Raw genomic sequence first — 51,351 nt, 5'->3', positions numbered from 1 at the left:
CCTGCCACTCGACGTTGGTCTCCATATTGAAGTTGTCGAGATTGCGGCGGGTGAAGTTGGCCGAGCCCAGCAGCACCTCGCCGCTGCCGTCGGCATGACGCAGCAGCAGAAGCTTGGCATGGCACTGCTCGCCGGTGGTCAGGCACCAGCGCACTTCGACACCGGCGCGGTGCAGCTCCATGCCCACCGGGCGGTTGGGCAGGCCGCTCTTCTTGCGGCCGAAGGCATCGTGGTTGGGGTCGAGCAGGGCGCGGACCGGCACGCCGCGACGGGCGGCGCGCTTTAGGGCCTCGATCACGCCGCGATGCGAGAGGTAGAACATCGCCAGATCCAGTCGTTCGTCTGTCCGGGCGGCATCGATCATGTCGATGGCGGCTTCGCGGATGCGCGCTTCGGTCAGGATCCGCAGCCGGCCCTCGTCGGCCTCGAGATAGTCCCGCGTCGGCGCCCTGGGCATGGGGAAGGCCCGATCGAGTCCGCTGATGGCAGCGGCCGACCGCTCGGTGGCCAGGAGGTCGAGCGCGGCCGGGCCGGAAAAACGCAGGGCGACATTGCCGTGCCGGCTGCTGGCATCGTGCGGGTTCGCCGACGTGACCAGCCCCTCCCAGCGCTTGCCCCGATCGGCGATTACCGTCTTGCGATGGTTCGCCTTGAAGTTGAGCAGCCGCATCCAGGAGGCGAGGCTCGCACGGCGTTCGGCCAGCGGATTGGGCAGCCAGCCCTGGCCGGGTTCGGCATCCAGCCACCGGCAGCAAAGCCGCCAGAGTCCCGACCACAGCGGGTTGGGGTCGCGCAGCCGCGCGAGATCCGTTTCCAGCACGTCGATACCCGCGGCCTCCAGGCGCTGGAAATGGCTCGGCGAGAGACTGCCGTAGACGGTGTTTACCGGGTCGGTGATGAACAGCGCATCGAGCGAGGGCTGGCGCTCGCGTTGCTCGATCAGGGCCTGTGTCAGTTCCTCGGACAACGGCCGGTGCCGGCCGTCGGTCTCGCCGGCGAAGTCGTTGAACAGGAACATGTCGAGCACCAGCAGCTGTCGGGCGCCGTCCACCATCTCCAGTGCCGCATCGAAGATCGCCTGGTCGCTCTCGGTCTCGCCGTCCGTCGTGACGTAGGTGGTGTCGGAAAGGAAGCGTACGTCGACGGCGGGCACCCAGGGGGTGGCGACGTCGAGACCGCCGGGCATGGGCTTGTATACATGCCATATCCCCATCACCAGCCAGGCGAGCAACACCATGGCGAGCAGGATTGGGAAGAACGTTTTTCGACGCAGGCGCATGGTCGTCATCAGTGGGGGAATGCCCGGATGCTACACCGCTTGTCTGCGGGACGGGTGCCCGCGGGTGCTTTGATTGATGCGAGCATCCATTAGGAAAACCAATGATAGCGGGAAACTATTTTTTCGGTGATGAAATGCAATTTGTGCTTGCGGTAGGGGCGGCCTAGTTTCCTTGAGTGAAAACGACGGTGCGGTGATCGGCTTCCCCGGCGGGGCCCGGTGCCGGCCGGTGCGTGTCTCGGATCGATCCGAGGCATTGGCGCACATTCGCGGACGGGGCCGGCACAAGGTTGGTGGCCCGATACCAATGACACGGCAAGGAGACGGAGATGGGCGAGAACACGACAGCAGGCAAGTGCCCGGTCATGCACGGCAGCCGTACACGGCTCGGCGGTGGCGGTGGTGGGGCCAGGGACTGGTGGCCCGAGCAACTCAACCTCGGCATCCTGCATCAGCACACGCCGGTATCCAGTCCGCTGGGCGAAGACTTCGATTACGCCGAGGCGTTCAAGCAGCTCGATCTCGCGGCGGTCAAGCAGGATCTCACCGAGCTGATGACCGACTCCAAGGAATGGTGGCCGGCCGACTACGGCCATTACGGCCCGTTCATCATCCGCATGGCCTGGCACTCGGCGGGCACCTACCGCACCGCGGACGGACGCGGCGGGGCGTCCACCGGCAACCAGCGCTTCGCGCCGATCAACAGCTGGCCGGACAACGCCAACCTCGACAAGGCCCGTCGCCTGCTCTGGCCAATCAAGCAGAAATACGGCAACAAGCTCTCCTGGGCAGACCTCTACATCCTCGCCGGCAATGTCGCGCTGGAATCGATGGGGCTGAAGACCTTCGGTTTCGGCGGCGGGCGCGAGGACATCTGGGCGCCCGAGGAGGACATCTACTGGGGTGCTGAGACCGAATGGCTGGCGACCAGCGACAAGCCGCACAGCCGCTATTCCGGCAACCGCGAGCTGGAGAACCCGCTGGCCGCCGTGCAGATGGGCCTGATCTACGTCAATCCCGAGGGCCCGGACGGCGAACCCGACCCGCTCGCCTCGGCGAAGGACATCCGCGAGACCTTCGAGCGCATGGCGATGAACGACTACGAGACCGTCGCCCTGACCGCCGGCGGGCACACCTTCGGCAAGGTGCATGGTGCCGGTGATGCCGCACAGGTCGGGCCGGAGCCGGAGGCCGCGCCGATCGAGGCGATGGGGTTCGGCTGGAAGAGCAGCCATGGCAGTGGCAAGGGGCGCGACACGATCACCAGTGGGCTGGAGGGCTCCTGGACACCGACGCCGACCCAGTGGGACATGAGCTACTTCGACGTGCTGTTCGGTTACGACTGGGAGCGGACCAAGAGCCCGGCCGGTGCGTGGCAATGGAAGCCGAAGAACCTCGCCGAGAAGGACCATGCCCCGGATGCCGAGGACCCGAACGTCAAGGTCGGCATCATGATGAGCACCGCCGACATGGCGATGCGCGAGGACCCGACCTACCGCGAGATCGCCAGGCACTTCCACGCGAACCCGGACGAGTTCGCCGACGCCTTTGCGCGGGCCTGGTTCAAGCTGACTCACCGCGACATGGGGCCGAAGGACTGTTACCTCGGCCCCGAGGTGCCGGAGGAGGACCTGATCTGGCAGGACCCGGTGCCGCCGGTCGACCACGTGCTGATCGACGAGCAGGATGCCGATGCGCTCAAGGCGAGCATTCTCGAGTCGGGGCTGTCCCTGCGCGAGCTGGTCTATACCGCCTGGTCGTCCGCCTGCACGTTCCGTGGCTCGGACAAGCGTGGTGGTGCGAACGGGGCACGTATTCGCCTTGCCCCGCAGAAGGACTGGGCCGTCAACGAGCCCGAGCAACTCGCGCGCGTGATCCACGTGCTGGAAGGCATCCAGAAGGCGTTCAACGACGCCCAGTACGGCGACAAGCGGGTGTCGCTGGCCGATCTGATCGTGCTCGGCGGGGCGGCAGCCATCGAGGTGGCGGCCTGGGATGCCGGCTACCCGGTCGACGTGCCGTTTGCTCCGGGCCGCACCGACGCGACCGCCGATCAGACCGACGCCGCCTCCTTCGAGCCGATGGAGCCGGAGGCCGACGGCTTTCGCAACTACCGCCGGGCCAAATTCACGGTCACCGACGAGGAGATGCTGGTCGATCGCGCGCAGCTGCTGGGACTGTCGGCCCCGGAGATGACCGTGCTGGTCGGCGGCATGCGGGTGCTGGGTGCGAATTTCGGCGACAGCCGGCACGGCGTGTTCACCGACGAGCCGGGCACGCTGACCAACGACTTCTTCGTCAACCTGGTCGACATGGACACCGTCTGGCAGCCGACCGCCGCCGACGAGGACATCTACGAGGGACGTGACCGCCAGACCGGCGAGCTCAAGTGGACCGGTACCCGGGTCGACCTGGTGTTCGGCTCGAACTCGCAACTGCGCGCGATCGCCGAGGCCTATGCCCAGGACGATGCCGGTGGCCGGTTCGTCCGGGACTTCGTCTCCGCCTGGAACAAGGTCATGAACGCCGGGCGCTGCGACCTTCGTTAGCGCTTCGCTGGAGCAGGACCGGAGGAGAAGAACCGCCGGCATACGTCGGCGGTTTTCTTGTAGGGACAGGCGTCAGGGCCTGGCCGGCGTCTTGCGGTCGTCCGATGATGCGTCCGGCTCCGGTTCGTTGCTCCGGCTGGCGGGGGTGGGCGCATCCGTCATCCGCATCACGGCATCGTCCCCGTAGGTATCGTCGAACTCGGCGGAGCCGGCTGCTTCCCCGTGACGGATCTGCTTGCGCAGCCGGCGGGTGTACTTGGCGGCCTTGTAGGCCTGGTCGACGATGCGGCGGACATGGCTCAGCTCGTCGAGGCGGGCGACCATCTGGCGTACCGGCAGACGATCGTCGGCGCCCGCGCGCAGCAGCAGTGTCTTCAGGGCCTGGTAATCATCGGCGAAATCCTTGATCGCCCGCTTGAGCGGCTTCATGCCGAAGTCCTCGACATCGGGGTCGGCCAACGACAGGACGTGGGCCGTCTCGCGGCGGAATTCGGTCAGCGCTTCCTGCAGGCTCGGATCGACGGGCGTGGGGAGCGTCGCCTCGAGTTTGGCGATCTGCTCGACGTGCTCGACGACGTCGCCGTAATAGCGGCTCACACGCATGGCGATCGGGAACCCCTCCGCGATCGAGGCCGGCATCTCGCCGTACTGGGCGCGATTGCTGAATTCCGCCGTGGCGAGGATCAGACGATCGACGATCTCGCGATCGCGATGCAGTCGGTCGATGGCGGCGGATCCTTCCATGCTGATCACGTCGCGGGCGCCGCGCCGGGCGATCTCGCCGATGCGCTTGAGCTCCATGTCGAGCGCGTCGAGCGCCAGATCCGGTGTGGAGGCGATGTGGCGGTCGAGGTGCCGCGGCCGACCCTCGTCCTCCTCGGCGGTGCGGAACCGCTGCTCGAGCAGGGCCACCAGTCGATGTGTCAGCGGCCAGAAGATGGCCATGCCCAGCAGCTTGGTGGCGGTGTGGAAGATCGCCAGGGAGGTCGCCGGGCCGGGCTCCAACCTGAGCAAGATGGCGGCGTGGGCTACCAGCCACAGCAGCACCGGCAGGCCGACGAAGGCAACCACGCCGACCACCACGTTGAAGAGCACGTGGGCCACGGCGGCCCGCTTGGCTGCGGAGGTCGCGCCGATCACCGCGAACAGGGCGGTCGAGGTGGTGCCGACGTTGGCACCGATCACCATGGCCGCACCGGCGGTCAGCGGGATCACGCCGGTGCCGGCGGCGGTCAGGGTGAGGGCGAGCGAGGCGCTCGAGGAGTTCATCACCACCGTCATCACGACACCGATAGCGACGAACATCAGCAGGCTCAGGATGCCGTTGCCGGTGTGCTCGGCCAGGTCGAAGCCCTGGCCGAAGTCGCCGAACGCGGTCTTGAGCACGTCCAGCCCCAGGAAGAAGATGCCGAAGCCGGTCAGGGCGTCACCCAGGTAGGCGCGCCGTTTGCCCCGGCCGGTGACGCGCAGCAGCATGCCGATGGCGACCGCTGGCAGGGCGAGTGCCTGCAGGTCGACCTTGAAGCCGACCAGCGCGACCAGCCACGAGGTGGCGGTGGTGCCGATGTTGCTGCCGATGATCACGCCGATGGCCTGGAACAGCGTCAGCAGGCCGGCATTGACGAAACCGACGGTGGCGAAGATCACCGCCGAGGAGGACTGCACCACCGCCGTGATGCCGATGCCGGAGAGGATGCCTCGCGGGGTGGTGGCCGTGCCGCGGGCCAGGATTTCGCGCAGCGCATCGCCGGCGGCGACCTTGAGGCCGTCGGTCATCAGGCGCATGCCCAGCAGGAACAGGCCGACGCCGCCGAGGAAAGTCAGGGTGAGGCTGAGATTCATGCCGCGATTCTAGACCGAAGTGAGGGTCGGGCCGAGGCCTCGAGGGCAGGGTGCTAACATCTGAACATGACCGGGCACGGTTTCCCTGCCGGCCGATCGGTGCGCCGTTTCATTCCAGCGAGGCTGCTCCCATGCGACGTTTTCCCGACAGATTTCCCTCCATCAGGCCGGCCCTGTTGCCACTGTTGCTTGCCGGGGGACTGCTCGCCGGTTGCGAGGCCCAGGTCGAGGCCGAGCTTGACGTCGGCGACATCCGCGAACGCGAGACCACCGGCCTGTTCGCGACTTCCAAGGTGACGACCGGTGACTGCGATCGCGGTATCGGCGCCTCCGAGCGCGAGGGGACGCTGGGCTGGACCGGTTGGGTGCTTTCGGGCGTATTCCCCGACACCCGCTTCCGCGGCTGCCGCGAGACCGACGGCGGAGCGACCGCGACCTACCTCAACATGTTCGTGTTCGATGCCTCGCACGGCGAGGCGCTGAAGGGTCAGTCGCACGTCAATCTCAAGTTGCATGACCACATCGTTTCGTTGGGGTTGCCGGAGTACGTGCAGGGACACATCGAGCGGGTGCGTGACCAGACCGGTGTGGAATCGGGGCCGACGATCAGCGGCCACCTCACCCTGCTCAACAGCAGCGACGAGCCGTTTGTCTACCGGGTCATGGAATACGACGAGTCGGGCAAGGCCGGTTGGAGTGAGCCGCGTGAACTGCCCGGTGCAGCGCGGGTGGATGTCGAGCTTTCCCCGGCGCTGAGCGCATTCGTGCTTGAAGGGGAGCGCGCGCCGTTGCTGAAGCTCGAGTAGACCGACGGCCGGAATTCCTTGGCGGCAGACACAAAAAAACCCCGTGCCATGCAGGCACGGGGTTTTTGCTTGCGTGCAGGGGGACGTCAGAACGCCATGCTGATGCTGACGCTGCCGCGGTGCTCGTCGTAATCGTCGTTGTCGAGCGTGCCGTCGTAGTTGAGCGACACGGTCATCGGCTGACCGAACGAGGTGAAGTTGGCGTCGAGGCCGAGACCCGCGTGGAAGTACTCGTCGTCACGGCCATCGAGCGGGGTGCTGAACGGCAGCGTGCCGCCGGTGAAGTTGGTCTGCACCGAGCTTGCGCTGTTCTCGAGTTCCTTCACGAGGTGCAGCGAGGCGTGCGGACGGAGCGAGCCGCCATTGTCCAGATCCATCGGCATGGCGACCTGGCCGCCGAACCACATGGTGCGGGACTTGAACTCCATGTCCTCCACCGACATGGACAGTACGCCGGCGCCGGTTTCCTCGTAACCGTCGATATCGAGGTTGTGGTACTCGAAGCGCGCGCTCGGACCGGCGATCACGCGACCCAGTTCGAAGTTGTAGCCGCCACCGAGGGTGAAGCTCTTCTGCGTCCCGTCGGTATCGCTCTCTGCCATGCGGTCATAGCTGCCGAACGCGATGTGACGGTCGTTCTCGTAATCGAGCCACGAGTAGCCGGCCGCGGCATCGACGAACGGGCCAGTCGCCTGGCCGTAGCTGCCGTAGAGCATGGCGGTGGTGCCGTCGACGGTGAGATCGCCGCGGTTGTCCACCACGCTGGCGTCGTTCTCGCCATAGCCGATCGCAGCACCCAGGCGGGTGTTCTCGAAGAAGCGATAGTCCGCGCCACCGGTGAGGCTGTAGCCGTCGTAGTCGGCGCCCGCCCCGTTGGTGGTGCTGTCCATCTCGCCCTGAGAAATGCTGCCGCCGAAGAACAGCGAGAAGCGGTCGGTGATCGCCATGCTGCCATCCGAACCGGTGCCCGCCATCAGGCCGGCGAGCGCCTGCGGCGAGGAGTCGGACGAGGCCAGACGGATCGCACTGATGTCCTCGACGGAGGTCGCGCTGGCGTTCATCTGCCCGCTGGCAGTGCCGGTCGTGCCCATGCGGCTACGCGAAAGGTGACTCAGTACCTGGTCGAACTGGTCGCGACCGATCAGGAAGCCTTGCGTACCGAAGTTGCGCAGGTAGCTCGTGCCGATGCGCTCGAGGGCCTGTTGCTGCTCGGCTGCGGTCGGCAGGGCCAGCACGTCGTTGATGACGGTGGCGTATTCCGGGTCGGCAGCCAGGAAGCTGATCGCGCTGCTGTCGAGACCGGCGGCGACACCGAACTGGTACTCCGAGGCGGCGGCGGTCACGATCGGCGAGAACATCGGCACGAAGCGCACCGTAAAGCCGTTGATGTCGGCAACGTCGAACGAGTAGTTGATGTTGACGTTCGCCATGTCCTCGATCTCGGACACGTACGTGTTCGATTTGGCCATCTCGGCATCGACGGTGGCCTGGTCGACCGGGTCGTTGTTGCCGTCGCGCCATTCGGTGCCGGTGTACCAGTAGAGCAGGTCGTCCTCGGTATCCGGGTCGCCATCGTCGAGGAACAGGCCATCCGGTACCTGGTTGGATGACAGGATGCCGTCACCGACGACAGCAAGGTAGTCATCCTCGATGCTGCCGCGTACGGCGACCAACGTGTCGGTCCCGTCCAGCTGGAACGTGAACTGGTCGTTGCCGTCATCCGTTCCATCCTGCAGCTCGAAGTAGCCCACCTCGTCGGTGTGCGCGCAGCCCGAACCGAAGAGGCCGCAGGGGACATTGGCCCGAGGGTCCTGGTTGTCGCCCTGCTGGCCGTCGAGACTCAGCAGGCCGGCGAGCGTGGTGTCGTCGGCGGCGACAAAATCGCTGCCCGTCCCGGTGCCAACGATCACCTTGAAGCCGGTGAGCCGGGCGCCGGTGTCGTTGGTGAGCTTGCCGTAGTTGAAGTACTCGGTGGTGCCACCGGTCGAGGCGGTGGTGTAGACCGTGTCGAAGGCGCCCATGCCGGTCAGATGGTTCTTGACCCGCTTGCTCGACCGCGGCGGGCCGTCGCAGAAGGAGGTTTCCCGGTTCGACAGGATGCAGTTGAGCGCTTCTCTCGGCGTCGTGCCGTTGGCATCGTCATTGTTGGTCTGGCCGGTGATGATCTTCAGGCCCGGCTCGTAGAGGCCGTCGGATTCGTCGTAGAAGACGTAGCCGTCACCGGTGGTGTAGTCGAGATCGAGCACCTCGCCTGCCATGGCCTGCCCGCCGAGGGTCGCGCAGCCCAGGGCGACCAGTGTCGAGAGCGTTGTCCTGCGGAATAGGTTGGATTCCATGATGTGCACCGTCATTTCCTTCGTTCATTCAACACAATTTTTGAGTGTTTATTGTTTTTCTTATGAACGAATGATTGTGCCAAATGCGATTTAATGCAATCGCCTACTAATTAATCGGGCTAATACCGTTTCGCCGTCCCTTATGTGGCGCGAACGCTGTCATGGTGGGGTTTGAGGTCTGGCGATGCGGAAAAGGGGGGCGGCAAGAAACGCGGATATGGCGTTTCATGGTGTGCCCGAAGTGATGATTGCGTTGTTTGTTTGCAACGCATTTTTGATTTTTTTTCGACGGAATTGGGGCGAAATGTCAGTTCGGCCGGAGGTGAGGTCGAAAGCAGCCTGGTTTCGCGGGCATCCCGGGGGCGGGGCGTCGATCGATCAGCGCGAGCAGCCGGCGGGGCGGTCGCCGCTGGGGGTCTCGTCGCTGAATGGGTGGCAGCGGCGCGGGATCAGGCGCAGATCGGCCAGCAGGGCACAGGCGGTCAGGTGAGGGCGACTCTCGGGGTAGAGCGCCCGGTACAGCAGGGTCTTGAGGGCGAGGAAAGCGCCCAGCACGATGGTGGAAATTGCCAGCAGGCTGCCCAGTGCCAAGGTGGAAGTGCCGGACAGCCCCTGGCCCACCGAGCAGCCCATGGCGATGATGCCGCCGCTGCCCATCAGCGCGCCGCCGGCGGTGTAGGAGGCGAACTGTGGCCAGGAAGTGAAGCCCTGCCAGCGGAACTGTCGCCGCAGCAGTGCCCAGATGCCGGCACCGAGGATCACCCCGCTCATGGCGACGATGCCGAACGTCAGCCAGGCCAGCACCGGATTACTCGCGAGGCGGAACGCCTCGGCCGCCGGGGCGACGAAGCTCAGTGACTGGCTGCCGGTGCCCGCGGGTGGCTGGAAGGCGAGGCTTGCCTCGTTCATCAGGGCCTGGCCCGTGGCCGAGCCGGTCCAGAGCCAGCCGGCGGTGATCACCAGCCCGATGCCGAGGCCGCCGATCACGTCTGCTCGGCGCATGCGACGCGCCTGGTCCAGCCGCCACAGCCAGAGCACCAGCCCCGCAGCTGCGACGATGGCCGTGACCAGGCGCCAATCCCTCAGCGCACCCTGATCGGTCGCGCCGGCAAGCAGGGCGCCGACGTCCTGATGGTCGATCGAGAGCGATTCGAAGCTCAGTCCCGGCCAGGCGAGGGTCTGGTCGACGAACCAGCGCGCCTCCGGCCAGTAGAGCAGGGTGGCGGCCGTCAGCCCGACTACCGCGTAGGCCCACAGCGACTTCATGTCGCCCTGGCCGATGTTGACCAGGGTTTTGGTGGTGCAGCCGCCGGCGAGCACCATGCCGATACCGAACAGCAGTCCGCCCAGCAGATAGCGCAGCCACGGGAAGTACGCCGCGCGGTAGTTGACGCGTGTCTGGTCCAGATCGAACACACCGGCGAACTCGAGGACCGCCACGGCCGCAACGGCGACCGCGATCGACAGCAGCCAGGCGCGCATGCGCCCCAGGTCGCCGGTCAGCACCCAGTCCGAGACCGCGCCCATGTTGCAGTAGCGGGTGGCGCCGGCGATGGCACCGAAGGCCAGTCCGATGACCAGGGCGCCGGCCAGCAGCATCAGCCAGGGGTGTTGGAGGAGCGAAGCGGACATGAGGATCGCGTGCCGTGGTGTATCTACCGGTCATGGTAAGAGTTTTTTCCCGCAGGGCCGCGGTTTACGGCACAGAATCTCGTGATCGGCCCATAAGCCTGCGGGCCCGATCCGGTCCAAGCGCAACTTGCGGCCTTTTCGAAACCACGATTCAGTATATTTCGATAAATTGATGTTCGATTTGATCCATACTCAGCCGCCGGTCGCCGACATGCATGGACGTTGCCGGCCCGGTCGACCGGATCGTTTTTTTCACTCATGGGAGACGTAGATGAGCCTGCTCGTGGAGGGGAAGCTGCACACCGACTGGTTCGAGTCGGAATCGAAGGGCGGGGAATTCGTCCGCAAGGATTCGATGTTTCGCAACTGGATCACGCCCGATGGGGCGCCGGGGCCCACTGGCGAGGGCGGCTTTCCGGCCGAACCGGACCGCTATCACCTCTACGTCTCCTATGCCTGCCCCTGGGCCCACCGCACCCTGATATTCCGCGCGCTCAAGGGGCTGAAAGACCTGGTGAGCGTCGATGTGGTCCATCCCTACATGGGGCCGGAGGGCTGGCATTTCGGCGATTTCCCCGGTGCCACGCCGGACAGCCAGCTCGGGGCGCATCATCTGCACGAGCTCTATACCAAGGCGGATCCCAAGGTGAGCGGCATCGTCACCGTGCCGGTGCTGTGGGACAAGAAGCGCCAGACGATCGTCAACAACGAATCCTCCGAGATTGTGCGGATGTTCAACTCGGCGTTCGACGAGCTGACCGGCAACCGCGACGACTACTACCCGGTCGAATGGCGTGGCGCCATCGACGCGATCAACGAGATCGTCTACGACAACGTCAACAACGGGGTTTATCGGGCCGGGTTCGCGACCACACAATCGGCCTACGAGGCCGCCTTCGATGAACTGTTCGACACGCTTGACGAACTCGAGGCGCGACTGGCCAAGCAGCGCTATCTGGTCGACGAGCGCCTCACCGAGGCCGACTGGCGTTTGTTCACCACGCTGGTGCGCTTCGATGCCGTCTACCACGGCCACTTCAAGTGCAACCGGCAACGGCTGGTGGAGTTTCCCAACCTGTGGGCGTTCACGCGCGAGCTGTACCAGTGGCCGGGTGTGGCCGAGACGGTCAATCTCGAGCACATCAAGCACCACTATTACTGCAGCCACGACTGGATCAACCCGACCGGAATCGTGCCGGCCGGCCCGGCGCTCGACTTTCGTCAGCCCCATCATCGCGACCAGGGCGGGGTGCTGATATGAGCGTGACCATCCGCGATGCGACCGTGATGCAGGAGGGGGCGGGCGCGCGCGTCACGCGACACCTGCCGCTGCCGGCATTCATGAACTTCGACCCATTCGTGATGTTCGACCACTTCGAGCTCAGCCCGGGCACGGGATTCCCGGAGCATCCGCATCGCGGTTTCGAGGCGATCACCTACCTGTTCAGCGGCGAGCTCGAGCACCGGGACAATCTCGGCAACGTCTCGCGCGTGGGTGCCGGCGGGGCGCAGCGGTTCACCGCCGGTGCCGGAATCGTGCACTCGGAAATGCCCTCGACCGAAGAGGCCACCAGCGGCATCCAGCTGTGGGTGAACCTGCCGCAGCGGCTCAAGGCCGAGGAGCCCGCCTATCAGGAGGCGCCGGCCGCCACGATCCCCGAGGAAACCGTGCCGGGCGGGACGGTCCGTCACATCGCGGGTGCCGATGGCGAGGTCAAACTGCTGACCGATGCGCTTTACCGGCAGCTTTTGCTGGAGCCCGGCGCGGCGTACGAGCTGACGTTGCCGGTCGGTTGGCGGGCGATCGTCTATCTCAAGGGGGGAGCGGCCGAGGTCAATGGCATCTCCCTAGCCCGCACGCAGGCCGCCTTCCTGGAAGACGAAGCCACCATCCGCATCCAAACCCGCGAGGCGAGCGAGCTGATGATCGCCGCGGGTCGCCCTCACGGTGAGCCGATTCGCCAGCGCGGGCCGTATGTCGACTAGGGCAAGCGGCGTTGCCGCGTCACGGCACGCTGGGTAGCATGACCAGCTTTTGGATGTCGGTTTCATGACACAACGCTCGCTTGTCGGGTTGGCAGCGCTGCTCCTGCTGGGGTTCGCCGGGCTGCTCGCCTATCTCGTGTTCACTCTGCCGCCCGAGCAGGCACAACGCCTGTTCAGCGAAGCGGGCTGGTTCGAGGACGCGACGCCCATGCTGTGGCTGTTCCTCGCCGTGGTCCTGCTGTTCGCCCGGCCGATCGCGCTCTCGCATCGTGTCGGCATGGCAGTGATCGCCGCGGCACTCGCCGCCCGCGAGGAGGGCTGGCACAAGAAATTCACCGCCGACAGCATGTTCAAGACCGATTACTACCAGATGGATGCCGTGCCCATGACTGAGCAACTGGTGGCCGGCTCGGTGGCCGTGGGTCTCACGCTGCTGTTGTTGTGGATATTGTTCGTCGGCTTTCGTCAGCTTTTCCTGCGTGGCGGCTGGCATCGTCCCTGGGGCTGGGTCGCACTGTTCGCGCTGGCACTCGCGCCGCTTCTCAAGCTGGTCGATCGGGGGCCGTCACTTCTGGATGACCACTTCGGGCTGCTGGTGCCCCCGGCGTTCGACCTGGTCCTCAAGTCGATCGAGGAGGGCTTCGAGTTCGCCCTGCCGCTGATTTTCCTGCTCGCATTGGGCCTGTTTGCCACCGATCCCCATGGGCGACCCGCCGATGTCCGGCCGACCGACTGACTGGCGCTGCGGGATACTCGATCTGCTCGAGGCCGCGGCCCTGCGCTCCGCCGAGATCGAAATCCGTCGCGGCGAACGCTGGCAGCGCCTGAGGGTTAGTGACGTGGTCAGTGCCCAGGGCGAAGACTGGCTCGTCACCGCCGAAGGTGAGCGTGTCGCCGTCAGTGACATTACCGCCGCCAGGCCCATCGACAACGCCTGACCCTTGGGGGCGCCTCCGGCGGGACGAGGAAAAGGCGGAGCGCTCCGCCGGGGCGCCGGCCAACCTCAGGCAGGGTGAAAGGCTCGGCCTCTCTACCCGTGGGTGCCACCGTGTCGTTGCGCTTAAAGCTCGGTTTCGCGGTGCTAAGCTCCGGACAGGGCCGCTCGGGGAGCGAGCGGGCAGTCGACAAGGAATCAGCAGGGGGCGTGAATGCAGTTTGTCCGTCGGTTTTCGGAACTGGGAATGGGCGACGTCGCCACCGTGGGGGGCAAGAACGCCTCCCTGGGCGAGATGGTGGCGCAACTCTCGGAACGCGGCGTACGCGTCCCGAACGGCTTTGCCACCACCGCCGAGGCTTATCGTCACTACCTGCGGCATAACGATCTCGAGTCCCGCATCCGCGATGCCCTCGATCCGCTGGACACCAACGATGTCGCCGCGCTGGAGCGCGTCGGCGCCCAGATCCGCGAATGGATCGCCGCCGGCGAAATGCCGGACGATCTCGCGGAGGAAATCGTTGCCGCCTACCGCGAACTGGGCGAAGAGTATGGTGCCGATCCCGACGTCGCGGTGCGCAGTTCGGCAACCGCCGAGGACCTGCCGACGGCCTCGTTCGCCGGGCAGCAGGAGAGCTATCTCAACATCGCCGGCGAGGCGGCACTGCTCGACAGCATCCGCCAGGTGTTTGCCTCGCTGTTCACCGACCGCGCCATTTCCTACCGTGTTCACCAGGGCTTCGATCACATGGCCGTCGCCCTGTCTGCCGGGGTGCAGAAGATGGTCCGTTCGGACCTGGCCGCCTCGGGGGTGATGTTCAGCATCGATACCGAATCGGGGTTTCGCGATGCAGTGTTCCTGACGGCGGCCTACGGGCTGGGCGAGAACGTCGTTCAGGGGGCGGTCAATCCCGACGAGTTCTATGTCTTCAAGCCGATGATCAAGGACGGTCTGTGCCCGATCGTCTCGCGTCAGCTCGGCGAGAAGGCCGTGCGCATGATCTACACAGAGGATGCCCGTCACGGCGCCTCGACCCGCAACGTCGAGGTGCCCCCTGAGGAGCGCCAGCGCTTTGCCGTCAGCGACGAGGAAGTGCTCACGCTGGCGCGCTTCGCCGTCGAGATCGAGCGGCACTACAGCGAACAGGCGGGCGAATTCCGGCCCATGGACATCGAGTGGGCCAAGGACGGCGAGAGCGGCGAGCTGTTCATCCTGCAGGCCCGCCCGGAGACGGTCCACTCGCAGCGCGAGGCAGCGACCCATGCCACCTATCGCCTCGAGGAGCGTGGCGAGGTGCTGGTCGAGGGCAAGAGCGTCGGTGATCGCATTGCCGCCGGACGGGCACGCATCGTCGACTCCTCGGCCGACATGGGGCGCATCGCCGAGGGCGAGATCCTGGTCACCGACATGACCGATCCCGACTGGGAACCGATCATGAAACGCGCCGCGGCGATCGTCACCAACCGCGGCGGACGCACCTGCCACGCGGCGATCATCGCCCGTGAGATGGGCATTCCGGCGATCGTCGGCTGCGGTGATGCCACCGAGCGGGTCCCCGACGGCGAGGAGGTCACCGTCTCCTGCGCCGAGGGAAGCACCGGGTACGTCTATCGCGACGTGTTGCCGTTCACGGTCGAGCGCCTCGATCTGAGCGGTCGTGAGCCGACCCGCACTGACCTGATGATCAACCTCGGCAACCCCGAGCAGGCGTTCACGCTCGCCTCGTTGCCGGCCGCGGGGGTGGGGCTCGCCCGGCTGGAGTTCATCATCAACAACCGCATCGGCGTCCATCCCCGGGCGCTGCTGGAATACGACACCCTGGATGCCGACACTCGCGCCGAGATCGATCGGCACACCGCCGGCTACGACGACCGTCGCGAGTACTACATCCAGACGCTGGCCGAGGGCGTGGGCACCATCGCGGCGGCCTTCTATCCGCGACCGGTGATCGTGCGCCTGTCGGACTTCAAGTCCAACGAGTATGCCTCGATGATCGGCGGCGAGGGCTTCGAGCCGCACGAAGAGAACCCGATGCTGGGCTTTCGCGGCGCCTCGCGCTACTACGCCGAGTCGTTCGCCGAGGCGTTCGGTCTCGAGTGCGAGGCCCTGCGACGTGTACGAGAGCGCATGGGCCTGTCCAACGCGCAGGTGATGCTGCCGTTCGTCCGCAGTATCGAGGAAGTCGATCGTGTGCTCGGCCTGATGGCGAAAGCGGGGCTGGAGCGCGGCAGGCACGATCTCAAGGTCTACCTGATGTGCGAGATCCCGGCCAACGCGCTGCTGGCCGACGAATTCCTCGAGCACGTCGACGGCTTCTCCATCGGCTCGAACGACCTCACGCAATTGACCCTGGGCGTGGACCGCGACTCCTCGCTGATCGAGGGGCTGGACGAGCGCAACCCGGCGGTGCTCAAGCTGATGGAGATGGCGATTTCGGCCTGTCGTGCGCAGGGCAAGTACGTCGGCATCTGCGGACAGGCCCCCTCGGACTTTCCGGAAATCAGCCGCTGGCTGGTCGAGCACGGCATCTCGAGCCTGTCCCTCAATCCCGACAGCCTGCTCCCGATGCAGGAAACGGTGCTGGAGGCGGAAAAGGGCCGGCAATGATCGCGGCGTAACCAGACCGGAATGGTCCGATTTTGCTACGCTAGTGGGTCATGCCGGCCATCGCGCCGGCACCTGCGCCACGTGAACCAAGGGGAGAGACCAGATTGATGGGCCTGTTCGGCAAGAAGCGGAGCACGAACGACGATCGAGGTGCCGGCATCGAGCAAGCGGTGGCGGCCGTCGAGGATCCCAACAACGGGCAGACGCTGGGCGAGTCCGGCGCGATCGAACGCGTCGAGTGCCGTGGCAAGTCCTGTCACATCGACATCGTGCTCGACTACCCTCCGGGGGACTGGGAGGGCGATCTGACGGGACGGGTTCGCAAGGCAGTCGCGGCTGTCGACGAGTCGCTGGACCCCGAAATCACCGTGGCCTTCGTCGCGCCGGAGGGATCGGCGATGCACGGCAAACCGCTGCCCGGCGTGAAGAACATCATTGCGGTCGCTTCGGGCAAGGGCGGTGTCGGCAAATCGAGCACCAGCGTCAACCTGGCGCTGGCGCTGGCGGCCGACGGCGCGAAGGTGGGGCTGCTGGATGCCGACATCTACGGCCCGAGCCAGCCGCGCATGCTGGGCACCAGTGACAAGCCGGAGCAGGTCGACGAGAAGTCGATGGCGCCGGTAATGGCCCACGGCCTGCAGACCATGTCGATCGGCTATCTCGTCGACGAGGAATCGGCCATGGTCTGGCGCGGTCCGATGGTGACCTCGGCGCTGATGCAGCTGCTCAACGACACACGCTGGGACGAGCTCGACTACCTGATCGTCGACATGCCGCCGGGCACCGGCGACGTGCAGCTCACCCTGGCGCAGAAGGTGCCGGTCGCCGGCAGCGTGATCGTCACCACGCCGCAGGAGATCGCCACCCTGGACGCGCGCAAGGCGATCAACATGTTCAACAAGGTCCAGGTGCCGATCCTGGGCGTGATCGAGAACATGGCCACGCACGTGTGTTCTAACTGCGGCCACGTCGAGGCGATCTTCGGCGAGGGCGGCGGCTCGGCGATCGCCGAGCAGTACGACACCGAGCTGCTGGGCCAGCTGCCGCTCAATCTGCAGATCCGCGAGGATCTGGACGCCGGCACGCCGACGGTCTCCAAGGACCCGGAGGGCGCACTGGCCGGCACCTATCGTAAGGCGGCCCGCCACCTGGCCGCCGGGCTCGGCCGGGCGGTGCGCTCGCAGGAGCAGGCCGGACCCGAAATCGTGATCGAGGAGTAATCGATGCTGGAAATCACCATCCCCAGTCGGGGCGTTTTACACCTGTCGCACCTGGTGCTCGACTACAACGGCACGCTCGCGCTTGACGGCGCGCTGGTGGAAGGTGTCGGCGAGCGCCTGCGCGAGCTGGCCAAGCACGTCGACGTGCACGTGATCACGGCCGATACCTACGGCGACGTCGAGGGCCGGCTCTCGGACCTGCCGGTGACGCTGTCGACGCTGTCGGATCACCTGCAGGACGAGGCCAAGCAGCGCTACGTACGCACCTTGTCGGCACGCGAGTGCGTCACCATCGGCAATGGTCGCAACGATGCGCTGATGCTCGCCGAGGCAGTGCTCGGGCTGGGCGTGATGCAGCCGGAAGGCCTGTCGCGCCATGCGCTCGATGCCTGCGATGTGGTCTGTCCCGACATCAACAGCGCGCTTGATCTGCTCCTCAAGCCCAAGCGCCTGATCGCAACGCTGCGCAACTGATCATTCCGTCCGGCGGTCGGCACGTTCGACCGTCGTATCGCATATTGGCAAGAAGCTAAGGAGGCAACGTATGTCCCAGGTCACATTCAAGGGTACGCCCGTCCAGGTGGCGGGTTCTCTCCCGGCGATCGGCGACAAGGCGCCGGCATTCACGCTCACCGGCAGCGACCTGTCCGACAAGGGGCTGGAGGCGTTTGCGGGCCAGAAGAAGGTCCTCAACATCTTCCCGAGCCTCGACACGGGCACCTGCGCGCAGTCGGTGCGCGAGTTCAATCGCCGCGCCAGCGAGCTCGACAACACGGCCGTCCTCTGCATCTCCATGGACCTGCCGTTCGCCCAGGCACGTTTCTGCGGCGCCGAAGGTTTGGACGACGTGGTGATGCTTTCCGCCTTCCGTCACCCGGAATTCCTCGATGATTACGGCGTGCGCATGACGGACGGCCCGCTCGCCGGCCTGGCTGCCCGTACCGTCGTGGTGCTGGATGCCGACGACACCGTGCGCTACGTCGAGCAGGTGGGCGAAATCGCTGACGAGCCGGATTACGAGGCTGCCCTCAAGGCACTCTGATTCGGCCACCGGCGGCTGGCCTGACTGGTCGCCGCGGTATAAATTGAACTTGGCCCGTCGAGTGGGTGGATCACGATCCGACCGACTGTCGGGCCATTTTTTTGGAAGGCACAGGGACACGGACATGGACAAGCGACTGGGCGTCGACCTCGGCGGTACCAAGATCGAAGTGGCGGTGCTGGATGCCGAGCACCGGATTCTGTGGCGCGAGCGCGAACCGACGCCCAAGGGTGACTACGCCGGCACGGTAGAGACGATGGCGGCACTGATCGAGCGCGCCGAGGCCGAGTGCGGTGCGGCGATGAGCATCGGCGTGGGAACGCCCGGCACCATTTCGCCCCGGAGCGGGTTGGTCAAGAACGCCAATTCGGTGGTACTCAATGATCGTCCGCTCAAGCGCGATCTGGAGGCGCGTCTGGCCCGTGAGGTGGTGATGGCCAACGATGCCAACTGCCTGGCGCTGTCCGAGTCGGCCGACGACGGCGCGGCGGCCGGAGCCAGCTCTGTGTTCGGCGTGATTCTGGGCACCGGCGTCGGCGGCGGGCTGGTCGTTGACGGGCGGGTGCTGGTCGGGCGCAACGCGATTGCCGGCGAGTGGGGGCACAACCCCCTGCCGTGGCCGCAGCCGGAAGAAACGCCGGGGCCGTCGTGCTGGTGCGGGCTGGAGGGCTGCATCGAGCAGTGGCTCTCCGGGCCGGCCTTCGAGCGCGACTACGCCGATCATGCCGGCGAGAAGCTCGACGGTGCGGGGATCGTGGCTCGCGCCGCGGAGGGGCACGAGCCGGCACGTCAGAGCATGGAGCGCTACGCGCAGCGATTGGCGCGGGCACTGGCGCACGTGATCAATCTCTTCGACCCGGACGTGATCGTGCTTGGTGGCGGCATGTCGAACGTCAAATCGCTGTACGACCGGGTGCCTGCCATCTGGGATCAGTTCGTGTTTTCCGATCCGATCACGACGCAGCTGGTCGCGCCACATTTCGGTGATTCCAGCGGTGTTCGCGGGGCGGCCTTCCTGCCCGATTCCCTCGGGAAGCGCATGCGCTAAGACCATAAGAAAAAAAGGAAATACTAAAGTAATCTTCTGGGTTGATAGGGATATAAGTAAGGTCTAAAGTCGAAGCCGTGACCCGTACCGATCGTCGCGGTCATGCGATCAAACAAGCGGAGGTTGATTGTCATGGACATCGAGCTGCAAATCGTGCTTATCAGCATTCTTGCCATGATCGGCATCATCGGCGTGCCCCTGTACGCGTTCTGGATGCTCTGGAAGAAGTCGGGCGATGCGAAGCACGCCCAGGAAGACCGACAACATCGTCATCAGCACAGCTGAGGGCGCATCCTCTCCCTACCGGCCGGCGCCATCGCGCCGGCTTTTTTTTGGCAGCGGACATGGCCGGTTTGCCGGCCGTCTGCGCTAGACTCGTAAATGCGGCGCCGCATGTATCGGGGGAGGGGGAGCCGATTTGAACCAGTCCACGGGCGACAGCCCTCCAAAACACACCCGGCAAAATGGATTGCGCTGGGGGCGTCTGGTGAACAGCGTTCTCCCGCTGATCGCCGGACTCGTGGTGATGTCGGCCTTGCTGGCGAGCATCGGCGCGGTCCAGGGGCAGCTCACGACCGCCGCCCGGCATGCGGATATCGATCAACTCGCCGAATTCCGCACCCGGATCGAGTCGCAACTGAACCAGGCATCGAATGTCTCGTCGGGCATTGCGGCCGTGATCGAGGTCAACCGCGGGCTGGATGAGACTCGGATCACCGAGGTGGCCTCGCGCCTGCTTGACCGTACGCCGGTCATCCGCTCGATCGCGGTGGCACCGGGCAATGTCATTCGTCTCAGCATACCGTTAGCCGGTAACGAGGCCGCGATCGGGCTCGATCTCGAAAGTCACCCGGTGCAGTCGGCATCGCTCGAGGTTGCCATGCGCACGGCTAAGCCGGTTCTGGGCGGTCCCTACGAGCTGGTCCAGGGCGGGTATGCCGTCATTCACCGCGTACCGGTTTACTTCGATCGTGATGGCGATGGCCAGAAGGAGTATTGGGGTGTGATCTCGACCCCGATCGAGGTCCAGCGCCTCTTCAAGGTGGCCGGCGCGCACGAGGCGGTTTCGGAGGGGCGCCTGGCCGTACGTGGATGGGGTGGGTCTGGCTCTGAGGGCGACGCCTTTCTGGGACCCGATGCCCTGTTTCATGCCCCGGATGCGTTGACGACCCCGGTGATCGCGCTCGACGGTCGCTGGCAGCTGGCGATGCAGCCCAGTGGCTTGCCCGCCCCACTGTACTGGCTGGTTCAGCTGGCCAAGGTGGGGGCCGTGCTTGCTGGCCTGCTGGTGGTCTGGTTCGCGGTCCGCTGGCAGAACCAGCAGTCGAAGCTCGTGCGCTCCGAGCGGCTGTTGCGGGATGTGACCTCCAACGTCAGCGACGTGGTCTTTCGTACCGACAGCCACGGGCGGCTCATCTTCCTCAGTCCCGCGTATGACCGCATGACGGGATGCGACGGCTCGGCGCTGCTGGGCCAGCCGTGGCTGACGCTTTTCTCCGGGGCCGAGAGCCAGTCCCGGGTGCGACAGGCACTCGAGTGGAAAGAGCACAGCGCTCACGGAGGGCGCGATGGTCGGATCGTAGTGACCGCCCGACTTGCCCGTTGCCGGGCCGACGGCTTGCCGGTCGAACTGCGCGCCGAGCGAGTGGTATCCCAGCGGCTCGAGCCGGGCGGGCTGGTCGGTGCGCTGACGGATCTGTCCGAGCATCGGGCCCTCGAGCAGTTGGAGGGATTGACCAGCGCCGTGTTCGAGGGCACCGGTGATGCGATCGCGATTCTCGGTCCCAGGCGTCAGGTGCTGGCGGTCAACCCGGCATTCGAGCGGATGGTGGGCATTCCTTCGGCGGAGCTGGTCGGCCACCGTCTCACCACCCCGGAAATGCTCGATCGCAGTCCCGAGCGGCTGGAATCCTGCATGCGCAACCTGCGGCTGCGAGGACGCTGGACCGAGGAAATCGAATGTCGGTTGCCGGATGGTCGCAAGCGGGTGCTGGGCTGGTCGATCGACCTGATCCGCGACGAACGAGGTCGTATCAGCCGTTACGTCTGCGTGATCAATGACGTGACCGTCCGACATCGGCGCATGGAAGCCATGCACCACCGTGCACTGCACGATGCGCTGACACAGGTGCTCAACCGCCTCGGGCTGGAAGAGCGTTTCGAACAGGCGCGTCAGCACGCCATCCGCGAGGGCCGCTCGATTGCGCTCGCCTTCGTCGACCTCAATGCATTCAAGCCGATCAACGACACTCTCGGCCATCACGTCGGTGATGATGTCCTTCGGGAGGTGGCAAGGCGTCTGGGACAGGTCGGCCGACGGGAGGACATTGTCGCCCGTCTGGGTGGGGACGAGTTTGTGGTGGTGTTCTACGGCGTGCGGAGTGAAGAGGACATGCGGCGTCTGGGCGACAGCCTGCGGGATTGCCTGGCAGCGCCCATGCATGTCAGCGGCCTTGCCAGCCCCATCCACGTCAACGCGTCGGTGGGTTTTGCCCGGTTCCCCGAGGACGCCGATTCGCTTGCCGGTCTGATGCGCCGCGCCGATGCGGCGATGTACCAGGCCAAGGATGCCACGCGTGACTCGGATGCCACCATGGTGTTCCGCGCCGGTCCGGCCGGGTCGGGTTTCGATTTAATATGAATTTGGCTAATACAGAAGGAAAATAACGCGAAGAGAAATGCATGCTCTGCTCGGATAGGGTGGCTCCATCCACTCATCAGGACAGGAATCAGACATGCACGCGACGCGTTTTCCCAAGGTAACCACGCATACGCTCGGTTTTCCCCGTATCGGCGCCGGGCGCGCCCTCAAGTGGGCTCTCGAGGCCTACTGGCGCAGCAAGGGCACGGCCGACGATCGGCAGCACCTCGAGTCCGAGGCTCGGTCGGTACGCCGGGCCGCCAGGCGTTGGCATGCCGAGGCGTCGATCGATCGCCCGGCAACTGCCGATTTCAGTTTCTACGACGGTCTGGCCGACCTGGCCTTGATGTTCGGTCAGGCCCCGGCGCGTTTCGGCGATCTGCCTGCCGACACCGACTCCCTGTTCGCGCTTGCCCGAGGACTCGATGCCGAGGAGGGGAGTATCGCGCCGCTGGCGATGACCAAGTGGTTCGACACCAATTACCACTTTCTGGTACCGGAGCTCGACGCCGATCGCCCGTTTCGCCTGAATGCCGAGCGCTATCTCGAGATGGTGCAGGAAGCCCTGATCGACGATCCGGCAGCCAAGCCGGTATTGGTGGGGCCGATGACCTTCCTGTGGCTCTCGGGCGGGGCGGATGCCGACAGGCGCCTGGCACGAGCTCCCGCGCTGGCCGATGCCTATTCGGCCTTGCTCGCCGAGCTGGTCGAGGCCGGTGTGCAGTGGGTGCAGATCGACGAGCCGGTGCTCGGCCTGGATTTGCCTCCGGCGTGGCTGGCGGCCTTCGAACCGGTCTATCACCGCCTCAGAACGCCCGGCGTACGACTGTTGCTGGCGACCTATTTCGCCCCCATCGAGGGTCGGCTTGCCGTGCTGTCGTCCTTGCCAGTCGATGGGGTGCATGTCGATCTCACCACGACAGAGGAAATCGATGCACTGGTCGACCGGCTGCCCGATTTCAAGGTGATCTCGGCCGGCGTGCTCGACGGACGGTCGATCTGGCGGGCCGATCTCGGTGCGCTGCTGGATCGCCTCGAACCGCTATACCAGCGCCTCGGTGATCGCCTGTGGCTGGCGCCGAGCTGTTCGTTGCTCCACCTGCCGCTGGATGTGAGCGAGGAAAACCAGTTGCCGCCGGTGCTGGCGGCAAACCTCAGCTTCGCCCGGCAGAAGCTCGACGAGCTGGCCTTGCTGGCCCGTGGTCTGGCGGAGGGACGCGAATCGATTGCCGACGAAATCGAAGCCGCGCGAGCGGCTCGTCAGCGCCTCGATGGCCTGGAGGGGCGGTATCGCGCGGATCGCCGTTCGGCGGTCGAGAGGATGACCGAGGTCGAGCCCGCCCGCCGAAATGCCTACCCCGAGCGCGCCCGGGCGCAACGTGAGCATCTCGACCTGCCCCTGCTGCCCACCACGACCATCGGTTCGTTTCCGCAGACCGACGCTATCCGCGCGACCCGCCGGTCCTGGCGCCGGGGTGAAATCGATGCGGGCGAGTATGAAGCGCGGATGCAGGCGGAGGTCGCCAGGGTGATTCGTGCCCAGGAAGCGATCGGGCTCGACCTGCTGGTGCATGGCGAGCCGGAGCGCAACGACATGGTCGAGTATTTTGGCGAGCAGCTTGAGGGTTTTGCCTTCACCCGGTTTGGCTGGGTGCAATCCTACGGATCCCGTTGCGTCAAACCGCCGATCATCTGGGGTGATGTCGCTCGCCCTGAGTCGATGACGGTGCGCTGGAGCGCCTATGCCCAGTCACTGACGGATCGGCCCGTCAAGGGGATGTTGACCGGACCGGTGACGCTGCTGTCATGGTCGTTCGTGCGTGACGATCTCTCCCGCGAACAGGTCGCCTACCAGCTGGCAGCCGCCCTGCGCGAGGAAGTCGCCGACCTGGCGGCGGCCGGTATCGGGGCGATCCAGGTGGACGAGCCGGCATTCCGCGAGGGGTTGCCGTTGCGCCGCAGTCGCTGGGGCGAGTATCTGGACTGGGCGGTCCGCTCGTTCCGGCTGGCGACGGCAGTGGCCCCGGACGAAATCCAGATCCACACCCATATGTGCTACAGCGAGTTCAACGACATCATCGAGTCGATCGCTGCACTGGATGCGGACGTGATCACCATCGAGACCACGCGGTCGAACATGAAGCTGCTCGATGCCTTTGCCGACTTCGACTACCCCAACGAGATCGGCCCCGGTGTCTGGGACATCCATTCCCCGCTGGTGCCGACCACCGACGCGATCCTCGAACGCCTTCGGCTTGCCCTGGCGAAGGTGCCGGCCACCCGGCTGTGGGTCAACCCCGACTGCGGTCTGAAGACCCGTGGCTGGTCGGAGGTGACCGTCGCGCTCGAACGGCTGGTCGAGGCCGCATCGCGATTGCGTGCCGAGCATCCGCGTGCCTGATCGCCGGCGGTCCGCTGTGCAGGGCGGCATCGGCACTGCGGCATGCGAGGAGCGGCGTCTATACTCGCGCCCGGCCTGGATCCTTGGAGCCTCGCGTTGAAACGACTGCTGACGGCAATAACCGCGGCGACGGTCACGCTGGTGAACCTGACCGCCTGTTCCGGGGCGAGGCTGCTCGAAGCGTTCGCGCCGAGCGAGGCGGTGACGGTCGAGCGGGGCGTGGTGTTCGATCGCGAGCACGGGCTCGCGCTGGATATCTATCGGCCCGAGGGCGCGAGAAATGCACCGCTGGTGGTGTTCTTCTGGGGCGGGAGCTGGCAGACGGGCGACCGGTCGACCTACGGGTTTCTCGGCCGGACGCTCGCCAGTCGCGGTCTGGTGGTCGTGATCCCCGATTACCGCACCTACCCGGACGCCCGCTATCCGGCATTCCTGCACGACTCGGCCCGTGCCGTGGCCTGGGCGCGCGAGCACGCCCGTGACTACGGTGCCGATCCGCGGCGCCTGTCGCTCATGGGGCACTCGGCCGGTGCCTACAACGCGGCCATGCTGGTGTCAGACGGTCGCTACCTCGAAGCTGCCGGTGGCGACCGGGGCTGGATCGCCGCCTGGGCCGGACTTGCCGGGCCCTACGATTTCCTGACGTTGAACGACGAGATGCTCGAGCGGGTTTTCGAGCCGGCCGATCCGCTGGAATCGAGCCAGCCGATCAACTGGGTTGATGCTCACGTGCCACCGACCTTGCTGGTGGTCAGTGCCGACGACCCGGTGGTCGATCCGCGCAATACCGAGCGACTGGCCGGGCGCCTGCGCCAGCTGGGAGTGCCGGTCGAGCTGCTGCGGGTCGAGAACCTGCGGCATGTGGGGGTCGTGATCAGCCTGTCGAACGTCTTCCCGTTCGACGACCAGGTGCTGTCGACGGTGTCGCGCTTCTTCCATGAGGTGCCCGGCGCCAAGCCGGCACGCGCGATGAGCGAGTGAGGACGAGGGCCTGCGATGGTCAGTCCGAGGCGTCTGCGATGCCTTCGCGACGCAGCTCGCCTACCGCCCGGATGCGTTCGCGCCTGAGGGCCTCGCCCAGCGCCTTTCCCTTGATGCCCTGCTCGAGCAGGGGCTGGGGGGAGATGGCGGCCACCGTTGCTTGCACACGGCGAAGCCACTCGCCCTCGGGGTAGTCGACCGACTCCTTGCCGGGCTTGCCGCGCGAGTCGGCGTGACAGACGGTGAGAATGGCCTCGAAACGATCCGGGCGGCGCAGGGCATCGAGTTCGCCCAGCAGGTCGACCAGGGTGGCGTCACGCATTTCCAGCGCCCGATGGATGCGCCCGTGCTGGGCGGTGACCGTGATCGCCAGTTCGCGCACGGCCTTGGGTGTGCGCAGCCGCTCGCACAGGGCGCGGGTCGGGTCGATTCCCCGGCGCTCGTGGCCGATGTGGCGCGGCCATTCCTCGCGGGGTGTCAGCGCCTTGCCGAGATCGTGGCAGACCGCGGCAAAACGCACGGCGATGTCGTCGCTCAGTCCGGATGCGGCATCCAGCACGAGCAGAGTATGGATGCCCGTGTCCACCTCGGGGTGATATTCCTCCGGCTGGGGCACGCCGAAGAGCGCCTCGACCTCCGGGAAGGTATCGCGCAGTGCGCCGACCTCGTGCAGCACCGCGAAGTAGCGCGAGGGCCGTGCCGTGGCCAGTGCCTTGACGGTTTCCGCCCAGACCCGCTCCGGGGTGAGGTCGGCCAGTTCGCCGCTGGCACTCATCTCGCGCATGAGTGCCTTCGTCTCCTCGGCCACCTCGAAGTCGTAATCGGCCAGCTGGGCGGCGAAGCGCGCCACGCGCAACACGCGCAGCGGGTCCTCGACGAAGGCCGGTCCGACATGACGCAGTCGGCGGGCCTCGAGGTCGGCGCGGCCGCCGAACGGGTCGACGAGCTCGCCACTGGCCGCCTCGGCCATCGCGTTGATCGTCAGATCGCGGCGGGCAAGATCGTCTTCCAGGGTCACGTCCGGGGCGGCATGCACGGTGAAGCCATGGTAGCCGCGCCCCTGTTTGCGCTCGGTACGGGCCAGGGCGTATTCCTCGCCTGTCTCGGGGTGCAGGAACACCGGGAAATCCGCCCCCACCTGGCGAAAGCCGCGTTGCAGCATCTGCTCGGGCGTGGCGCCGACCACCACCCAGTCGTGGTCGACCACGTCGCGGCCCAGCAGTTGGTCGCGTACGGCCCCGCCGACGATGTAGTGCTCCAGGTTCTCGGTTACCGCATCGAGCATGCAATCTCCGGGCAATTCACTCGGGTTTGGGAGGCAAAAGCTGGCTTTATCATGGCAGCCTGCAGCGGTAGACTACCGCGCATCTCCGTCACGTTATGGACACACTGCCATGAACGCGAACCCCTATCTTGAGGCATTGCACAGCCAGTCGCCACGTTTCGAGTCCACCCTGCGCAGCATCGGACTGGTGGCGGCCACCGAGGCCACCGTGCTGATCACCGGCGAAACGGGCACCGGCAAGGAGCTTGCCGCCCTTGCGATCCATGCCGGCTCGCCGCGTCGCGACCGACCGCTGGTGACCGTCAACTGCGCCACCATTCCGGATGACCTGGCCGAATCCACGCTGTTCGGTCATCGTCGCGGCGCGTTTACCGGCGCACTGGCCGACCAGGCGGGGCTGGTGGACCAGGCCGACGGCGGCACGCTGTTCCTCGACGAGCTGGGCGAGCTGCCGCTTTCGCTGCAGGCGAAACTGCTGCGCCTGCTGGAAAACGGCGAGACGCGTGCGGTGGGCGAAACCGGTACGCGCCGGGTCGACCTGCGCGTGGTCGCGGCGACTCATCGTGATCTCGCGGCGATGGTCGAGGCCGGCGACTTCCGTGCCGACCTGTATTTCCGTCTCGCCGGCGTGCCGATCGAATTGCTGCCGCTGCGCGATCGTCAGGGCGACATCGAGTGGCTGTTCGAGTACTTTCTCGCCGAGAACGCCGCGGCGAGCAACGTCGCGAAGCCCCGCCTGACCGCGCGGGCCACCGGGGTGCTGCGTCGCTACCGCTGGCCGGGCAACATCCGCGAACTCAAGCAGCTGGCCGAGCGCCTGGTGATCTTCCATCCCGGTGGCGTGGTCGATGTCGAGGCCCTGCCGCCGGCCATGCGCTCGGCGACTCAGAGCGAGTGCGGTGGCCCGATCGCCCCCGGCTTCCTGCTGCCGGCAGGCGGCGTCGATCTGGAGGCGGTCGAGAGCGATCTGCTGCGCCAGGCCCTGGCCCAGACGGGCGGCAACAAGTCGCGCGCGGCCCGGCTGCTGAATCTCAGTCGGGATACCTTTCTCTACCGGCTGAAGAAGTTCGCGATCGAATAGCGGCGGACAAGCCCAAGTCGCAGTCAATACCGAAGGCCCCGTGTCGCACCGACGATCCGGGGCCTTTTCCGTACGCGGTCGTGAGTGCCGGGTCGGCACAAAGAAAAACGGCAGCCGGGGAGGCTGCCGCAAGGCCACGCCGCAGCGTGGCAGTCTGGAGTGAAAACAGGTCAGAACGTGGCGGTCAGGCGCGTCCAGACGGTGCGTCCCGGTTCGTTGATGCGTGCGCTCGGGTCGCCGAACACGCTGCGGTAGGCGCGGTTGACGTGTTGCGCGTAGCTGCGGTCGAAGACGTTGTCGACCCCGGCTTCCAGGCGCCAGTTTCGGCTGATGTCGTAGCCCGCGTTGAGATCGAGCACGGCATAGCCGGCCGTCTCGGTGGTATCGAGGCCGCTCTGTTGATCGATCGCCTCGGCCCGGGCCGCCCAGCGAACGACCGCGGCGCCGTCGAATGCGCCGCGCTCGGCACGCAGGCCCAGGTTGCCGGACAACGGCGGGATCTGCGGCAGGTCGCGCGAGTCGCTGGTGTTGCGCCCGCGCACGTAGCTGAGCTGGCCTTCGGTCGCCAGCCAGTCGGTCAGGGCGTAACGCAGATCCAGCTCGCCGCCCATCAGGCGCGCATCGACATTGCGATAGCTGGTGGTCATGGGCATCAGGCCGGCGATCTGGCGGTCCTGCAGGATGTAGTCCTCGACCTGGTCGACGTAGACGTTCGCGTTGGTTTCCAGCCGCTCGCCACGCCACGCAAGCCCGGCCTCGACCTGGTTGTGGATTTCGGGATCCAGGTTCGGGTTGCCCACCTTCGCGAGCATGCCGTTCATCAGCAGGGTGATGTATTTCTGGGTCAGGTTCGGGGCGACCGCCGTCCGGCTGATGCCGACGTGGCCGTCCAGATTCGAGCCGAAGCGGTGATCGTAACGGAGCAGGGCGCCGAACTCGGTGTCGCTCTTGGAGTCCGCCGCCGCGGCGCGGACCTCGGCCGGGACCATCATGTGGGTCGCGATGCTCTTGTCGAGCGTGGTGTCGATCTCGCTTTGGAAACGGTCGACCCGCAGCCCGGCACGCAGGGAGTCATCCTCGTTCAGGCGCCAGTCGCCCTCGACGAACGCGCCGACCTGGTCCGCCTGGCCGTCCGGCCACTGGCGGAACATGCGCATGCCGCTCATGGCGTTGACCGCCTCAGCGTTCTGCTGCACGCGCTCGAAATCCAGCCCGTAATCGAATTCGACCGCGTTGATGCGCGAGGTGGCCGTCAGTCGCGCGGTGGTGGTGTGGGATTGGGCCGGGGCCTCCATCGGCATCGGCGCGGTCAGCTCGCGCAGGCTGTAGTTGTCCATCAGGTGATCGACGTTGGCGCGCGAGAGCTCCAGGCGCACGGCGTCGACCGCGCCGGTGAGGTCGCCGAGGCGACCGTCGAGGCGGTAGATGGTGGCGTTGTCGAACACCGAGTCCATGCCGGTGCCGGCGTAGCGGGTGTCCAGCATGCGGTTGCGGTCGACGGACACCTCGATGCCGGTCTCGTCGCTCACGCGGTAACCACCGATGATCGTCCCGCTGCGCTGCTTGAACGAGGAGGGCACTTCGTTGCCGTCACCGTCCTCGTAGTTCTCGCCGTTGGCGATCTGGCCGATGACCCGGCCGTAGGCATTGCCGTTGCTGAACAACACGTCGGCACTGGTCTGGTCGGTCAGGCCGTTGCTGCTGGTCGCGAAACCGAAGCGTGACTGGATGCCGGGTTCGGCCGCGCGTTCGAAGGTATTGCGCGTGAGCTCGACCGTGCCGCCGCTGCCGCCCGGCCCGCGGGTCAGGGTGGTCACGCCCTTGCGCACCTCGACGGCGTCGTAGCCGGCGAGGTCGCCGAAGCTGGTCGGCGGGTCCATGCGATTGGGGCAGGCGTTGGCGATCGCTGCTCCGTCGAGCAGCACGTTGAGCTGATGCTCGCGCTGGCCGCGGATGATCGGGTCCAGCCCATGGCCCGACATGCGACCGGCGGTGACACCGCTGATGTCCCGCAGCACCTCGGCCAGGTCGGCGCGCGGGGCGCTCTCCTCGGCGGTCAGGGTGACCGGGCTGGCGGACGAGGGCGAGCCCGTGCCGGGTGCCGTGATCAGGATGGTTTCCAGTCCCTCGGCGACGGCGGCCTGACTCACGGTCATCAGACCGGCGAGGATCGAGACGTGCAGGAGGTTGGGGCGGTGGAGCGGGCGGCTGACTGTCATGCGGTGGTCATCCTTCGATGTTCTGGTGGTTGGCCGATGATTTCGATCCGGTAGAGCAGGAAACGGGCCAGCGGCAAGTGGTTGATTGGTCGTCTCTGGCGTGCGTCGGATCGGGGCAGATGGCCCACTGGCTGCGGCATTTGCCGCAGTCACGGTTTGCCGGGCAATCGAGAAGGCCGGCGGTTTGTGCCAGAATCGCGGGCCTGATTACTCGCCCAACGTAAAGAAGGAGTCGCCCATGGACATTCGGCAGGATCGGCGCTACGGGGAAACCCACGAGTGGTACACGATCGAAGATGACGTGGTGACCGTGGGGGTCACCGAGCAGGGTCAGGAAATGCTTGGTGACGTGGTCTTCGCCGACCTGCCGGACGTGGGTCAGGCAGTCTCCGAGGGCGCTCCCTGCGCCACGCTCGAATCGGTCAAGGCCGCGTCAGACGTGCTTTGCCCGGTCGATGGCGAGGTGCTCGAGATCAACGAGGCTCTCGAGGACAGCCCCGAGCTGATCAACGACGATCCGCTCGACGAGGGCTGGATACTCAAGATCCGCATGGAAAACGATCCGGCCGAGTGGATGAGCCCGGACGAGTACGGCCGCATGCTCGAGGCGACCGACTGACGCGGCGAGGAATCGACAAGATGGCATCCGATCGGGGACACGGCCTGGCCCATGTCTGGGTGGCACTGCGTTACTCGTGGAAGGGTTTGCGCGCTGCCTGGCGCAAGGAAGAGGCCTTCCGGCAGGAAGTGCTGGTGGTGCTGGTCGCCGCGCCGACCGCCTTGTTCGTCGGTGAGACGGCGCTCGAGCGCGCCTTGCTCGTTGCCGTGGTGCTGCAGGTGTTGATGGTGGAGCTGCTCAATACCGGCATCGAGAATGTCGTTGACCGGATCGGTGCCGATCGGCACAAGCTCTCCGGGCGCGCGAAGGATGTCGGTTCCGCGGCGGTACTGATGGCGATCATCGTCGCCGCCGTGGTCTGGGCCGGCGTGCTGCTAGGCTGAGCCTAGCGCTCGGCCACGCTGGCAATGCGGCTGAGCAGGAAGTAGATCACCGGCCAGGCGGCCAGGTTGGAGAGTGCCCGCGACAGGTAGGTGGCCATGGAGACGAGGTCGGTTGCCACGCCTTCGACCCAGAGCGACACCATCAGGTAGATCAGGGTGAAGCCGGCCACCAGCAGTGCCTGTGACAGCAGTGGCGCGACGCCGAGTCGCTGGCGCAGGGAAAGCACAAGAAAGGCGGTCAGCGTGAACATCAGGGCATTAAGGCCCAGAAGACCGTTGGTTGCCACATCCAGCATCAGGCCGGCGACCCAGGCGTAGAGCAGCCCCGCCTGGGCCGGCCGGTATAGCGACCAGAAGATTACCACCAGCAACAGCCACTGCGGATTGTGAACCTGCACGGCCTCCGGCAGCGGAATCAGCACCAGTGCCAGTGCCACCAGGCTGGTGAAGACGATCGAGAACCAGCTAGTCGCCATTCCCCGCCTCCGTTTCCTGCGTGTCCGCCTGCACCGGCGCGACCGTCGGCTGGTCGAGCGTCTCCGTTGATCCCGAGGCCGGTGACGTGTCGGCATCGGGCGCTTCGGTGACTACCAGCACGTAGTCGATCCGCGCCAGGTCGGCAACCGGTTCGGCGATCACCCGGATGAACCCCTGGGCCTCGTCGGTCTCGATGGCCGTGATCCGTGCGACCGGGTAGCCGCGAGGGAAGGCCTTGTCGATGCCCGAGGTCGTCAGCAGGTCGCCTGCCTGGATCTGGGTGCGCTCGGGGACCCGCTCGGCCACCAGTTGCTCGGTGCCGGTGCCCCGCAGCAGGGTGGTGCGGCCGGTGTCACCGAGCACGACGGAGAGAATGTGATCGCGGGAGGTCAGTTCGATGATCGTGGCGCCTGTCGCCGTGCTGCGCAGCACCTGGCCGACCACGCCGTGCGCATCGATCACCGGGTCGCCGGGACGGACGTCGTCGCCAAAGCCGCGGCCGATGGTGAAGAGGTTGTCGTCGGGAGTCGGCGGGTGGCCGATGCGGCGGGCAAGCAGGACCGCCGGCACGTCACTGGCTTCGCCGTCGAGTAGGGCCCGCAGCTCGTCGACCTCGCGCTTGACGGAGACGAATTGCTGCATCTGGCCACGCAGGAGGGTGTTCTCTTCGCGCAGGCGGTCCAGGTCTTGGTGGAGTTCGTTGCGTTCGATGAACCAGCGGCCGATGGAGCGGGCCAGGACGACCGGCTGATGGATCGTCTCGATGATGCCGTCGGTGACGCTGCCCATGCCCTGGTCGAGCTGGCCCACCCAACGGGTGCCGATGCGATCGAGGCTCATCAGGGCGATCGAGACCACGACCAGCACCAGGAGCGTGTTGAGTCCGGGGCGGTGGGTATCGAACAGCGCCATCGTCGGCGCCGTTATTCGTCAGCGAAGAGGGTGTTGTTCCGCTGGTCGATCAGCTCGAGGACCTTGCCGCCGCCGCGTGCCACGCAGGTGAGCGGATTCTCGGCGACGACGACCGGCAGACCGGTCTCTTCCATGATCAGCTTGTCCAGGTCGCGCAGCAGCGCGCCACCGCCGGTCAGGACGATGCCGCGCTCGGCAATGTCGGCGCCCAGTTCCGGCGGGGTCTGCTCGAGGGCAGCGCGCACGGCCTGGACGATGCCGAACAGCGGTTCCTGCAGGGCCTCGAGGATCTCGTTGGAGTTGAGGGTAAAGCTGCGCGGCACGCCCTCGGCCAGATTGCGGCCCTTGACGTCGATCTCGAGCAGTTCCTTGCCCGGGTAGGCCGCACCGATCTCCTTTTTGATCCGCTCGGCGGTTGCCTCACCGATCAGGATGCCGTAGTGGCGGCGGACGAAGGCGATGATGGCCTCGTCGAACTTGTCGCCGCCGATGCGCACCGAGGCGGAGTAGACGATGCCGTCGAGCGAGATGACGCCCACCTCGGAGGTGCCGCCGCCGATGTCGACCACCATCGAGCCGCGCGGCTCGTCGACGTCGACGCCGGCACCGATGGCCGCGGCCATCGGTTCCTCGATGATGAAGGCGCGGCGCGCGCCGGCCGAGAGCACCGACTCGCGGATGGCGCGGCGCTCGACCTGGGTTGCGCCCACCGGCACGCAGACCAGCACGCGTGGGCTGGGGCGGAACCAGTGGGAAGAGTGCACCTTCTTGATGAAGTACTGCAGCATCTTCTCGGTGACGTGGAAGTCGGCGATTACCCCGTCGCGCAGCGGGCGGACGGCGTGGATCGACTTCGGCGTCCGCCCGACCATCTGCTTGGCCTCGTTGCCGTAGGCCTGGATGACCGTCTGACCGCCATCATTCCGCAGGGCGACCACCGAGGGCTCGTCGAGCACGATGCCGCGTCCCGAGACGTAGATCAGCGTGTTGGCCGTCCCGAGGTCGATGGATAGGTCGGTGGAGAAGATGCCGCGGAAACCTTTGAACATGGGGGATTAACCGAGTGATGTCTGCGTGTGAGGTGGAAGGCCATTGCGTCGGCCCCGTTGTGGCGGGCCGTTCGATTCTGAATGGCCGTGCCTGAGTCCTTTCCCGTTTTCGCCTGCCGGGCGCCCTGCGGGTCTCAATCCGACCCGGCGCCACGTGGCGTAAAATAAGCGGCTAAGGTAGCAACATGGCGGGTTGCAAGCAAGCGCGTCGACTCGGCAGGCGGACGGGCCTGTGATAGGCTTCGCGCCTGATTTTCCGCGCTCCGGCGGAACCCGGCTTGCGCCCTTCGACAGGAGGTCCGCCGACAGGTTCCTCGCCGGGCCGCCATCCCGGTCAGCGGGCCGGGTGTTCTGACCAAGAAACCATGACTTTCCGAAGGGGTAACGACGATGTCGTTGACCAATGACCAGTTGCAGGCAGTGGCACATCTCGCCCGGATCGCCGTCGAGCCGGAGTCGACCGAGGCGCTGCGCACGGACCTCAATGCCATCCTCGACCAGGCGCGTCTGCTGGACGACCCGCGCCTCAACGATCTCGAGCCGATGGCCCACCCGCTCGACCAGACCCAGCGGCTGCGTCCCGACGAGGTCACCGAGACCGACCAGCGCGACACGCTGATGGAAGGCGCGCCGGCGCAGGAAAACGGCCTGTTCCTGGTGCCCAAGGTCATCGAATAGTCCCGGTCGGCCGCGACCGACACGCCCACTCATCATCTTCTTCAAGGCAGGGGAACCCATTCCGTGTCCACGAATGATTCACCTCAAGGCGGCGATGCCGCGCTGATCAACGCCTCGATCGCCCAGCTCAAGGACTGGCTGGCCGCCGGCGAGCTCTCGGCCAATGACCTGGCCGCGGCCTTCGAGCGACGTATCGAGACGATCGACCCCGAACTCAACAGCCTGATCAGTCGCGTCGAGGCAAACGCGCCGGCATCGACCGACGGGCCGCTGGCCGGAATCCCCTACGCGCACAAGGACATCTTCTGCGCCAAGGGCACCCGCACGACCTGCGGCTCGCGCATGCTCGGTGACTGGGTCGCGCCCTACGACTCGACCGTCCACGAGCGTCTGAGCCAGAGCGGCGCGGTGCTGCTGGGCAAGGCGAACATGGACGAGTTCGCGATGGGTTCGTCCAACGAGAACAGCCATTTCGGCGCGGTGGCGAACCCCTGGGATACCGCTGCCGTTCCCGGCGGCTCCTCCGGTGGTTCGGCGGCGGCGGTCGCCGCCCGGCTGGTACCGTTCGCCACCGGCACCGACACCGGCGGCTCGATCCGCCAGCCCGCGGCCTTCTGCGGCGTGACCGGCATCAAGCCCACCTACGGGCGCGTCTCGCGTTACGGGATGATCGCCTATGCCTCGAGCTTCGATCAGGGCGGCGTGATCGCCAAGTCGGCTGCCGACTGCGCGCTGGTGCTGGGCGAGATGGCCGGTTTCGACCCGAAGGATTCCACCTCGTCCGACGAGGCCGTGCCGGACTACGTCGCCGGTCTCGACGGGTCGATCGAGGGCCTGCGCGTGGGCATCCCCAAGCAGTGGTTCTCCGATGCGCTCGACCCGGCGGTGGGTGACGCCGTCACCGCGGCAATCGACGAGCTGCGTGCCGCCGGCGCACGGATGGTCGAGATCGACCTGCCGGATGCCGACATCGCCCTGGCCGCCTACTACCTGCTCGCGCCGGCCGAGGCCTCCTCGAACCTGTCGCGCTTCGACGGTGTGCGTTTCGGCTACCGCTGCGAGGACCCCAAGGACCTGCAGGATCTCTACGAGCGCACCCGTTCGGAAGGCTTCGGCTCGGAGGTCAAGCGCCGCATCCTGGTGGGCACCTACGCGCTCTCCGCCGGTTATTACGACGCCTTTTACCGTCGCGCGCAGAAGGCCCGCCGCCTGGTGACCGAGCACTTCCAGCGCGCCTTCGACCAGTGCGACCTGATCGCCGGCCCGGTCACGCCGACCCCGGCCTTCGATCGCGGTGCGCACAGCGACGACCCGGCCAAGATGTACCTCGAGGACATCTTCACCATCCCGGTAAACCTCGCCGGTCTGCCGGGGATGTCGGTCCCGGCCGGCTTCGTCAACGGCCGCCCGGTCGGCCTGCAGCTGATCGGCCGCCACTTCGACGAAGGCCGCCTGCTCAACGTCGCCCACCAGTACCAGCAGCGTGTCGACTGGCATGAGCGCATGCCGTCGATCGCTGGTGACTCCGCCAACGACAACCGCGAAGGGTAAGGACAGCACGCATGAGTCAATACGCAATCCCTTCGGGCTGGGAGGCCGTCATCGGCCTGGAGATCCACGCCCAGCTGGCCACCCGTTCCAAGATCTTCTCCGGGGCGTCGACCGCCTTCGGCGCCGAGCCCAACGCCCAGGCCTGCGCGGTGGATCTCGGCCTGCCGGGCGTGCTGCCCGTGCTCAACGAGGGCGCGGTCCGCATGGCCTCGCTGTTCGGTCTGGCGATCGACGCGGACATCTCGCGGGTCTCGAGCTTCGATCGCAAGAACTACTTCTATCCGGACCTGCCCAAGGGCTACCAGACGACGCAGCTGGCCCGCCCGATTGTCGTCGGCGGCGAGGTGACCATCACCACCGGCGAGGGCAAGAAGGCGCGCGAACACACCATCCGCGTGACCCGCGCGCACCTCGAGGAGGATGCCGGCAAGTCGCTGCACGAGGACTTCCACGGCATGTCCGGCATCGACCTCAATCGCGCCGGCACGCCGCTGATCGAGATCGTCTCCGAGCCGGACATGCGCAGTCCCGAGCAGGCGGTCGCCTATGCCCGAAAGATCCACGCGATCGTGCAGTACCTGGGCATCTGCGACGGCAACATGCAGGAAGGCTCGTTCCGGGTCGATGCCAACATCTCCGTGCGCCCCGAGGGCGACGAGGCATTCGGCACCCGCACCGAGATCAAGAACGTCAACTCGTTCCGTTTCCTGCAGCGGGCGATCGAGTTCGAGATCGAGCGTCAGATCGACCTGCTCGAGACCGGCGGCGAGGTGGTGCAGGCCACGCGCCTGTACGACCCGGACCGTGACGAGACGCGTCTGATGCGCACCAAGGAAGAGGCGGACGACTACCGCTACTTCCCCTGCCCGGACCTGCTGCCGGTCGAGCTGGACGAGGCGACCATCGAGTCTTGGCGCGCCGAGCTCCCCGAACTGCCGGACGCCAAGGCCGGCCGTTACCAGACCGAGTACGGCCTGAGCGCCTACGACGCCGGCGTGCTCACCTCCAGCCGGGCGACCGCCGAGTACTTCGAGGCCGTGATCGCCCGCGAAGGCAGCGATGCCAAGCTCGCCGCCAACTGGGTGATGGGCGAGGTCGCCGCGTTGCTGAACCGGCTCGAGCTCGAGATCGGCGAGTGTCCGGTCCCGGCCGACAAGCTGGCCGATCTGCTCGAGCGCATCAATGATGGCACGCTGTCGAACAAGCTCGGCCGCGAGGTCTTCGAAGCCCTGGCCGAGGAGGGCGGTTCGGTCGACGCGATCATCGAGGCGCGCGGACTGAAGCAGATCTCGGATACCGGCGCGATCGAGGCGATGGTCGACGAGGTGATCGAGGCCAACCCCGGGCAGGTCGAGGCCTATCGGGGCGGCAAGGACAAGCTGTTCGGCTTCTTCGTCGGTCAGGTGATGAAGGCCGCCAAGGGCAAGGCCAACCCCAAGGCCGTCAACGAGGTGCTCAAGCGTCGTCTCGACGGCGAGTGACCCGACGCTCCCCCTTTTCCGGAGGCCGGCATGACTGACACGCAGGAATCGATCGACTGGCACAACCTGCCGCAGGGCGACGAGCTGTTCCGTTTCTCGTTCGAGGACGGGCTGGTGCGGGGTGTCTCGCTGCGCCTGGAGTCGACCTGGCAGGCGGCGATCGAGAATCACGACTACCCGCCGGCGGTGGCCGCACTCCTGGGCGAGGCCGTGGCCGGGGCGGTGCTGATGGTGGCGAGCCTCAAGTTCGAAGGTCGCCTGATCCTGCAGTTCGCCGGTCATGGTCCGATCAACCTGCTGGTGGTGCAGGTAAGCTCGGACCGCCGCTTCCGCTGCATGGCGAAGTGGGACGACGAACGGCTGGCACAGGCCGGCGAGGGACTGGAGGCGCTGCTCGGCCGTGGCCAGTTGGTGCTGACCATCGAACCGGACGAGGGTACGCGCTACCAGTCACTGGTACCGATCGAGGGGGCGTCACTGGCCGACGCCATCGAGGGCTATTTCCAGCAATCCGAGCAACTGCCGACCCGCCTGGTCCTCTCCGCCGATCGGGAGGTCACCGCCGGGATGCTCGTCCAGCAGATGCCGGAAACCGGCGGGATCGTGCCGGCCCGCGGCCCGTCGGCCCAAGGTTTCGAGCATGTCGGCAAGCTGGTGGACACGCTGGTCGGCGAGAAAGGGCAGGCGGAGATGCGTGCGGTCACGGCGCCGGAGCTGCTGCACCGACTGTTTCACCAGGACGCCCTGCGTATCCATGACGTCGCCCGTGTCGCCTTCAGCTGTGGCTGCAGTCGAGAGGCGGTGGGTCAGATGCTGGCCGGACTTGGCCGGGAGGAGCTCGACGCGACGCTGGCGAGCGAGGACACCCCGCCCGGGCTGATCGAGATCCACTGCGACTTCTGCGGCAGCCTGTATCGCTTCGACCGGGTCGACGTCGAGCAGCTGCTGACCAACGCCAGCGTCGAGCCGCCGGAATCCACCCGGCACTGAGGCCGCGCTCGCTCGCCCCACTGGCCGAAAGCGCATAACGACTCCATACTGAGCGTGGGGCCCGGGCCAGCCGGGCCGTCAGACCACCCGGTATCCAACATGACGACTGGCCGACCGTCTTCTCCCGACCTCGCCGAACGCGACGAGGCGTCGCTCGACGCCCTGTTCGCGGAGGTGCGTCGCCATATCCTCGATCGACAGCACCCGATCACCGGCCTGTTGCCGGCGAGCACCGCCGTCACCGCCCATGGCGACTACACCGATGCCTGGGTGCGCGACAACGTCTACAGCATTCTGGCCCCCTGGGCACTCGGCATTGCCTGCCGGCGGGAAGGGCAGTCTGCGCGCGCCTTCGAACTCGAGCAGGCCGTCGTGCGCAACATGCGTGGCCTGCTGCAGGCCATGATGCGTCAGTCCGATCGGGTCGAGCGCTTCAAGCACAGTCTCGATCCGATCGACGCCCTGCACGCCAAGTACGACACCGCGACGGGCGAGGCGGTGGTCGGCGACGAGGAGTGGGGGCATCTGCAGCTGGATGCCACCTCGCTGTTTCTCCTGATGCTGATGCAGATGACCGCCGGCGGGCTGACCATCGTTCAGAGCCGCGACGAGGTCGACTTCGTCCAGAACCTGGTCTGGTATCTGTCGCGTGCCTACGTCACGCCTGACTACGGCATCTGGGAGCGGGGCAACAAGATCAATATCGGCGTGCGCGAGCTCAATGCCAGCTCGCTGGGGATGGTGCTCGCCGCGCTGGAAGCGGCCGACGGCTTCGACCTGTTCGGCGAGCGGGGTGACGAGGCCACCCGCCTGCACGTCGTTCCCGATGACATCGTCCGGGTCGCCCAGTGCCTCGAGGCGATCCTGCCCCGCGAATCGGCCTCCAAGGAGATCGATTCCGCGCTACTGGCGGTGATTGGCTATCCGGCCTTCGCCGTGGCGCATGAGGACCTCGCCGCACAGGTGAGCGATCGTATCGAGGAGCGGCTTGCCGGTCGTTACGGCTACAAGCGCTTCCTGCGTGACGGCCACCAGACCGCGATCGAGGACGAGAACAAGCTTCATTACGAACCCGAGGAGCTGGAGGCCTTCGCCCGGATCGAGTGCGAGTGGCCCTTGTTCATCGCCTATCGGCAGATCAACGCCTGCTTTGCCGGCGACCGGTCCGCGGCGGCGTCCTACGGTCGGCGGTTACGGGAGCTGGCCGTGTGCGAGAACGCCCAGCCGGCGTTGCCGGAGCTCTACTACGTGCCTCCCGAGTCGATCGACGCCGAACGCGAACAGCCCGGCTCGAGCCGACGCTTGGCCAACGCCAACCGGCCGCTGGTGTGGGCGCAAAGCCTCTGGGTGGTCGGTCGCCTGCTGTGCACGAAGCGCATTGTCCCGGAGGATATCGATCCCCTCGGTCGGCATGCCCGGCCGGCAGGCAACGGCCCGGCCGAAGTGGGTGTCGCCCTGCTGGCCGAATCGTCCGACGCGATGGCGCGACTGGGATCGGCCGGCGTCGCCCCGGTGGAAATGCGGGACCGGGCGGTGCCGGGCGCGATTCCCGCAGACGTGCTGATCGAACGGCTGGCCTCGCTGGGAGGCAACGGGCGACTCGGCCTCGGTGGTCGACCACGACGGCGGCTGCTGGGGCTGGCGACTGCCGCCATGATTGATTCGGCCGACGAGAGCCGGGCGTTGATCCCGGCACTGTTCGATACCCGGACGTTCCTGCTGGGGCGAGACGTCCAGCTGTTGGTGCACGAGATGCGTACCGCGATCGGCTATCTCGCTCGACAATGGCGCAGTCCCGCGCGTCCGCTGTTCGTGGTGCCGGTGGCGGACTGGATGCTTGCCGAGCCCGACGGGGAAGCCTTTGTCGCCTTCTGCCGCGATGAACTGGTCAGCGGTCTCGTCGATGGGGTGCCGGTTCGCCTCGGTTCGCTGGGTGATCTCGACGCGTCTGTCCTGCACCGCTGTCTGCCCGGCCCCCTGCCGACGTGGGAGCCACCTGCGCCCCTGCCCGAGGTCGACTGGCAACTCAACGGGGATGTGGCGGCACTCGAGGAGCAGCTGGGCGATACGCCTTCGCTCGAACAGCTACTGCAGGCCTATGCTCATGCGCAGGCGCTGGACGAGCGCCTGGAGGTCCTGGGCCGGCTGGGCCGGTCCGACCTGTCTGCCGATCAGCGCTTCATCGACGCCAACGGGGTCAGTCGAGACCTCGATGGCCACCGCGAGGGGGTGTTTCGTGTCGCGCAATCCCTTGGTGCCTGGCGGCTCATGCGCAAGGCCGCGGAGATGGCTGGGGTGGTCGATGCCTTCCTCGAGGTGGCCATGATGGATCTGATCGTCCATCAGAAGCGCGTCGCGGTGGGGCGCTCGTATTCGCGCCGGGCGGTGATCGATGTGCCGGTGTCCAACCAGGAAATACTGCAGCGCATCGCGGCCTATTGCGGCGATGACTGGCGCGAGCGGGCGCTGACGCAGGAGATGGTGATCCACCTGGGTGCCTGGCTGCGCGCCGAGCCGGCGTTGTTCGACAACGTCATCACCCTGCGCACCGGGCCGCTGCTGCAGATCCTGGTGGCATTGCAGGTCCGTGAAGCACGTGTCGATCCGTCGCGGGCGCTTGACGATCTGGTCGCCATGCCGCCGCACATGCTGCGCCAGCGCCTGCGCGAGGCAATCGCCTGGCGGGGTCATCCCGGACGGCTCGAGGCGCTTCACCGACAGGATGGGGGAAGCGTCTCCCTGACAAGGGCCGAGGAACACCGTATCGATGCGCTGCTTCCCGAAACGGTCGACCAGGACCGGCGGATGGACTGGTACCAGCGCCGTCAGATCGAGGGGGCGATGAGTCGTCTGCCCGAGGACTTCTATCGGGGTGTCTGGCAACTGCTGGGGCATGTTCCGGCGCTGGTGATCGGCAACCGCTTCGATGCGCGTAGCGTGATCGACAGCCAGTTGTATCGTGGGCAGTACACCGCCGGCGAGCACAACTTCGCCCTGGCCGTCGAGCACCGCCTGAACCGGATCGAGGCCCCGGAGTATCGTCAGTTGTGTATCGAGACATTGGCGACGCTGTCGGAAATCACGGCGGGCACGCCGGAACTGTCGATCGCCGAACCGCTGGTGCTCGACGTGCTGACCGGCTACGCCGTACGGCTGGCCTGGCTCGACGAGCACCCCGAGGAAGCCGAGCGTTACGACGAACGACGCGCGGATGCCTGGCAGGCATTCTACCGTCTGCCGCCCGCGTCGGTGGCCGATTGGGTGACCGCGGCACTGGAATACCTGCTTCGGGCCGATGTGGAACCATCACAAGAGGAGAGGGCCGGGGAATGATTCTCGCTGGTGATATCGGGGGGACGCGCTCGCGGCTGTTGTTGTACCAGCCGGGCGAGGCGGATGCGCAGGTCGAGCGGACGCTCGCAAGTCGCGAGCATGCCGACTTCCCAACACTGCTGAGCGCCTTTCTGGATCAGGTTCAGGCAAGCCGCTTCGGCACGATCGACGCGGCGGCCTTCGGCGTGGCCGGCCCGGTTCGCGGCGAGGGCAGGGAAGCTCGCGTGCAGGCGACCAACCTGCCGTGGACGGTGTCGGCGGACGAGCTGAGTCGTGTGTTGGGCGGGGCCAACGTGCATCTGGCCAACGATCTGATCGCGGTGGGCATGGGAGCGCTTTCCAGCCCGGTGGATCAGCGCGTCAACCTCAACCCGGAGGCGGATATCGGGTCGGGGCACGCGGCGATCATCGCGCCGGGTACCGGTCTGGGCGAGGCGGTGTTCTTCCACGATGGCGAGCGCCATTGCCCGATGCCGAGCGAGGGCGGGCACTGTGACTTCGCCCCCAACGACGATCGCGAGACCGCGTTGCTGACCTTCCTGCGCGGCCGTTTCGGCGGGCATGTCAGCTATGAACGCATCCTCAGCGGTGACGGCTTTTCTTCCCTATATGCCTTCGCTCGACAGGCTGGTCTGGGCCGGCCGGCGGCCGATGCCGATCAGCGCCTCGCCGAGACCAGCGATGCCAATGCCCTGATCACCCGTTGGGCCGGCCAGGGGGAGGACGAGTGCGCGGTGATCGCCTGCCGGATGTTCGCCCGTATCCTGGGGGCCGAGGCCGGCAATCTGGCATTGAAGACACTGCCGACGGGCGGGGTGTTTCTGGCCGGTGCCATCGTCGGCTATATCCTGCCGTTCCTGCGTGAGTACACGCTGGAGGGCTTTCTCGACAAGGGCCGCTTTGCGACCATGCTCGGTCGCATGCCGCTGTGGGTGGTGCCGGACGGCAATCTGGGCCTTGCCGGTGCACGACGGCTGGCAGAGGAGCACAGCCAAACACGATGAGCGAGACAATGACCCGGGACGACCTGACTGGCCTGTACGTGATCACCGATACCCGCCGTTTTCAGCGCGAGTCGCTGGTCGAGGCGGTAAGCGAGGCGATCACTGGCGGTGCCCGGATAGTGCAGTACCGTGACAAGAGCGACGAGGTGGGAAGGCGCCGCGACGAGGCGGCGGCGCTGGCCGAGTTGTGCCGTCGTCACGGCTGTCCCTTCATCGTCAATGACGACGTGGCACTCGCGATCGAGGTGGGTGCCTCCGGCGTTCACCTCGGTCGTGACGATGCGCCGCTCGCCGAAACCCGTGCCCGATTCGCCGCCGAGGGGCTCGATGCGATCATCGGTGTGTCTTGCTATGCTGACCGGCTGCGGGCGGAGCAGGCGGCCGCCGAGGGTGCCGACTATCTGGCCTTCGGCGCGATGTTTCCCTCGCCGACCAAGCCGCATGCGCCCGGTGCGCCGGCCGACGTTCTCGGCTGGGCCCGTGAGCGGCTGGACCGGCCGGTCTGCAGCATCGGTGGCATCACGGCGGCGAACGTCGGCGAACTGATGCCGCACCGACCCGACATGATCGCGGTGATCAGCGAAGTGTTCGCCGCCCCCGACATCCGTGTCGCTGCCGAGGCCCTCTGTGACGCAATGGCCCATACGGCGGCGACCGTCCCGACCGAAACCATTCAGAAAAGCGAAGATCCGGAGAATTCTTGATGACCGCATCCAACCACGAGCTGTTCGAAAAGGCACAGGCCCACATCCCCGGCGGGGTGAACTCGCCGGTGCGCGCCTTCGGCTCGGTCGGCGGCGACCCGGTGTTCGTCAAGCACGCCGAGGGAGCCCGCTTCTTTGACGAAAACGACAAGCCCTACATCGACTATGTCGGCTCCTGGGGGCCGATGATCCTCGGCCACGCGCACCCGGAGGTGATCGAGGCGGTGCGCGAGGCGGCCAAGGACGGGCTTTCCTTCGGCGCGCCGACGGTCAGCGAGACCCGCATGGCGGACCTGCTCTGCGAGCTGGTGCCGTCGATGGACATGGTGCGGCTGACGTCCTCGGGCACCGAGGCGACCATGAGCGCGATCCGTCTGGCACGCGGTTTCACCGGCCGTGACCGGATCGTCAAGTTCCAGGGCAACTACCACGGCCATTCCGACTCGCTGCTGGTCGAGGCCGGCTCCGGCGCGCTCACTCACGGCGTGCCGAGCTCGCCGGGCGTGCCCAAGCCGTTCGCCGACCTGACCACCACGGTCGAGTACAACAACCTCGACCAGGTGAAGAAGGTGTTCGAGGAAGTGGGCGACGAGGTTGCCGCGATCATCGTCGAACCGGTGGTCGGCAACATGAACTGCATTCCCCCCGAGCCGGGCTTCCTCGAAGGCCTGCGCCAGGTCTGCGACGAGTACGGTGCGGTGCTGATCTTCGACGAAGTGATGACCGGCTTCCGTGTCTCGCTGGGTGGCGCGCAGGGTCACTACGGCATCAAGCCGGACCTGACCACCATGGGCAAGGTAATCGGCGGCGGCATGCCGGTCGGTGCCTTTGGTGGTCGCCGCGAGATCATGGAGATGATTTCGCCGATGGGCCCGGTCTACCACGCGGGTACCCTCTCGGGTAACCCGATGGCGATGGCTGCGGGCGTGAAGACGCTCGAGCTGATCCGCGTGCCCGGATTCTTCGATGTCCTCACGCGCCGCACCCAGACGCTGTGCGACGGCCTGGTCGAGGCGGCGAAGAAGCACGATATCCCGATGATCGCCCAGAATGCCGGCGGCATGTTCGGCCTGTTCTTCACCGACAAGGATCGCGTGGCCAACTTCAACGATGCCACCGCCTGCGACAAGGAGGCGTTCAAGACCTTCTTCCACGGCATGCTGGACGAGGGTGTCTACTTCGCACCGTCGTCGTTCGAGGCCGGCTTCGTCTCGATGGCCCATGGCGAGGACGAGATCTACGCCACCATCGAGGCGGCCGACCGGGTCTTCGCCCGCATGGCTGGCTGATTGCCGTCCCCGGCCGGGCGCGCGTCCCGGCCGGGTGCAATGAAAAAGGCCGCCCGGTCATCGACGGGGCGGCCTTTCTTTGTTTTGGCTTGCGCGCCGGGCAGGGAGGTCAGTCCTCCTCCATGTTGGCGTCCGGATCCCAGCCTTCCTTGCGTGCCTTGTTCATCTGCTCGTCGTAGAGCTTGGCGTGACGGGCGCGCAGGTCGTCGGGCAGCAGGCTCGGAATGCCGCCGCCGTGCTTGTCCCATTCGGCGTTGACGCGATCGGCCAGCCCCTGCATGCGGCCCAGCTCCCAGCCCTCGCAGGTCTCGTCTTCCGGAATCAGGCCGAATACCCGGGCATCCAGCACCAGGCGACCGAGGAAGGTCATGCCGCCGTCCCGGTCCTTGTCCAGCCCGACGTAGCTGTCTTTCGCTTGATTGCCTCTGCGTTGCATCGTTGCTCTCGTGTCTCTCGTTATTCGGATTCGTGAAAACGGGCATCGACGAGATCGGCGATCTCGTTCGCTGCCTCGTGGGCATCGTTGCCCGTGACGTTGACCGTGATGGTCTTGCCGCAGGCCGCGGCGAGCATCATCAGTCCCATGATCGATTTGCCGTTGACGTTGCGGCCGTTGAACGCAACCTGGATGTCGCTCTCGAAGCGTTCGGCGGTCGCCGCGAAGCGGGCGGCCGCCCGGGCATGCAGTCCGCGCTTGTTGCGCAGGGTGAGATCGCGACTGATGGTGGCAGTGTCCGGTTGGCTCATGACCCCTCGCTGGCTCCTTCCTGGATGATGCCGTCGCGACCGCCGCTGCATGCCTTGGCCGTCATCTCGGCCAGCGGCAGGCGCGGGTAGTTCAGGGCGCGGACCAGCATGGGGAGGTTCACCCCGGAGATCACCTGCACCTGATGCTGGTCGCGCAGGCGGTGGGCGATGTTCGACGGGGTCGAGCCGTACATGTCGGTCATCACCAGCACGCCTTCACCGCCGTCGAGGTCCGCCACACGCCGGCGCGCTGCGTTGAGCAGGTCGATCGGGTCGTCATCCTGACGTACGTCGATGTGCTCGAGTCGCGTGGGGAGGCGTTCGAGCATGTCGGTGGCCGTTTCGATCAACTGGGCCCCGATATCGTTGTGGCAGATGAGCAGGATTCCGACGGTCATTGCGGGGGAGATTCCTCAATCGCGTTCGGCAAAGCCTGCATCATACCGAAAAAACGGCCGGGAACAGGTCCGATCGGCCGCCGTTCAGTGATTGCCCAGATCCCGGTGGCGGACCACGAGGTTGCCGAAGGTCGGACGCAGGTCGTGCGCGATCTGTTCGACCACGTAGACCGAGCGGTGCTTGCCGCCGGTGCAGCCGACCGAGCAGGTCAGGTAGCTGCGATCGCTGTGGCTCGCCTGTACCAGCATGTGGGCGAGGAACTCGCTGATGCGCGAGCGGGTGTCGTGCGTGACCGGATGCTGTTCGAGATAGTCGACCACCGCCTGGTCCAGGCCGCTGTGCGGACGCAGGGAGGTGTCCCAGTGCGGATTGGGCAAGAAGCGCACGTCGAACAGGAAGTCCGAATCCAGCGGTATGCCGAACTTGAAACCGAATGACTGGATCAGGATGCGCGGCCCGGCCACCTTTTCGCCGATCAGGCGCGAGCGCACGTCCTCGCGCAACTGGTGCACCGTGGTCAGGCTGGTATCGATGACCAGGTCCGCGTAGGCGCGGATCGGCATCAGCAGTTGCCCCTCGCGCGCGATCGCCTCCACCAGGTTCTCGATCTGATAGGACAGCGGGTGTCGACGGCGTGTCTCGGAGAAGCGCGTGATCAGGCGTTGTTGATCGGCTTCGAGGAACAGGCTGCTGATATTGAGTTCCGGCAGGCACTCCCTGAGCCGGTCGATACGGTCGGGGAGGTCGGCGAGCGATTGCTCCGGGGCCCGTGCATCGATACTGATCGCGATGCCGCGAGCGACGATGCCCCCTTCGAGATAGCTTTCGGCCAGGTGATCGAGCAGGTCGGGCGGCAGGTTGTCGATGCAGTAGAAGCCGCTGTCCTCGAGGGCGGCCAATGCCACCGACTTGCCGGAGCCCGATTGGCCGGTGACCAATATCAGCCGTGGCGCCGGCCCGTTCACGACCAGGGCTCCGGTTTGTTGCCGGGATGCGGCGGGATGTCGCCGTCGGAGAACAGGCGCGCGACCCGGGGGCTGAACGGCTGGCCGCCGCGCTGGCGTTCGAGATTGCGCTGACGCACGATCGCCTCGAGCAGGACGGCGATGTTCCGTCCCGGCGCGACCGGTAGCCGCCAGACCGGGATCGACAGTCCGGCGATGCGTTCGTTGCCCCGGTCGCCGAAGAGTCGCTCGTCGGCGCCGATGCGGCGCGAACTGTCCGCCGGGTAGAGATCGACGATCAGGCGCAGGTACTTGCGTGCCTTGAGCGAGTTGCTGCCGAACAGTTCGCGGATGTCGAGGATGCCGATGCCACGGACCTCCAGCAGACCGAACAGCCGGTCCGGGCAGGAGCCGGTCACCTCGTCGCCGCGGGCGATGAAGCAGGGCGCGTCGTCGGCGATCAGGCGGTGGCCGCGGCTGATCAGTTCGAGGGCCACTTCGCTCTTGCCGATGCCCGCGGTGCCGCGGATCAGTACCCCGAGGCCGCTGATCTCCATGAACACCCCGTGGCGCCAGTCCTCGTCGTGTGTGCCGCAGAGCCGTTGCAGTCGCCGGCTGACCGTCTCGTCGTCGTCCGGCGTGCTGATCACGGTGATCGGGGCGGCATCGCCTGCATCCGCCTTAGGGACCGGAGCCAGCCATTCGTCGACGGCCTGCGCGTGCGCCTCGGTAAGCAGGATCACCCGCGGACTGGTATCGGCGGGCAGGGGTCCGTTGGCGTGTTTCAGGCATTCCTCGCCGCATCGCAGATCGCGTCTCAGGGCGGGGGAGATCAGTGCCAGCCGGGTGGGAATCCAGGGGTTGGCCGGACCGATGCGTCGTTGATCGGTCGGGACCGAGGCCTGCCATTGATCCGGCAGGATCGCCTGCCAGTCGGAGTCGCTGGCATTCGAGGGAAGGTGGTGGTGTGTGAAGCTCGGGATCATGGCCTGCCCGTTTGCCGTTCAAGGCTCGATGGTCGGGCGCGAGGCCCGGTTCAGCCGGCGGTCGCCTCGGCGCTGTCCTTGAGCCACTCTATCATCAGCGCCTGAACGCGTTCGGCGCTTTGCGCCTCCATGATCGTGTCACGTTCGTCCGGGTCGTTGAGGTGTCGGGCAAGGCGGCCGAGGATCTCCAGATGCTGCTCGGGGCAGTCCTCCGGGATGACCAGCCCGATGACCAGGGTGACGGGGGCACCGTCGGGCGCGCCGAAATCCACGCCTTCACGCAGCCGGACCACGGCGCCTCGCGGGGTGAGGATGTCGTCGACGCGGCCGTGCGGAACGGCAATGCCGTGACCGATGGCCGTGCAGCCAAGGCGCTCACGGGCCACGAGGGCCTCGAAGATGCGTGTGGCCTGCTGGCCACCCAGCTCGTCGTCGGCGAGCAGGCCGGACAGCACTTCCAGGACCCGCTTGCGGCTCTGATACAGCTCGTCGATCCGGATGTGGTGGATCGGAAACAGCTCGGCAGTATTCATTAAGCACCCTGTCGGTCGACTGATCGCGAGGATCGCTCGCGGGTCGGGGCGGGATTGGTCGAGTCGGCGCGCATCATAGCGTGTTGTACTCGCGGTGCAACACCGACTCCGGGGTTCGTTGCCGCCGACGTGACTGGTCGTCGGGTGCCGGCGGCGACTGGCGGGAAGGCTCCGCCTCCCCGCGAGCGGCTCAGCGATGGCTGGTCAGCTTTTCCTTGTGCTTGACGATCTGCCGGTCGAGCTTGTTGATCATGGCGTCGATCGAGGCGTACATGTCGTCAGTGACCGCCTCGGCGTGCATGTCCTGACCGCTGACATGCAGGTTGGCCTCCGCCTTCTGGGCCTCTTTGCGCTCCACGGTGAGAATGACGTGGATATCCACCAGCTTGTCGAAGTGACGTTCAAGACGCGTGAACTTGTCGTGGACGTGGGCCTTGAGGGCCTCGGTGACATCGACATGATGACCGGTGATGTCAATCTGCATGAGCAACTCCTTATAAGATATTTATATCAACCGCTTGCGGTCGGTCGAGGAAGCGATGCCCATCGCTTCCCGGTACTTGGCGATCGTCCGTCTTGCGACATCGATCCCCTCGTCTCCAAGCATGGTCGCAATCTTGGCATCGCTCAAGGGCTTCTTGGGATTTTCTTCCTCGACGAGCTTCTTGATTCGCGCCCGGATGGCGGTGGCCGAGCATTCGCCGCCGTCGGCGGTGCCGACGTGGCTGGAGAAGAAGTACTTGAATTCGAACACGCCCCTCGGCGTGAGCATGTACTTGTTGGTGGTCACCCGGCTGACGGTCGATTCGTGCAGGTCGAGGGCTTCGGCGATCTCGCGCAGCACCATCGGCTTCATCGCGATCTCGCCCTGCTCGAAGAAGTCCATCTGGCGGCGCACGATCTCGCGGGCAACGTTGAGCAGGGATTCGTTGCGGCTCCGCAGGCTCTTGATGAACCAGCGCGCCTCCTGGAGATGGTTGCGGATGTAGGTCGCATCCTTGCCGCGGGAGGAGCGGTCGATCAGGCTGGCGTAGGTCTGGTTGACTCGCAACCGGGGAGCGATTTCCGGGTTGAGATCGACGTGCCAGCCGTCCTCCCGGTGGGTGACGATCACGTCCGGACGGATGTAGTCGGCGGCCGTTTCGCCGACGGACAGGCCCGGACGGGGGTCGAGCAGCTGGATCAGCCGCAGTGCCGCCTCGAGCCGGTCGCGGCTGATACCCAGTCCCTTCGTGACCTGGGGCAGCTCGCGCCGGGCGATGGCCTCGAGCCAGTCGCCATCGAGCACGGCCTTGGCATCGGTCGCGGCCGGATCGTCAGGGTAGTGCTGCTCGATCTGGATCGACAGACACTCGGCGAGCGTTCGGGCGCCGACGCCGACCGGGTCGAGCTGCTGGATGTAGTGCAGGGTGGCTTCCGCCTCCTCGAGGTCGAGGCCGGGTAGTTCGTCCTGCAGCAGCGTGACGATTTCCTCGAGCGGCTCCTCGAGATAGCCCGAGGGCTCGATCGACTCGATCAGGGCAGTGGCGACACGCCGGTCGGCGTCGGAAAGCGAGGCGAGGTGAATCTGGCTGAGCAGGTGGTCCCTGAGATTGTCCTCGCCGGTGGACTGGGTGGCGAAGGGGTCGTAGTCCTCGCCGGGGGCGCTGGCGCTGAGCGAGGTCGAGCCGTCGGATTCGTAGTAGTCGTCCCAGGAGGAGTCGACCACCAGATCCTCGTCCGCCGACTTGTCCTTGCGATCCTCGAGAAGCTCCTCGCCGGCCTGGGCGCCGGGGTCCTGTTCCTCGGACGATTGCGTGTCCTCGGATTCCTCCTCGGTGCGGTCGTCCTCGTCGGCCACTTCCAGGAGGGGGTTGGTGTCCAGCGCCTGCTGGATCTCCAGGCTCAGCTCCAGGGTGGAAAGCTGCAGCAGCCGGATCGACTGCTGCAGTTGCGGCGTCATGGCCAGCGACTGACCAAGCCGTAGTTCGAGACCGGCCTTCATCCCTGCCACGAGTCACCTCCGGCGACCGAATGCGCCACGGACTCCACGACGGCCCGGCTGCCATACGGTGCCAGGCAGGTCGAAGCAGTCATGGATGGGGAGGGTCGGGCTGAGCATGCAATTTGCATGGGAGTGAGTCTATCCGAATGCCGGCCGGTTGTGCCAACGGTTTCTCTCACCTTATTCGGCCCTACAGGGTGAAATCGTGGCCGAGGTAGACGTCGCGCACTGACTGGTTGGCCAGCAGTTCCTCGGCGCTGCCATGGGCGAGTATTTCGCCGTCGGAGACGATATAGGCGCGCTTGCAGACGCCGAGCGTCTCCCGGACGTTGTGGTCGGTAATCAACACGCCGATTCCGCGATCACGCAGGTGCTCGATGATGCGCTGGATGTCGATCACCGAGATCGGGTCGATGCCGGCAAACGGCTCGTCCAGGAGCATGGCGCGCGGGTTGGCTGCCAGCGCCCGGGCGATCTCCACGCGGCGTCGTTCGCCGCCCGAGAGGGCCTGTCCCCTGGAGTCGGCGATGTGCCCGACATTGAGCTCCTCGAGCAGTTCCTCGAGTGCGCGCCGGCGACCGTTGCGTGTCAGGTCTTGGCGCAGTTCCAGGATCGCGAGGATGTTCTCGCGCACCGTGAGCTTGCGGAATACCGAGGGCTCCTGCGGCAGGTAGCCCAGGCCGAGATGGGCGCGCCGGTCGATCGGGGTGTGGGTGATGTCCCGCCCATCGAGGAACACGCCCCCCTGGTCGACCGGCACCAGCCCGACGATCATGTAGAAGCTGGTGGTCTTGCCGGCGCCGTTGGGGCCCAGCAGGCCGACGATCTCCCCGGCGTTGACCTGCAGCGAGACGTCCCGCACCACCGGCCGCGAGCCATAGCTCTTCGACAGGCTGCGGGCCTCCAGGAGCGGGGCGTGACGAGCGGATCGCGGCATGAGTGCTCAGTCCTCGTTCTGATCGCGGTTGCGCGGCTGCAGTGTCATCTCGACCCGGGAACTCCCACCGGATTCGCCGGCCTCGACCACTTCGGTGTCGAGGTCGTAGGTGATGCGGTCCGAGCGAATCTCGTCGCCGGTGCGCTTGAGCCAGGCATCGCCGGTCAGGATCACGTTGCCATTCGCGGTGCGGTAGTCGGCCTCGTCGGCCTTGCCCTCGACCAGGTTTCCCTGTTCGTCGCGCTCGCGGAAGGTGGCCGGGCGGCCTTCGAGCACCGCCCGCACCAGTTGGCCGTTCTCGAGGTAGAGGGTTGCCCGCTGGCCGGTGGCGTGCAGGCTGCCCTGGTCGATGACCACGTCACCGGTGTAGACGCTGGTGCCTTCCTGGTACTTGGTTACCTTCTTGTCCGCCTGGACCTTGATCGGCTGGCTGCGATCGGCCTTGGCGGCGAAGACTGGGC

45 protein-coding genes (1 of these 45 only partly in view) are annotated in these 51,351 nt (G+C 66.3%); 26 read left to right on the top strand and 19 right to left on the bottom strand.

All coding sequences use genetic code 11. The features are described 5' to 3' along the window. On the bottom strand, nt 1-1,288 hold a 1,288-nt coding region (locus tag AWR35_RS01455), incomplete at its 3' end, for a phospholipase D-like domain-containing protein (protein WP_058574180.1). A gap of 320 nt (nt 1,289-1,608) precedes the next feature. On the opposite strand from AWR35_RS01455, the gene katG reads away from it, so the two are divergent. Next, the gene (katG, locus tag AWR35_RS01450; protein ID WP_082663831.1) at nt 1,609-3,828 is read left to right on the top strand and encodes a catalase/peroxidase HPI; all 2,220 of its coding nucleotides are present in this window, start codon (nt 1,609-1,611) and stop codon (nt 3,826-3,828) included. 72 nt (nt 3,829-3,900) lie between these two features. Here katG and AWR35_RS01445 read toward each other — a convergent pair whose 3' ends face one another. Beyond that, a complete protein-coding gene (locus AWR35_RS01445) occupies nt 3,901-5,670 on the bottom strand; it encodes a Na/Pi symporter (RefSeq protein WP_058574179.1) in 1,770 nt (589 codons plus the stop codon). Nucleotides 5,671-5,801: 131 nt separating this feature from the next. Between AWR35_RS01445 and AWR35_RS01440 the strand changes: the two genes are divergently transcribed. Next, a complete protein-coding gene (locus AWR35_RS01440) occupies nt 5,802-6,476 on the top strand; it encodes a hypothetical protein (protein WP_058574178.1) in 675 nt (224 codons plus the stop codon). Nucleotides 6,477-6,562: 86 nt separating this feature from the next. Here AWR35_RS01440 and AWR35_RS01435 read toward each other — a convergent pair whose 3' ends face one another. Together AWR35_RS01435 and AWR35_RS01430 are read right to left on the bottom strand one after the other, a co-directional pair. After that, nucleotides 6,563-8,812, bottom strand: coding sequence for a choice-of-anchor F family protein (locus AWR35_RS01435; RefSeq protein WP_197408094.1), 2,250 nt, complete (start codon nt 8,810-8,812; stop codon nt 6,563-6,565). Nucleotides 8,813-9,190: 378 nt separating this feature from the next. Then, complete coding sequence (locus AWR35_RS01430) at nt 9,191-10,444, bottom strand: YeeE/YedE family protein (protein WP_058574176.1); 1,254 nt, start codon at nt 10,442-10,444, stop codon at nt 9,191-9,193. A 271-nt stretch (nt 10,445-10,715) separates the two neighbouring features. Here AWR35_RS01430 and AWR35_RS01425 point away from each other — a divergent pair, with 271 nt between their 5' ends. The 13 genes from AWR35_RS01425 to AWR35_RS01370 all read left to right on the top strand — a co-directional run bounded on the left by AWR35_RS01425 (nt 10,716) and on the right by AWR35_RS01370 (nt 25,305). Continuing rightward, nucleotides 10,716-11,705: a glutathione S-transferase family protein gene (locus AWR35_RS01425; RefSeq protein WP_058574175.1), complete on the top strand. Its 990-nt coding sequence runs from the start codon at nt 10,716-10,718 to the stop codon at nt 11,703-11,705. Beyond that, on the top strand, nt 11,702-12,430 hold the full coding sequence (locus AWR35_RS01420) for a pirin family protein (protein WP_058574174.1): 729 nt from the start codon (nt 11,702-11,704) through the stop codon (nt 12,428-12,430). The genes AWR35_RS01425 and AWR35_RS01420 overlap by 4 nt, the downstream gene beginning before the upstream one ends. Nucleotides 12,431-12,494: 64 nt before the next feature. Next, complete coding sequence (locus AWR35_RS01415) at nt 12,495-13,166, top strand: hypothetical protein (RefSeq protein ID WP_156413892.1); 672 nt, start codon at nt 12,495-12,497, stop codon at nt 13,164-13,166. Continuing rightward, entirely contained in the window at nt 13,147-13,368 is a 222-nt protein-coding gene (locus AWR35_RS01410) for a hypothetical protein (RefSeq protein WP_156413891.1), read from the top strand. The genes AWR35_RS01415 and AWR35_RS01410 overlap by 20 nt, the downstream gene beginning before the upstream one ends. 210 nt (nt 13,369-13,578) lie before the next feature. Continuing rightward, nucleotides 13,579-15,972, top strand: coding sequence for a phosphoenolpyruvate synthase (ppsA, locus tag AWR35_RS01405; RefSeq protein ID WP_058574171.1), 2,394 nt, complete (start codon nt 13,579-13,581; stop codon nt 15,970-15,972). 107 nt (nt 15,973-16,079) lie between these two features. Continuing rightward, nucleotides 16,080-17,192: an iron-sulfur cluster carrier protein ApbC gene (apbC, locus tag AWR35_RS01400; protein WP_058574170.1), complete on the top strand. Its 1,113-nt coding sequence runs from the start codon at nt 16,080-16,082 to the stop codon at nt 17,190-17,192. A gap of 3 nt (nt 17,193-17,195) precedes the next feature. Then, nucleotides 17,196-17,666, top strand: a complete 471-nt coding sequence (locus AWR35_RS01395) for an HAD family hydrolase (RefSeq protein ID WP_058574169.1) — start codon at nt 17,196-17,198, stop codon at nt 17,664-17,666. Between the two features lie 70 nt (nt 17,667-17,736). Next, a complete protein-coding gene (gene tpx, locus AWR35_RS01390) occupies nt 17,737-18,234 on the top strand; it encodes a thiol peroxidase (RefSeq protein WP_058574168.1) in 498 nt (165 codons plus the stop codon). 124 nt (nt 18,235-18,358) lie between these two features. Continuing rightward, nucleotides 18,359-19,282, top strand: a complete 924-nt coding sequence (locus AWR35_RS01385; RefSeq protein WP_058574167.1) for an ROK family protein — start codon at nt 18,359-18,361, stop codon at nt 19,280-19,282. A 132-nt stretch (nt 19,283-19,414) separates the two neighbouring features. Beyond that, entirely contained in the window at nt 19,415-19,567 is a 153-nt protein-coding gene (locus tag AWR35_RS10700; protein ID WP_156413890.1) for a hypothetical protein, read from the top strand. A 202-nt stretch (nt 19,568-19,769) separates the two neighbouring features. After that, the gene (locus tag AWR35_RS01380; RefSeq protein WP_058574166.1) at nt 19,770-21,923 is read left to right on the top strand and encodes a diguanylate cyclase; all 2,154 of its coding nucleotides are present in this window, start codon (nt 19,770-19,772) and stop codon (nt 21,921-21,923) included. 94 nt (nt 21,924-22,017) lie between these two features. Then, a complete protein-coding gene (gene metE, locus AWR35_RS01375) occupies nt 22,018-24,324 on the top strand; it encodes a 5-methyltetrahydropteroyltriglutamate--homocysteine S-methyltransferase (RefSeq protein WP_058574165.1) in 2,307 nt (768 codons plus the stop codon). A gap of 96 nt (nt 24,325-24,420) precedes the next feature. Beyond that, nucleotides 24,421-25,305: an alpha/beta hydrolase gene (locus AWR35_RS01370; RefSeq protein WP_058574164.1), complete on the top strand. Its 885-nt coding sequence runs from the start codon at nt 24,421-24,423 to the stop codon at nt 25,303-25,305. 19 nt (nt 25,306-25,324) lie between these two features. Here the strand turns inward: AWR35_RS01370 and AWR35_RS01365 are convergent, their stop codons facing one another. Beyond that, a complete protein-coding gene (locus AWR35_RS01365) occupies nt 25,325-26,566 on the bottom strand; it encodes a multifunctional CCA addition/repair protein (RefSeq protein WP_058574195.1) in 1,242 nt (413 codons plus the stop codon). 133 nt (nt 26,567-26,699) lie between these two features. Here AWR35_RS01365 and AWR35_RS01360 point away from each other — a divergent pair, with 133 nt between their 5' ends. Further along, the gene (locus AWR35_RS01360) at nt 26,700-27,671 is read left to right on the top strand and encodes a sigma-54 dependent transcriptional regulator (RefSeq protein ID WP_058574163.1); all 972 of its coding nucleotides are present in this window, start codon (nt 26,700-26,702) and stop codon (nt 27,669-27,671) included. Nucleotides 27,672-27,841: 170 nt separating this feature from the next. Here the strand turns inward: AWR35_RS01360 and AWR35_RS01355 are convergent, their stop codons facing one another. Then, nucleotides 27,842-29,890: a TonB-dependent receptor gene (locus AWR35_RS01355; protein ID WP_058574162.1), complete on the bottom strand. Its 2,049-nt coding sequence runs from the start codon at nt 29,888-29,890 to the stop codon at nt 27,842-27,844. Nucleotides 29,891-30,128: 238 nt separating this feature from the next. Here AWR35_RS01355 and gcvH point away from each other — a divergent pair, with 238 nt between their 5' ends. Together gcvH and AWR35_RS01345 are read left to right on the top strand one after the other, a co-directional pair. Beyond that, on the top strand, nt 30,129-30,509 hold the full coding sequence (gene gcvH, locus AWR35_RS01350) for a glycine cleavage system protein GcvH (protein ID WP_058574161.1): 381 nt from the start codon (nt 30,129-30,131) through the stop codon (nt 30,507-30,509). 20 nt (nt 30,510-30,529) lie between these two features. Further along, nucleotides 30,530-30,892, top strand: a complete 363-nt coding sequence (locus tag AWR35_RS01345; RefSeq protein WP_058574160.1) for a diacylglycerol kinase — start codon at nt 30,530-30,532, stop codon at nt 30,890-30,892. 2 nt (nt 30,893-30,894) lie between these two features. Here the strand turns inward: AWR35_RS01345 and mreD are convergent, their stop codons facing one another. The 3 genes from mreD to AWR35_RS01330 are packed head-to-tail and all read right to left on the bottom strand — an operon-like array spanning nt 30,895 to nt 33,330. Next, nucleotides 30,895-31,368, bottom strand: a complete 474-nt coding sequence (gene mreD, locus AWR35_RS01340) for a rod shape-determining protein MreD (RefSeq protein WP_058574159.1) — start codon at nt 31,366-31,368, stop codon at nt 30,895-30,897. Further along, nucleotides 31,358-32,281 carry a rod shape-determining protein MreC gene (mreC, locus tag AWR35_RS01335; protein ID WP_058574158.1) on the bottom strand — a complete coding sequence of 308 codons (924 nt, stop codon included), beginning with the start codon at nt 32,279-32,281 and terminating at the stop codon, nt 31,358-31,360. Before mreC ends, mreD begins: the two co-directional genes overlap by 11 nt. A gap of 11 nt (nt 32,282-32,292) precedes the next feature. Next, entirely contained in the window at nt 32,293-33,330 is a 1,038-nt protein-coding gene (locus tag AWR35_RS01330) for a rod shape-determining protein (protein ID WP_058574157.1), read from the bottom strand. A 390-nt stretch (nt 33,331-33,720) separates the two neighbouring features. On the opposite strand from AWR35_RS01330, the gene gatC reads away from it, so the two are divergent. The 8 genes from gatC to hemL all read left to right on the top strand — a co-directional run bounded on the left by gatC (nt 33,721) and on the right by hemL (nt 44,360). Further along, the gene (gene gatC, locus AWR35_RS01325; protein WP_058574156.1) at nt 33,721-34,008 is read left to right on the top strand and encodes an Asp-tRNA(Asn)/Glu-tRNA(Gln) amidotransferase subunit GatC; all 288 of its coding nucleotides are present in this window, start codon (nt 33,721-33,723) and stop codon (nt 34,006-34,008) included. A 102-nt stretch (nt 34,009-34,110) separates the two neighbouring features. Continuing rightward, nucleotides 34,111-35,559, top strand: coding sequence for an Asp-tRNA(Asn)/Glu-tRNA(Gln) amidotransferase subunit GatA (gene gatA / locus AWR35_RS01320; RefSeq protein WP_058574194.1), 1,449 nt, complete (start codon nt 34,111-34,113; stop codon nt 35,557-35,559). 11 nt (nt 35,560-35,570) lie between these two features. Then, nucleotides 35,571-37,040 (top strand): Asp-tRNA(Asn)/Glu-tRNA(Gln) amidotransferase subunit GatB, encoded by a 1,470-nt coding sequence (gene gatB, locus AWR35_RS01315; RefSeq protein WP_058574155.1) that lies wholly within the window; start codon nt 35,571-35,573, stop codon nt 37,038-37,040. A 30-nt stretch (nt 37,041-37,070) separates the two neighbouring features. Next, the gene (gene hslO, locus AWR35_RS01310; protein WP_058574154.1) at nt 37,071-38,030 is read left to right on the top strand and encodes an Hsp33 family molecular chaperone HslO; all 960 of its coding nucleotides are present in this window, start codon (nt 37,071-37,073) and stop codon (nt 38,028-38,030) included. Nucleotides 38,031-38,129: 99 nt separating this feature from the next. Beyond that, entirely contained in the window at nt 38,130-41,363 is a 3,234-nt protein-coding gene (locus AWR35_RS01305; RefSeq protein WP_058574153.1) for a glycoside hydrolase family 15 protein, read from the top strand. Further along, nucleotides 41,360-42,367, top strand: a complete 1,008-nt coding sequence (locus tag AWR35_RS01300) for a glucokinase (protein ID WP_058574152.1) — start codon at nt 41,360-41,362, stop codon at nt 42,365-42,367. The genes AWR35_RS01305 and AWR35_RS01300 overlap by 4 nt, the downstream gene beginning before the upstream one ends. Next, nucleotides 42,364-43,071, top strand: a complete 708-nt coding sequence (thiE, locus tag AWR35_RS01295) for a thiamine phosphate synthase (RefSeq protein WP_082663828.1) — start codon at nt 42,364-42,366, stop codon at nt 43,069-43,071. Before AWR35_RS01300 ends, thiE begins: the two co-directional genes overlap by 4 nt. Beyond that, nucleotides 43,071-44,360 (top strand): glutamate-1-semialdehyde 2,1-aminomutase, encoded by a 1,290-nt coding sequence (gene hemL / locus AWR35_RS01290; protein WP_058574150.1) that lies wholly within the window; start codon nt 43,071-43,073, stop codon nt 44,358-44,360. Before thiE ends, hemL begins: the two co-directional genes overlap by 1 nt. 109 nt (nt 44,361-44,469) lie before the next feature. Here the strand turns inward: hemL and AWR35_RS01285 are convergent, their stop codons facing one another. The 10 genes from AWR35_RS01285 to lptA all read right to left on the bottom strand — a co-directional run. Further along, on the bottom strand, nt 44,470-44,796 hold the full coding sequence (locus AWR35_RS01285; protein WP_058574149.1) for a hypothetical protein: 327 nt from the start codon (nt 44,794-44,796) through the stop codon (nt 44,470-44,472). 20 nt (nt 44,797-44,816) lie between these two features. Then, the gene (locus tag AWR35_RS01280) at nt 44,817-45,107 is read right to left on the bottom strand and encodes an HPr family phosphocarrier protein (protein WP_058574148.1); all 291 of its coding nucleotides are present in this window, start codon (nt 45,105-45,107) and stop codon (nt 44,817-44,819) included. Beyond that, on the bottom strand, nt 45,104-45,505 hold the full coding sequence (locus AWR35_RS01275) for a PTS fructose transporter subunit IIA (RefSeq protein ID WP_058574147.1): 402 nt from the start codon (nt 45,503-45,505) through the stop codon (nt 45,104-45,106). Before AWR35_RS01275 ends, AWR35_RS01280 begins: the two co-directional genes overlap by 4 nt. 84 nt (nt 45,506-45,589) lie before the next feature. Beyond that, complete coding sequence (rapZ, locus tag AWR35_RS01270; protein WP_058574146.1) at nt 45,590-46,471, bottom strand: RNase adapter RapZ; 882 nt, start codon at nt 46,469-46,471, stop codon at nt 45,590-45,592. Then, complete coding sequence (locus tag AWR35_RS10975; protein ID WP_058574145.1) at nt 46,468-47,436, bottom strand: hypothetical protein; 969 nt, start codon at nt 47,434-47,436, stop codon at nt 46,468-46,470. Before AWR35_RS10975 ends, rapZ begins: the two co-directional genes overlap by 4 nt. Before the next feature lie 50 nt (nt 47,437-47,486). Further along, nucleotides 47,487-47,969: a PTS sugar transporter subunit IIA gene (locus tag AWR35_RS01260; RefSeq protein WP_058574144.1), complete on the bottom strand. Its 483-nt coding sequence runs from the start codon at nt 47,967-47,969 to the stop codon at nt 47,487-47,489. A gap of 190 nt (nt 47,970-48,159) precedes the next feature. Beyond that, nucleotides 48,160-48,453 (bottom strand): ribosome-associated translation inhibitor RaiA, encoded by a 294-nt coding sequence (gene raiA / locus AWR35_RS01255; RefSeq protein ID WP_058574143.1) that lies wholly within the window; start codon nt 48,451-48,453, stop codon nt 48,160-48,162. Between the two features lie 21 nt (nt 48,454-48,474). Further along, nucleotides 48,475-49,953, bottom strand: a complete 1,479-nt coding sequence (locus tag AWR35_RS01250; protein ID WP_058574142.1) for an RNA polymerase factor sigma-54 — start codon at nt 49,951-49,953, stop codon at nt 48,475-48,477. A gap of 190 nt (nt 49,954-50,143) precedes the next feature. Continuing rightward, nucleotides 50,144-50,890 (bottom strand): LPS export ABC transporter ATP-binding protein, encoded by a 747-nt coding sequence (lptB, locus tag AWR35_RS01245; protein ID WP_058574141.1) that lies wholly within the window; start codon nt 50,888-50,890, stop codon nt 50,144-50,146. A gap of 6 nt (nt 50,891-50,896) precedes the next feature. Further along, a protein-coding gene (lptA, locus tag AWR35_RS01240) for a lipopolysaccharide transport periplasmic protein LptA (protein ID WP_058574140.1) crosses the window boundary here: on the bottom strand, nt 50,897-51,351 show its 3' portion. The gene runs 94 nt beyond the window's last position; only the last 455 of its 549 coding nucleotides appear in the window; the start codon falls outside the window, past its right edge — the gene reads right to left on this strand; its stop codon occupies nt 50,897-50,899.

Origin of the sequence: Guyparkeria sp. WRN-7 (assembly GCF_001641825.1) — a bacterium.
Classification (GTDB): Bacteria; Pseudomonadota; Gammaproteobacteria; order Halothiobacillales; family Halothiobacillaceae; genus Guyparkeria.
This window is presented reverse-complemented; position numbering and strand designations above follow the sequence as displayed.

What these genes read in the sequence shown, in the direction of transcription:
- gcvH (WP_058574161.1), top strand. Translation starts at nt 30,129, where the DNA reads ATGGACATTCGGCAGGATCGGCGCTACGGGGAAACCCACGAGTGGTAC.
- AWR35_RS01410 (WP_156413891.1), top strand. Translation starts at nt 13,147, where the DNA reads ATGTCCGGCCGACCGACTGACTGGCGCTGCGGGATACTCGATCTGCTC.
- AWR35_RS01260 (WP_058574144.1), bottom strand. Translation starts at nt 47,969, where the DNA reads ATGAATACTGCCGAGCTGTTTCCGATCCACCACATCCGGATCGACGAG.
- hemL (WP_058574150.1), top strand. Translation starts at nt 43,071, where the DNA reads ATGACCGCATCCAACCACGAGCTGTTCGAAAAGGCACAGGCCCACATC.
- AWR35_RS01415 (WP_156413892.1), top strand. Translation starts at nt 12,495, where the DNA reads ATGACACAACGCTCGCTTGTCGGGTTGGCAGCGCTGCTCCTGCTGGGG.
- AWR35_RS01435 (WP_197408094.1), bottom strand. Translation starts at nt 8,812, where the DNA reads ATGGAATCCAACCTATTCCGCAGGACAACGCTCTCGACACTGGTCGCC.
- raiA (WP_058574143.1), bottom strand. Translation starts at nt 48,453, where the DNA reads ATGCAGATTGACATCACCGGTCATCATGTCGATGTCACCGAGGCCCTC.
- AWR35_RS10700 (WP_156413890.1), top strand. Translation starts at nt 19,415, where the DNA reads ATGGACATCGAGCTGCAAATCGTGCTTATCAGCATTCTTGCCATGATC.
- AWR35_RS01430 (WP_058574176.1), bottom strand. Translation starts at nt 10,444, where the DNA reads ATGTCCGCTTCGCTCCTCCAACACCCCTGGCTGATGCTGCTGGCCGGC.
- AWR35_RS01275 (WP_058574147.1), bottom strand. Translation starts at nt 45,505, where the DNA reads ATGACCGTCGGAATCCTGCTCATCTGCCACAACGATATCGGGGCCCAG.
- AWR35_RS01385 (WP_058574167.1), top strand. Translation starts at nt 18,359, where the DNA reads ATGGACAAGCGACTGGGCGTCGACCTCGGCGGTACCAAGATCGAAGTG.
- AWR35_RS01345 (WP_058574160.1), top strand. Translation starts at nt 30,530, where the DNA reads ATGGCATCCGATCGGGGACACGGCCTGGCCCATGTCTGGGTGGCACTG.
- AWR35_RS01305 (WP_058574153.1), top strand. Translation starts at nt 38,130, where the DNA reads ATGACGACTGGCCGACCGTCTTCTCCCGACCTCGCCGAACGCGACGAG.
- AWR35_RS01330 (WP_058574157.1), bottom strand. Translation starts at nt 33,330, where the DNA reads ATGTTCAAAGGTTTCCGCGGCATCTTCTCCACCGACCTATCCATCGAC.
- AWR35_RS01300 (WP_058574152.1), top strand. Translation starts at nt 41,360, where the DNA reads ATGATTCTCGCTGGTGATATCGGGGGGACGCGCTCGCGGCTGTTGTTG.
- gatB (WP_058574155.1), top strand. Translation starts at nt 35,571, where the DNA reads ATGAGTCAATACGCAATCCCTTCGGGCTGGGAGGCCGTCATCGGCCTG.
- thiE (WP_082663828.1), top strand. Translation starts at nt 42,364, where the DNA reads ATGAGCGAGACAATGACCCGGGACGACCTGACTGGCCTGTACGTGATC.
- apbC (WP_058574170.1), top strand. Translation starts at nt 16,080, where the DNA reads ATGGGCCTGTTCGGCAAGAAGCGGAGCACGAACGACGATCGAGGTGCC.
- AWR35_RS01285 (WP_058574149.1), bottom strand. Translation starts at nt 44,796, where the DNA reads ATGCAACGCAGAGGCAATCAAGCGAAAGACAGCTACGTCGGGCTGGAC.
- metE (WP_058574165.1), top strand. Translation starts at nt 22,018, where the DNA reads ATGCACGCGACGCGTTTTCCCAAGGTAACCACGCATACGCTCGGTTTT.
- AWR35_RS01445 (WP_058574179.1), bottom strand. Translation starts at nt 5,670, where the DNA reads ATGAATCTCAGCCTCACCCTGACTTTCCTCGGCGGCGTCGGCCTGTTC.
- AWR35_RS10975 (WP_058574145.1), bottom strand. Translation starts at nt 47,436, where the DNA reads ATGATCCCGAGCTTCACACACCACCACCTTCCCTCGAATGCCAGCGAC.
- AWR35_RS01250 (WP_058574142.1), bottom strand. Translation starts at nt 49,953, where the DNA reads ATGAAGGCCGGTCTCGAACTACGGCTTGGTCAGTCGCTGGCCATGACG.
- gatC (WP_058574156.1), top strand. Translation starts at nt 33,721, where the DNA reads ATGTCGTTGACCAATGACCAGTTGCAGGCAGTGGCACATCTCGCCCGG.
- AWR35_RS01280 (WP_058574148.1), bottom strand. Translation starts at nt 45,107, where the DNA reads ATGAGCCAACCGGACACTGCCACCATCAGTCGCGATCTCACCCTGCGC.
- lptB (WP_058574141.1), bottom strand. Translation starts at nt 50,890, where the DNA reads ATGCCGCGATCCGCTCGTCACGCCCCGCTCCTGGAGGCCCGCAGCCTG.
- ppsA (WP_058574171.1), top strand. Translation starts at nt 13,579, where the DNA reads ATGCAGTTTGTCCGTCGGTTTTCGGAACTGGGAATGGGCGACGTCGCC.
- AWR35_RS01355 (WP_058574162.1), bottom strand. Translation starts at nt 29,890, where the DNA reads ATGACAGTCAGCCGCCCGCTCCACCGCCCCAACCTCCTGCACGTCTCG.
- AWR35_RS01425 (WP_058574175.1), top strand. Translation starts at nt 10,716, where the DNA reads ATGAGCCTGCTCGTGGAGGGGAAGCTGCACACCGACTGGTTCGAGTCG.
- mreC (WP_058574158.1), bottom strand. Translation starts at nt 32,281, where the DNA reads ATGGCGCTGTTCGATACCCACCGCCCCGGACTCAACACGCTCCTGGTG.
- tpx (WP_058574168.1), top strand. Translation starts at nt 17,737, where the DNA reads ATGTCCCAGGTCACATTCAAGGGTACGCCCGTCCAGGTGGCGGGTTCT.
- hslO (WP_058574154.1), top strand. Translation starts at nt 37,071, where the DNA reads ATGACTGACACGCAGGAATCGATCGACTGGCACAACCTGCCGCAGGGC.
- AWR35_RS01420 (WP_058574174.1), top strand. Translation starts at nt 11,702, where the DNA reads ATGAGCGTGACCATCCGCGATGCGACCGTGATGCAGGAGGGGGCGGGC.
- AWR35_RS01440 (WP_058574178.1), top strand. Translation starts at nt 5,802, where the DNA reads ATGCGACGTTTTCCCGACAGATTTCCCTCCATCAGGCCGGCCCTGTTG.
- AWR35_RS01360 (WP_058574163.1), top strand. Translation starts at nt 26,700, where the DNA reads ATGAACGCGAACCCCTATCTTGAGGCATTGCACAGCCAGTCGCCACGT.
- katG (WP_082663831.1), top strand. Translation starts at nt 1,609, where the DNA reads ATGGGCGAGAACACGACAGCAGGCAAGTGCCCGGTCATGCACGGCAGC.
- AWR35_RS01395 (WP_058574169.1), top strand. Translation starts at nt 17,196, where the DNA reads ATGCTGGAAATCACCATCCCCAGTCGGGGCGTTTTACACCTGTCGCAC.
- mreD (WP_058574159.1), bottom strand. Translation starts at nt 31,368, where the DNA reads ATGGCGACTAGCTGGTTCTCGATCGTCTTCACCAGCCTGGTGGCACTG.